This is a genomic window from Deltaproteobacteria bacterium, from assembly GCA_016933965.1.
Lineage (GTDB): Bacteria > Desulfobacterota > Syntrophia > Syntrophales > UBA2210 > JAFGTS01.
On record JAFGTS010000037.1, the window covers coordinates 1 to 57,671 of the forward strand.

Consider the following 57,671-nt stretch of genomic DNA (forward strand, 5'->3'; position numbering starts at 1 on the left):
TGACACGGAATCCAGTATTTTTAAGCAGTTATGGGCTCCCGCTTTCGCGGGAGTGACACGATATTTGACTTTTTGCGAGACTGTCAAAAATAGTTGCACAACACCGGAAGAATTGTTTTAATGGTGCCGTTTGCAACCTGCGGCCGGGGCTTCGGCATCCTCCCTGTCATGCATCCAGGGTGAAGACCAGCTTGCAATCACACCGGCAGTCCGCACGGCGAACCGGGTGTATTGGAAACGAGGAGTATCCGCTCTCCGGCCGGCCGATCGGTTCGAAGAGCGGGCATTTTACTATAGATTGTAGGGGTACCTTCGGGGGTCGATAATGAGCAGTGATGATTCAAAGCTGGTTGAACGTTCCATTAATACGATTCGTTTCCTCGCCGTCGACGCGATCCAAAAGGCCGATTCGGGCCATCCGGGACTGCCCATGGGCGGGGCGGCCATGGCGTATGTGCTCTGGATGCGTTATCTCCGGCACAATCCGGTCAATCCGGGATGGTTTGATCGGGACCGCTTCGTGCTGTCCGCCGGGCACGGCTCAATGCTCCTTTACGCGCTGCTGCACCTGACGGGATATGACCTCTCACTGGCCGATATAAGGAATTTCCGCCAGTGGGAGAGCAGGACCCCCGGTCATCCCGAATACGGGCTGACACCGGGTGTTGAGGTTACTACAGGTCCCTTGGGGCAGGGTATCAGCAACGCCGTCGGCATGGCCATCGCGGAAGCCTATCTCGGCGCCCGGTATAATGAGGCGGGGTATCCCCTGGTCGATCACCGCACCTATGTCATCGCCGGTGACGGAGACCTCATGGAGGGCGTTGCGGCTGAGGCCTGTTCCCTGGCGGGTCATCTCCGCCTGGGAAAACTGATCGTTCTTTACGATGATAACCGGATCTCTCTTGCCGGCTCGACAAGCCTTGCCTTTACGGAGGATGTGGAAAAGCGGTTTGCGGCTTACGGCTGGCAGGTCATTGCCGTCGAGGACGGAAACGATACGGAGGCTATTGACGCCGCTCTCGGCGAGGCCGGGAGAGAACGGGAGAAACCCTCTCTGATCCGTATCCGCACCGTGATCGGGTACGGTTCGCCCCGGAAGCAGGGGTCCTATACCTGTCACGGCTCTCCCCTGGGACCGGAAGAGGTGGCGGAGGCGAAAAGGAATTTGAAATGGCCGGCGGACAAGGAATTTTTCATCCCTGATGACGTGGCCGAACATATGAGAAGCTCCGTGGAAAAAGGCATTGAGGACGAGGCCGCCTGGGAGCGGCTCCATGCCGAATATGGAGCGAAATTCCCCGACGCGGCCGATGAATTCGACCGCATCATCACGGGGAAGCTCCCCCCCGGCTGGGATGCGAACCTTCCCCGTTTCGACGGTGATAAAAGCATCTCCACCCGGAAGGCCTCCGAAAGCGTCCTGCAGGCTCTCGCACCCCATATGCCCGAATTGATCGGCGGAACGGCCGATCTGAATCCCTCGACCCTGGCCTGGGTAAAAGGATGGGGTGATTTCCAGCCGCCGGAATGCATCGACCTGGACTGCCAGGGAACCACCGGCGGGGGATGGGATTACAGGGGGCGAAACATCCATTTCGGTGTCAGGGAACACGCCATGGGGGCGGCGGCGGCGGGACTGGCCCTCCACGGGGGAATCCTGCCCTTCACGGGGACATTCTTCACCTTCTCCGATTACATGCGTGCGGCCATGCGGTTGGCGGCGCTCATGGCGCTCCGCGTCATCTATGTTTTTTCCCACGACAGCATCGGCGTCGGCGAAGACGGCCCGACCCATCAGCCAGTCGAACACCTGATGAGCCTTCGGGTGATTCCCGGGATGACGGTTATCCGTCCGGCCGACGGCGCCGAGACGGTGGAGGCCTGGCGCTATGCCGTGGAGAAAAGCACGGGGCCCGTTGCGCTGGTGCTTACCCGCCAGAATGTTCCCGTTTTTGATCGCGGTGTGTTCGCCCCGGCGGAAGGACTGCAACGAGGGGGGTACATCCTGTGGGAATCGTCTCAGGGGATGCCGGAGGTGATCCTGATAGGGACGGGATCTGAACTGGCGATCGCCGTCGAAGCCGGCAAAGAGATCGCCGCCGGCGGTACGGCCGTTCGGGTCGTGTCTCTGCCGAGCTGGGAGCTTTTTGACCGCCAGACCCCTGATTACCGGGAACATGTTCTCCCTCCGGCGGTGAAACGACGGGTCGCCGTGGAAGCGGGCATCGTCCTCGGCTGGGAACACTATGTGGGACTTGACGGTGCGGTGGTCGGAATGAAAGATTTCGGGGCAAGCGCGCCCGGCGGAATTCTCTTTAAAAAATTCGGCATAACCACTGAAGGGGTCGTTGAAACAGTCCGGGACCTTTTGAAACGATAGAGAAGGCAAATGCTGAGAGACAACCTCAGGATACAACTCGGTGACTATCGGCCGCTCCTTGACGATGCATTCGCGGAGCTGCGCGACGAGAACGTGGTGGAGCGCATATATGACGGTGATCACCGGCTCTGGAAATCGACGCCGGAAGAAGTGGCGGACAGGCTCGGGTGGGTGGAGAGCCCGCGGGCCATGCTCAACGAGGCGAAACGCTTTCAGCGGTTCACGGACAGCGTCCTTGAAGAGGGGTTTACCCACGCGCTGCTTCTCGGTATGGGAGGATCAAGCCTTGCTCCCCACGTGGTAAGCTCGATACTCGGTTGCCGGAGCGGCTATGTGAATCTCGACGTTCTCGACAGCACGGATCCCGCGATGGTCCTGTCTCATTCCCGACGACTTGAACCGGCGAAAACGCTCTTCCTCGTTTCCACCAAGTCGGGAACCACGGTGGAAACGGTATCCTTGTTCAAGTATTTCTATAACTGGCTTTCCAGCAGTGTGGGAAAGGAGCGGACGGGCAGGCACTTCGTCGCCATCACCGATCCGGCCTCCCCCCTTGAAGAGAAGGCACGACGCTATGGTTTCCGGGATATCTTTTTAAACGATCCGGCCATCGGGGGACGATACTCGGCCCTGTCCTGCTTCGGTCTGGTGCCGGCGTCGCTGATCGGTGCCGATATCCGTTTCATCCTGAACCGGGCGCTTCAGGAGCGGAACTTCCGGCGGGGTGATCCGGAATTCAGCACAGGGATCGTTCTCGGCGCTCTTCTGGGGGCTCTCGCCCGTGCGGGCCGAGATAAGATGACCCTGGTAACGTCACCGCAGATCGCTTCTTTCGGCGACTGGGTGGAGCAGCTCATCGCGGAAAGTACCGGCAAGGAGGGGAAGGGTATTCTGCCCGTCGTCGGTGAACAGATCGGGGATCCCGATGTCTACGGAACGGATCGTCTGTTCATTTACCTGTGCCTTGAATGGGACCGGAACCGTGAGGACGAGCGTATGTCGCAATTGAGCGAGGCGGGTCATCCGGTGATATATCTGTACCTGAAAGACCTCTATGACGTCGGGAGACAGTTCTTTCTCTGGGAGCTGGCAACGGCCGTGGCAGGGTATTTCCTGCGTGTCAACCCCTTTGACCAGCCCGATGTAGAAGCGGCGAAGGTCCGGACCCGCGAGATCATCGATGGACGTCGGAAAAAAGGACGCCCGGCTTCGGATGGGCCGGATTTCTCCGCGGGAGGCGTCAGTGTGTTCGGGTACGGTGGAGATGACCCGGCGGCGATCCTTTCGGAATTTCTTGACGGCGCGGCTGACGGGGCCTACGTCTCGTTGCATGCCTATGTAAAACAGACACCGGAGATGGACAGCGCCCTGGCGGGTCTTCGTGCGAAGATACGGGACACCCGGCGGGTGGCCACGACCGTCGGGTACGGTCCCCGGTTTCTTCATTCCACCGGCCAGTTGCATAAGGGCGACGGCGGGGCGGGCCTTTTCGTTCAGATAACTGCCGAGGACCTCCTCGATGTTCCCATTCCCGACGAGGCGGGACTCTCCTCCTCCTCGACGACCTTCGGCGTGCTGAAAGCGGCGCAGGCCGAGGGAGACAGAAAAGTCCTGGCTGACCGCGGAAGGCAAGTCATCCGGTTTCATTTTCAGGAGGATGTGCCCGGCGGCATCGAAGCTCTGGCGGCGTCCCTATGAACGAGGTTCGGTATTTCCCCGCCATTACGGTACCGGTCCCGAAGGAACGGATATACAAACGGCTCGGGTTTCGAAGAGACCGGACAAAACTGGATGCGGCATCCAGGTTGGAGATCGATCGGGTCATCGACGATGCCGTTTCGATGATCCAGCTTCGAGGGGTGGCGCGGAAAACAGCTATCGTCGGGAACGACGGGACGAGAACGGAGCTCGGTTCAGGCCACACCATTACCAGCGCGAAGCTGGCCGCATTTCTTTCCGGCGCCGAGGAGGCGCTTCTGATGGGTGCCACGGCCGGACGCGATGTCATTACCGCTATTGATGAAGAGACCGGGCGGGGTGCCATGACCCGCGCCGTCGTGTATGATGCCGCGGCAAGCGAGATGGTGGACGATGCCCTCGACTGGCTCTGCACGTATTTCAACCGTGAACTGAGCAGGGAGTGCAGGCTGGTAACGAAAAGGCGGTTTTCAGCGGGATACGGCGATTTTGCCCTTGAAGAACAGAGATACATCCATGCCTTTCTCCACATGGATAAACTGGATGTTCACATCAATGAGAACCATATACTCATACCGGAGAAATCGGTAACGGCCGTGACCGGCGTGTGGTTGAAAGAAGGCGGCAGTGAAAAAAAGTAAGACCGCGATAGGCAGAAACATTCGAGAGAGGGTAATGCTCCTCGACGGGGCAATGGGGACGGAGCTTCAGAAACGGGGCATGCCGGCGGGAGAGTGCCCGGAACTGTGGTGCAACCGGAACGAAGATGTTCTTGAGGCGGTCCACGGCCGGTATCGTGAGGCCGGTGCCGAAGTTATTTATACGGCGACCTTCGGTGCGAATCGGTGCAAACTCGGCCAGTATGGTATTTCCGATGCGGGCGACATCAACCGGCGGCTCGCCCGGGCAGCGAAAAAAGCGGCGGGAAGAAATATCCTCGTCGCCGGTGATATCGGCCCCACAGGGAGGTTTGTCAAGCCCTTCGGGGACCTCGATTTTGATGAGGCCCTCTCGATCTTTCGCGAGCAGATCCGCGGCCTTGTCGAAGGCGGCGTCGATCTCTTCGTCATAGAAACGATGATGGACATCCAGGAGGCCCGGGCGGCCCTTATCGCTGTCAAGGAGACCGCTGACATCTTCACCATCGTCACCATGACCTATGAGGAATCCGGCCGGACATTGAACGGGACCGACCCTGTTTCCGCCCTGATCACCCTTCAGAGCCTCGGGGCCGATGCCGTGGGATGCAATTGCTCCACAGGGCCTGAGGAAATGGTGGGCCTGATTGCCGCCATGAAACCCTATGCCACGGTTCCCCTCGTGGCGAAGCCGAACGCCGGGATCCCCCGATTGGAAGGGAATGAATCGGTCTTTACCATGGGGCCGGACCGGTTCGCCGCTTTTGCGGCACCTCTGGTCGATGCCGGTGTGAACCTTCTGGGAGGATGCTGCGGCACGACACCCGATCATGTGGAGAAGCTGCGGAACGCCCTGGCGGGATTGCGGCCCCGCCTTCCTGAGCGAACATCACTGAGCGCGGTCAGTTCGGCTGCCGGTCATGTGATCTTTGACCGGGAGAAACCACTGGTGATCATCGGAGAGCGGATCAATCCCACGGGGAAGAAGGACCTGCAGGAAGAACTCCGGGAAGGGAGGACGGGACTCGTTCAGTCAATGGCGCGACGGCAGGAAGGGGAGGGCGCCCGTCTTCTCGATGTCAACGTGGGGCTTCCCGGGATCGACGAAAAAAGGACCATGGAGGAAGTCCTGTCCGTCCTGTCGGTCACGACGGCCCTCCCCCTGGTCATCGATTCACCCCGGGTGGAGACCGTCGAGCAGGCGCTCAAGGTATACCCCGGCAGGGCGCTCATCAATTCCATCTCCGGCGAGCGGGAAAAGATGGAAAGACTGCTCCCCGTAGCCGCGAGATACGGAGCAATGTTCATCCTTTTGCCCCTCGTCGGGGGAGGTGTTCCGGCGACGGCGGTGGAGCGGATAGAGATCATACGGTCCATTTACGCGGCGGCTCGGCGGTTAGGTTTTACGCGGGATGACATCATCGTGGACGGTCTCGTCATGACCGTTTCTTCCCATTCCCGGGGACCGTTGGAAACACTGAGGACCATTGAATGGTGCTCCCGTGCGTCCCGGTTCCGTTCCGTCATCGGTCTTTCAAATGTATCTTTCGGCATGCCCGAGCGCAGATGGCTGAATGCCTCCTTCCTGTCAATGGCCGTTGACAGGGGATTGACGATGGTCATCGCCAATCCCGGCTCGGAGGAGGTCATGAACGCGGCGGCGGCCGCGTCGGTCCTGAGCGGGAATGACCGTGACGCGGCGGCCTATCTCGGCCGGTTTGCCCCGCCGGGGGGAGGGGGGGGAACGCAACAGGTCCGCCGGAAAACGCCCGGCACCGGAGATGACCTGTTCAACGCCGTTCTGGAGGGGAACCGTGACGATGTCGAATCGATCCTCGCGCGCCTCCTGCAGGAGGGCAGTGGTGCCGCCTCGCTCCTGAACACATTCATGATCCCTGCAATAACCGAAGTCGGTGAACGTTACGAACGAAAGGAATATTTTCTCCCTCAGTTGATCGCCAGTGCCGAGACGATGAAACGCGGCGTGGCCTATCTCAGACCATTCCTCACGGACGAAAAGGCCGTCACCGAAAAACGGGGGACCGTTCTGCTCGCCACGGTCGAGGGTGACATTCATGATATCGGGAAGAATATCGTGGCACTGATACTTGAAAACCACGGATTCAAGGTGGCGGACCTGGGGAAGGACGTGCCTGCGCGGGCCATCGTTGATGAAGCGAAACGGATACGGCCCGATGTCGTCGGTCTCTCGGCCCTCATGACCACCACCATGGTCCACATGAAGGACGTGATCGATCTGGTGCGGAAAGAGGGGCTTACCTGCTCGTTTCTCGTGGGCGGGGCCGTCGTGAGCCCTGCCTTTGCCGAGTCGATCGGCGCCCGTTATGCGAAGGACGGTGTCGAGGCCGTCAAGGTTGCCGGGAGCATTGCCGTCCACCCGGAATGAGACCTCAGTGATCGAAATGCATCTGGATCCGGTGGTTATCACCGGTGCTGCTCGAGTGCAGCTTGTCCACGTAATGCCTGATAAGGAACCCGGCGAGCTTCGCCTGGGCCTCGGGATCCGTCAGGAGCTCCTCCTCACCTGGTTTCATGCGGGGAACATCCAGGAGAATGCCCCGGTACTGGATAGTGACATCGAGATTATACTCGTCGAAGCGGGCCTCCATGGTGATGGGTGACTGTGTCAGATGAAAGGCCGTCGCGGCCTCCATGAATTCGTTCATGGCCGCCATTGCCTTGTAGACGACCTCCCTCCGCGCCCCCCAGGCGCCTCCCTGTTTTTCCATGAACTGGAATATCCGGTCTGAAAAATCAACTCCCGGTGTCAGCTCAAGAGAAGCCTTTTCGGCGATACCGATCCTGAACAGGAGATTCAGGATCACGGCGGAAATGGCCGCCAGCGAAAGGGACGAGGAAAAGATCGGCTGGATCGAGTGGGGCAGATCGCTGAACGCGCCAGGGATGATGTCCACGGAGAGGCCGAAGATCATTGAAATACCGACAACGAAGGTCTTTCGGGCATCGATCATCCGCGACATGATGATCTGGATTCCTGCCACGATCATGAAGCTGAGCGCGAAGATCAACGTGGCGCCCATGACCGGCTTCGGCATGATGGCGAAAAGGGCGCCCAGGACCGGGCAGAAGGCCATAACGAAAAGAATGGCCCCCATCGCATAGGCGATCGTCCTGCTCGTCGCACCCGTGGCGATCGAGAGGCCGATGTTTGAAGAAGACGTCGATTGCCCCAGGCCGCCAAGCAGGCCCGCAGAAAGGCACCCCGTTGCATCGGCGAGGATACCCCTGCTGATGTTATCCATGTCGGGACGTTTCCATTCGGCGTCGTTTATCTTCTGACAGGTCGTCAGGTCGCCGATGCTTTTCAGCGATGAACAGAGCATCGCGACGATAAAGGGAACGAAAAGTCCCAGGTCGAAAGACCAGCCCGGATGCGAGGTAAAAGGAAAATAGATGAGGGGTTTTCCAAGCATATCGTTTATATGGTCCATGGTAAGGACACCCGCCAGGAATGATATGATATATCCGCCGATCATCCCGATGAGGACGCTGAACAGCCTGAAGTTCCCCTTGCCCCAGACGTTCAAGCCGATGATGAGACCAAGCGTGGAAAAGGAGACGAGCAGTTCCCGTGGTTCCATCATCGTGTCCGTCCCACCCATGCCGAGAAAATAGGTCGCCGCGAGACGGATGACGGTGATCCCCACCATGGCGACAATCAGACCCGTCACTTCGGCGGGAAAGAGAAAGCGAAGCCGGTTGACGACCCGTGAGAAAAGCGCCTCGAAAAACCCGGAAACCGCCGTCATGCCGAACAACAGGGAGAGGCCGCCCGTTTTCGCGGCAAGGATCGAGGCGGCGAGAAAGGAGGGGCCGCATACCTGGGGGCAGAAGTACCCCGACCCGACAGGACCCCGTTTCAATGCCTGAACAATAACGCCGATGCCGCCGGCTATCATGGACATGCTCAGAAGATGGACGGCCTGTTCCGTCGTGCCGCCGATCTCCCTGATGATGACGACGGGGAATATCAATGAAATGGCGATTATGCAGATATGTTGAAAACCGAGGAACGTGGTGATGGTCACGGGAGGTTTTTCATCAACACCATAGATGAGATTCGCCGGCTTCACCGCCATGTCCTGTTCCTCCTTTTCCTTCGATTGGCCTGGGTCCGTTTTTCCGATCCATCGGCATTGCCTCCCCCTTTTGTAAGGAAGGCCGGGAGGAATTTGCGCATGTAAAATCCCCCCAACCCCCCTTTATCAAAGGGGGGCTTTTCACTGTGTCGCTTTGCCACTGACTGTAGCAGTGATAAAGAATAAAGCCGGGCGCAGCATGTGGACCGTCTGTGAAGTCCTTTTACAAGGTCCTGCAGTCAAAATAGAACCGAGCCGTATCCATCTGGGCCAGTTGTTTTCCCCCTTCATAGAGCTGTCCCATCTTGATATCGCGCCAGTGCTTTTCGATATCATGATCCCGGTCGGCGCCGCAAGCCCCCAGTATTTCCATGGCCTTCTCACAATCCTCAACACACCGGTCGGCGACGAACATCTTTGTCAGCCGGGCCTTTGCGAGGATCTCAGGTGACCACCGCGGGCCGTAGCGTTCGGGTTTATCGAGATACTCCGCAAGCCGGTAGGTCGCCGATCGGGAGATCTCGATCCCCGTTACGATCTCAGCGAGCTGCGCGGCCACGGCGTCGTGTTCTTTCAGCGGCCTGCCGTGAAGCGTGGTGCGGGAGCAGAAATCCTGGAGGATCTCATAGACGTTGAGCATCGGGCCGAGGGAGAAAGTGGCCGACATCATTCCCAGGGTCAGCACCTCCTTGAAATACAGCGCATCCAGTCCCGGGCCGTGGGCACGATACCTGAGGGGGACCCGGACGTCTTCGAACCATACATCACCGTTTTTATCGGCCGCCATGCCGGCCTTTTCATATGCCCGTCCCTGGGTCACGCCGGGCGTGTCGGCCGGCACATAAATGTAGGCGATATCCTCTTCTCTTTCAGAACCGGGGCTGGTGGTGCACACCACGCCGAAAAGGTCCGCCAGTCCTCCCGTGTTGGTGGGCCACAGCTTGTGACCGTTGATCACCCAGTGATCATTGTCCTGGCGGGCCGTGGTTTTAATGGTCCTTCCATGGATGAGCTCGATGTTCTCAATATCCGAGCCTCCCTGGGGTTCCGTCATGGCCACGACCCCGTAGACGGGTTCCTTGGAATCAACGAAGATGGGCGCCAGTTCGGCGCAGAGGCGCCGGTTGATGTGCGGCTTGACGGCTATCATTACCATAGGCCAGTAACAGACGCCGAAGGCCAGCGCGATACCTGCGTCGGCCCGGGCCACTTCCTCGAACATCCATCCAGAGGCGGTGGCCAGCAGGTCCGTTTCACCGAAACTCCAGCCGCCGAATTCCGCCGGTATGAGCGCCTTCTGAAAACCCAGGTCGACCATCAATGTCTTGAATGCCGGTTCTATCAGGCGGTGTTCCTCCCAGTCCTCGTCAAAGTTCCTCCTGTTCGGGATGACCACCGTGTCGGCCCAGTTTCTGATGATCCTGCGGATGTAGGTTTCGGCGGGGGAATTCGTCACGTTCTTCAAAAACGGTTTGTGTCCGGTCATGTGCGCCCCCTTCCTCATATGGTCGATGATCCGTAATAATGACGTGCCACGTCCATTTCCACGGGGGTCCTCCCTCCCAGGAGGACCTGCATGGTCTTTATGTCGCGCCAGTGTTTTTCAACATGCCACTCCTTCGCGTATCCGGCGGAGCCCATCATTTCCATGGCCCTGTTGACGGCATGCATGCAGCAGTCGAAAACCCGCACCGATATGCTTTCCGAGAAGACAACGAGCTCTTCGGCTCCTTTAAGGCTGAAGCCCGCCGGCCGGGCGACGGCCCGGGCCTGGCTGTGTATCAGGATCCGGGCGGTAACGATATCCATTGCAACCTGGGCCAGCACGGCCGCGTCCATGGGGTTTTCCTTCAGAAGCCCTTTACCCTTGATCACCCTGCTGTCCGCCCAGTCTTTCACGAGCCCGTACACGTCCGTCGCCGAGCCGACGGCCAAGGCCCCCGTCAGGAGGGTAAACCAGGGAATGAGTCTTCGATACAGGCGTTCTCCGCCTTTCAGGACCTGGTGATCGGCTACGGGAACACCGTCGAAATCAACATCGCAATTGACGCTCGCAAGAAGTCCCGTTGTTTTCAGCGGGCTGCCTTTCTTGACGCCCTGTGTATCGGAGGGAATGATGATTAGGACAATGCCGTCGGGAGCGGCGGCAAAGACGGCGAAACGGGAGGCGGTATATCCCGAATTGACGGGTCGTGCGGCGCTTCCACTCAGAAGCCATCCATTGTCCCCCGGGGACATATCGGCAGCAACCTCACGGCCTGAAATAAAAGGTCGCGCCGGCCGGCCGTTCTCGCCGAGACCGGGAGGAATGAGTGCCAGCGGGGCTGTTGCCGGATCATCACCGCAGAAGAGCGATGCCAGGTCTTCAATGAGCGCCGGCGGTACGTCTTCCTCCTGCAGTATCGAGGCCGCGACGGCCATTGCCGCCGCCGAAACATAGCCGATCGCCGGATCGCCCCTGCCGATCTCCTCGTAGGCCCGTGCCAGCGCCGATGCCGCGTCGGGAAGGGGAAACCCCACTCCACCCATGGCTTCCGGCCATATCAGCCGATGCAGGCCGATCTCGCCGGCGAGGATCTTGAGGGCCGACATCTGGTGTTCGAACTGTTCCCGGTATTCCAGCCGTTTTTCGACGCACTCCGTCCGGACCCACCGGTCGACGCTTCTGGCGATCTCTTCTGATTCGGCGTCCAGCCACTCGGTGGGATAGGGGAAATATCCCACGCCGGAAGCGCCCGTATCGGTGCTGTTCATGAGAACCTCCTTTATTCCGTCTCCCGGAGCAGGTCCAGGTCGAGAGGGAGCGACTTGCCGGGATCGCGGTAAAGCGTCAGGGCATCTTCCGGGCAGTGTTCCACACAAAGCTCACACCCCATGCAGAGCTCCCTGTTATAAAGAAAATTTCCATCTTTCCATTGAATTGCCTGAAAGTGGCAGAAAGACTCACAGATGCCGCAATCAGTGCATTTTTCCGCGTCTCGTATCACCGAATAGCCTGATTCGACCGACTGGGACAGGTCGGGACGCAATTTCACGCCATGGCGGGAGGCGATCAGGCTCACGCAGGTATCGGGATGACAGTTGCAGATGACACCCGTCCCTCCCCCGGTAGCCACCTTGAAGAACGCCTGGGTGACGTACCCCTCGTCCCGGAATTTTCTGACGAGGTCCAGGGCTTCCTCCTGGGATATCCTGCGGGCATTGTACTTTTCACAGTGCTCCAGCCAGAATGTCGCCAGGTCCTTGCCCACGGCAAGGCAGGAATTGATGGACCACGCCGGGGCGTTCGTGGCCAGCTTGCAGGGACAATCCATGACGGCTATGAACTCGGGTTCCTGGAAGATGATCTTGTAGGCATACTTGAACGGGATCGCCCGGCGGTTCTCTTCGGAAAGGACGCTGACGTCCTCATTGAGGGTCAGGATCTTTTCAATGTCCTTTCCCGACAGCACCTTGGCGTGATACCGGTTGAAGGCCATCCGTCCCAGGGGAGCCAGCGGTTTGAACCAGGTCAGGTATTTCAGTCCCCGCAGAAGCACTTCGACCGTTTTCACATAGGGATAGTAGAAAACGAAGTAGATATAATTGTGGATCGCCCGGTCGACCCTCCATCCGTGTTTCTTGAAGATGAGCTTCGTCGAATCTTTCATCCGGATCCCTCCGGTCTCCCGCCTTTCCTGACAGGCCGTCAGGCGAACCTGCTGAAATCGACCCCCCGCTGCCTGCCCCGCTCCCGGAACCATTCCTGTTCATTCTGTGGCGGGGTGTCCTGTTCCTCCGGCGTCTTGCGGACAAGCGTCACCGCCTCCATTGGGCAGGTGGTCACGCAGAGCCCGCAACCGATGCACCGTTCTTCAATGACGTGCCACACATCGCCCCGTTCCTCGATGGCCGATACCTGGCACCGTTCATCGGCGCAGATGCCGCAACCGCTGCAGAGCGCCGGATCGATGCGGGCGATGTAGTTGGAATTGATGGCATCCCGGATCCCCAGTTCATTGATGGACCGGAGAATGCCGCAGCAGCACCCGCAGCAGTTGCAGATGAAGAAATGTCCCTTTTCCACGTTGAGGGTCTGGTGGACAAGGCCGATTTCTTCACAGTACCGGATCAGTTCGTATGCTTCTTTCTTGGTAATGGGCCTGCCCCAGTGATAGTTGTCGAAAAGGCCCGGGACAGGAGCGATGGCCATGCAGACCTCCAGCGGCCTGTCGCAGCCGCGGCCCAGTAACCGCTGTTCCTTCCGGCACACGCACTCGCCGACGGCAAATGATTGCCCCTTTTCGATCAATGTCGAAACCTGCTCGTAGGGGAGCGTTTCCGTTTTGTCGGGAACGGTCGTTTCAACAGGGATCACGCGCGTCTGCTGTGGCTTTACCGCAAAGAACTGGTGTGAAAAGATCCTGTTGTATTCATTGCAGAGCCGCGCTAATTCCGCGTCCATCCTGTCGACCTGGTATTCATAGATGCCGACGGCCCAGGGCACCATTTTGAAGAGCTTGAGGGAACCGCCGTCGATGCCGAGTATCTGCCCGCGCTCCCGCCACATGGCGGTCAGCATCTCTTCAAGCCCTTCCAGCGGTCGTCCCGTCCGCTGGGCGATCTGTTGCGGTGTTTCGAAGGAGAGCCGCAGGTCACAGAACAGCTCCGCTTCTTCGGGGGTAAAAACTTTTTTTAGGATCTTCAGTTCGATGCCCGTCTCGGTTGCCGGAAAACCGTTGGGCAGCGTGTCAAGGACTCCGGCCAGTTTTCGATACACCTCTTCGCTCATGATGATTCCGCTCCTTTTCAGCTTTCAAAAGAACTTGATGTTCCAGCACTCAATCCCGTTGGCTATTTCGAAGATTCCACGTATTCCACGATCTTTTCTGCTATCGTATTGATGGTCTTTTCAAACTTTGAAACATCCCGTTCAAGGAGCGTGAAGCGGAACCCCGGCAGGGCGGTGAAAAAGGAGGTCAGCGGTACGACGCAGATGCCCGTCGCGGCCAGGAGGTAGTAAACGAAACGCTTGTCCTTTTCCATGCGGCCGTCGATTATCGTGTCGACGTAATCCTTGACGGCGGCATTCTCGATATGCAGTTTCTGTTTGCCATTCAGCACCGCATCGTTGAAGACGACGGTCATGTAAAAGGCCCCGTTCGTCCTGTTCACGACGGTGTACGGTACGTCCTTGAGGATATTGAAGGCGATATTCGACAATTTCTCGTAGTGGCGAGTCCGCTTGTTCAGATACTTGTGATATTCGGGGTGGCTCATGATGACGGGGATCGACATCTGCGGCAGGGTGGTGGAACAGACCTCGGACATCTTCTGCGTAAAGATGGTGTTGATGTACCGTGCGAAGGTCTCGTCCTTGTCGGCGTTGTATACCTCGATCCAGCCGCACCGCGAGCCGGGCCAGGGGAACTCCTTCGAGATCCCTTTCATGCTGACGGCGGGGACGTCCTCGATGACATCGGAGAGGGGAACGGTTTTCTGCCCGTTATAGACAAGATTCCGGTACGTTTCATCGAACACCAGGAAAAGGTCGTATTCCTTTGCGATGCGGACGATATCCCGGATGGTTTCCTCGGGGTACACGTATCCTGTCGGATTATCGGGGTTGATGACCAGGATCCCCACGATGGTATTGTGGCTCTTGACCTTGCGCTCCATTTCGGCGATGTCCGGCTGCCAGTTGTGATAGGGGTTCATGCGGTACGTGTTCGGCGGAAATGAAGCATGATGAACCTCTGCGAGCAGATGGGTGGAGTAGGTCGGTTCCGGCATGATGATGCGGGCGTCGATACGCATCGAACTGTAGGCGCGGGCGATGGCGTCGCCGAGACCGTTGAAGAAAATGATATCGTCCTTATGAAGTTTGTACTGTCCCCGTTTGTTGACCAGTTCTGCCAGGAACTCGCGGGTTTCGTCCATCCCCTTGGTCGGCGAATAGGCGAATGATGAATCGTTACTGATGATTTCCTTGACACAGTCCTTCATCCAGGCCGGTATTTTTTCCCCTTTTATGACGGGGTCTCCGATGTTCTCCCAGGTGATGCTGACACCGTTTTCCATCAATTTGTTGGCTACGCCCACGATATTTCGTATCTCATAGGTCAGGCCGGTCCCCGTTTTCGCGATGTCGAATCTCATAAAACCCCCAATGGATTTGCGATTTTTGACGAAATAGATTAATACAGTTCAATGAAAAAAGCCATGATAATTTTTATCCGTACCATTGCAATCGGCCGTTTCGTGCATACTATAGGGGGCAACCACTATTTTATTTTGGACGGTACGTGCACATAAGACGTCCGTGATGAAAGGGAACATGGAAAAAGAACAGCAACAGAAGGGGAACAACAACGGTAACCGGGAACGGGTTGAGATCGACATTCGTGAAATGGAGATAGACGACCTGGCAACAGTGTTTCACATGGGCGAGCAGCTCTTCAAGGCCAAGGATGTACCGAACCTCTACCGGACCTGGGATGAATATGAGGTCATCACGTTTTTCCAGGGCGATACGGAACTCTGCCTCGTGGCCGAGGTGGAGGGTCGTGTGGTGGGGTTTCTCCTGGGCACGACGGTGACCAAGAGCCGCTCCGCATGGAAGTACGGCCTCATGGCATGGCTCGGTGTCAATGCATCGTGCCGCCGTCACGGTGTTGCGAAGAAGCTTTTCGAGGAATTCAGGGATATCATGGAGGAACAGGGGGTCCGCATGCTTCTCGTCGATACCGAGGCCGACAATGAGGAGGCCCTGCGGTTTTTCGAGAAAATCGGCTTTGACAGTCCCGAGGAACATGTGTACCTGAGCCTCAACCTTGCAACGAAGAGGCGCCGGTCGAGAAAATTGAAAAAGAACAATGGAAACAACAGGCGTAAAAAGACATGACCAGGCGGGACCCGTCCAACCCCGAAGGCTCAGAAAGCTCCTGAAACGGATGATCGATATCTACAGTCCTTCGGGCAAGGAGGAGGAACTGCTTGCGTATCTTTCTTCCTACCTGAAACGCCAGGGGCTTCCGGTCATGCGGCAGGAGGTGGATGACAGCCGGTACAATATCGTGGTTCATCCGCCATCGGGTGATGCCTGTCTCTGCCTGGTGGGTCACCTCGATACGGTCGTAGCCTACGATCTTGATCAGTACGGGTATGACACGGAAGAAGACAGGGTGACCGGCCTGGGCGCGGCCGATATGAAGGGAGGGTGCGCCGCCATGATTGAGGCCTATATGGCGGCATGGGAAACCCTTTCCGGCAGGGTTCCCGCTGCCCTTGCACTGGTCGTCGGAGAGGAAGAGGACGGAGACGGCGCGCAACGGCTGGTCGAGGAATATCATTTTCCCTGGGCCATCATCGGTGAACCGACGAACCTCATGCCCTGCCTGGGGCATTACGGATATCTGGAGATCCAGCTGGTAACCAGGGGAACACGGGCGCATGCCTCGCTGGCAAACCGGGGGAAAAACCCCGTGGAGGCCATGCTCAGGGTCCTTCTTGCCCTGACCTCTCATATCGAGAAGAAACGGCCGAGGCTGGTCTGTAATATCCGTGAACTCTACAGTTCCCCCGCGGGGTTCGTCGTTCCCGACCGGTGCGAGGTCTGGATCGATGTACACATGCCTCATGACGCTCCCGTCGGGGCCATCACGGTGGAACTCGAGGAAGTGGTTGCGGAGGAACAGAAGAGGAATGCCGACCTGGAAACATCGCTCTCTTACAGCACTATCAACGCCGGCTATGATATTCCGGAAAAGGGTACACTCGTCCAGGTGCTGAAGGATGTTTTCAGGGAACGGTCCCTTCCCTGGTCGCCGCAGGTATTTCGCAGTCATTCCGATGCCGGCATCCTCTGGGAGGCGGGAATAAAGCCCCTGATCCTGGGACCGGGAGGTATCGAGCAGGCCCATGCTCCGGAAGAGTCGGTTTCCTTTGAAGAGGTCCTTCGGGCGGCCGTCCTCTACCGGGACTGTCTCGTCGCGTTGTCAACGAGGCAGGTGTGACCGGTCTTTGCTGGATTTAGCCGCGACCCGTCAGGTATTGAACCCACCAGCCCGGTTTCTGGCCTTGAGTACATACTCGACCAGGCATTTACCGAAATCTGATGCAGTTTTAATGTCTTCTTCATTTCCGACGTCCAAGTTGTTGAGATACTGCAGGTGCAGGACGTCTCCTTCGGATTGTTCGGGAACGATGCCGGCAAAGAAAAATCCCAAAAGTTCCAGTCGTGGTACTGAACTCTGCACTGCGGGATCGGCAAGCGGCAGCTCGACATAGATGGCGTCAATGTGCCGGAGACACAATTCCTTCTTGCGGAACGCAACCAATTGCTCAAGATCGGCCCCGAATCTGGTCACCTGAATGGAAGCAATTCCTAATTCCGCCATCACTCTGACATTCACCTCCGCATGCGGGCATTTGATGGCCTGTTCCCTTGAGTCATCCGCACTTATGATGGTGCGCTTCAATGTCCCGTGCCTGTATATGTCGCGGATAATAGCCTCGTGATGAAACGGCGGGTACACGTCCCTGGGCGGTTCTCCTCCCATACTTGTATAGAGGAGCATCGCCGTCCGGCGTAGCCCGGTCTCTTCCTCAATTTTTCTAAACACCATATCAGCAGGGAGAAACCCCAAGAGGACGCCCGTCTCGAATCCGCCGATGGCAAGACACGCTTTCTGGCTGTAGCTGTGGATGGTCACAGCTTCACTGTAAGTTCCGTTAAGCCCCTGTTTCTTTGCATAATCGATAAAGGAGTGAATCATCTGTCCCAGGAAACCATTGCCCCTGTAACGGGGGTCGACGACAGCCTGGCCTAATACGCCGATATGTGCATCTTTCCGGTTTCTCTGAATGGCTATGTGTCCTATGATCTCACCCTCGGGGTTCACGGCGACATAGGAAAGGAGCAGGCCGCTTTTCAGCAGTTCCTTCAGCCTGTCCGGATAGTAGATGTTATGGTTGGGATAGCTGTAACCATAGCAGCGGTAAATGCACCGGGCAAGGCCTACTGAATCCTCCGGCATTGTGGGCCGCACTGTTATGGGAATATCCGGGGACAATGCGGGAACCGTTGGTGATAGGACCTTCTCCTCTTGCGTTACATAGGCCGAGATATCCTGGAAGGGAAGATTTTTAATCAATTCAACGCGTTTGCCCTGATGTCCCCTGTTGAGGAAATGGACCTCGTCGATGAAGGCTTTCATCAGTATAACACCGAGGCTGGATCCCCGGCCGGTCTCGTATTTCATTAAATCGAAGGGGATACCCCGGTCGTCCACGGCTACGACCAGCTGTCCCGGCCTGCGCAGGATTGTTACATCATAGGTGCCGAGCTCATCGGGATCAAAGGCATGTTCGATAACATTGGTACAGGCTTCTTCCACCACCAGTTCAAAGTGCTGTGCCTCTTTCCCGCTTAATCCCAGTGTGATTGACGTCTCTCGTACCAGGCCCGTCACAGCGGGCAGGAATTCCACCTTCGCCATGATCGATATTCGGGCTATCTGCTGTTCTTCCTGTCTTCCGTTCATCTCTATCACAGCTTCATGAGCGTAACTTGTGGTGGTTGATGGTAGGCAACAAGTTGCTTTAACTCGATAAAAAACCGCCATTACGGAGAAAGAGCATAGGGTGGTCATGCCTGTTTGTCAATGGTAAATCGCCTCTCCGGACATTGACAATATTTTTATATTGCATTCGCGATTTTCTATGTTACAATACAAAACCTATTTCTGTAAGAAAATGAGGGTAGAGGGGTGAAATGAGAAAGAAGAGACATCAATCCATCCTTACATATATCATGCCGGCACTGATGGTGTGTCTCTTGGCCATTCTTTTCACGATTGTTCCGGCGTCGGCCCAGATGGCCCTGATGAGCGATGAAGACCTTGAGGGTGTCTATGCCATGGGTTTTTCCACCTTCAGTGTGACCAACGGGGTGGCGAACGCGACTTTCAACGTGAACGCCGCCATTTACGCCGATATCGACTCCATCAAGCTTGGCTACCACGACGAATATAATTACAAGGACCCCAACCCGGGATTCGGCTGGGATGAGGACTGGACCGACGCGGAGCTGGGGACCTCCAGTCAGGACCTTGTCCTTGAAAGTGTTTATATAGAGGCGAAGTTCACCAATATCGATAATCCGGCGACCCGCCAGCTTGAATACGTCAAGATCGGGTTTACCAACGTAAACGGCGATATCAGCGCCGATTTCAATTCCTTCAGCGGATACATCGATGATTCCGATGATGGAACGCCCGAGGTGAACGGCCACGGACTGAACCTTGGATCAAAAACGATCACCTCGACGAATTCGGAATTCTACCTGAAGCTTTCGGCGAGCGGTGCCGGCAAGGGCTGGACGGTCTACTTCGACAAGGCCACGGTCAACTGACCTGGGTGGCTCACATTAAAAACAGATTATTATGTGGTGCTTTCCGTGAAGGGGAGCACCTTTTTTTGTCGGAGGTGGATTTTTTTTAAATTTAAAGGAGATGGATCACTTGCGGGAAATGGAGGAAATGAAACAGCCGCCCCCGCCGCTGTCTCCCGAGGAACCTGAGGGAAGCCTGAAGGAAGCCGCAATGGTGTGATCCGCCTGGATATTTTCAAAAGTATAGGTATCGACGGCGCCGACCGAAGAGCCGTCGACCAGGACATCGGCTATTCGATATCCCGCATCCGGCGTTATGGTAAAGGTCTGATCGGTGCCCTCGATCACCCGGACCGTTCCCGCGGGGGATATGGTCCCGTTGCTTCCGGAGGTGGCCGTGATGGTAAAAGCCCCGGCGATGGGTCCGGTCTGGTATATCTTCAGCCGGGTGGCGGGATCACCCACCAGGTGGAACATCTCGACAATGTCCGCCGATTCCCCCCGGACATAGGATGCGATCTTTGCTTCCGTCGTGATGGAACCGATGATATTGTCCTCACCGTCGAATATTCTCGAGAACAGTTCCCTGTTCAGGATTTCATAACTGCTGAGGTAGGCGAGGCCGCTTGGTGAAAAGGTGGCGATAGCCCCCCCGTTCGAGGTGATCACGAATTCTTCCCCAAGGGAATACTGGTAGGGCTGTGCGAAATATCCGTTGAGGCAGTCCAGGGCGATGACAAAGGCGAGGGTCTCGGCGTTTTCAAGCGTTTTTACATCAAAGGACTCGAAAATGAATTCATCGGTGAACGTCGGACCGCCACCCCAGCGGGTGAGATCGCCGTGCCCCACGTAATTGGTCAATAATACCCCTTCTTCCATGATTTCGATGATGTCATCGGTTACCCCGTTCACCCCGGCATAGCTTGCCGCGTATATCTTGCGGGTGGTGAAGCCCTCCGGGAGACCGTTGGCCAACTCGTCATTGAGGACCTCAAAGGATATGTCGTCATCATCGGCGACGAACAGGACCTGGCGCGGCTCATAGTCCGCCGCCAGTTCATAGCCGGTGATCTTGTTGATCGTCCTGGCCACATCGGCGGCTGTTGCGCCGGGTATCCTTCCGATATACATTTCGGGGATGATATCATCTCCTTCGAGGCACACGTACCAGTTGTCTGACGGGGTCAATCCAAGTTCTTCCGTGATGGTGAGATGCACGGGAACCCGGTTCATCTTTCCTGTTCCAAAATAATCGCGGTAGTCGATGGAGGCATCACCGACGAGGAAGACATACCGGGGTGCCGGGCGCTGCCAGTTCTCGTAGGCATATTGAATGAACTCCTTTACCGCCGCGGGATCGACTATGCCTTCATTGAATTGGCCGTATATGTCCTCCACGGAAACCGCCCGTACCCGAAGTCCCTGGAGCTCACGAAGCTCCAGAACAGGTTCGACGGCGTCGAGAAAGTCTTCCGCCGTGATCAGGATGTAGTCGGCACCGTTGTTCGGATCGGTCAGGGTGTCCGCGTACCGGCAGGCGATGCGCTCCGGTGTTTTGACGCCGCTGCCGGCGGTGACGTGGAACGTCGCGGTCTCTTGCACGATGGCGTCAAAGAGAACCGAAAAGGAGCCTCCCTCGGCGGTGACGCTCATGTCTTCTATCTTCCGGGGGGATGCCGGGTCGCTGATGTCGAGGACACTGATCTCATCATCACCGAGGTTCGATACTTCAAAGGTGCGAGTTGACCCTGTTCCTGCGGCGGAAAAGGGCAGGACATCGCTGTCGGCCTCCAGGTCTCGCCGGTACGTTATGTCGATCCAGTTGAAATAGACGATGTCCGTCTCTGCCCCCGTATCACCAGGCAGTTCCAGCTTCAACGCGTTCGCCCCTTCCTCAAGAAGCGTTCCGGCGATGGTGATCTCATGGAGGTATTCCTCTTCCCCGTCCCAGAAGATGTCACCGATGGCCGTCCCGTTCAGGGATATGTGCACGTGATGGTCCAGATCGATCCAGGTGTTCGACCGTCCTCTGAAGGATATGAGTGCCGTCGCATCACCGGTCCCCGCCGTGGGTGACGGGATGGTCAGGGTGTATTGAACGGTGACCGGGGCCGTCAGTTTTTCCCGGAACCAGTAGTCGCTTTCCGGAGCACCCGGTGTCTCGGGCCACATGACATGATTTTCTTCGAAATGGACCGTGTAGTTCGCCGACGTGACCGGTTCTCCCGACGGCGCTCCGCTGATGCCGGTGATCATCGGCCCGGCGGTACCGCTCCAGGTAAGCCGATAGACGTTGGTTCCCGTGAATTGCGTATCCAGGGCTTCGCCGTAGAATTCCAGGTAATCGCCGGGAGCAAGGTATGACCCCGCGGCGACGATTGAGACCGCCGAATCGATCCCTCTCTGAGTAAGCCGTATCTGAGAGACAGGTATAACAGAGGGGTCCACCCCAGCCGTTTCGATGTTTTCACAGGTGACGCGGTACAGGCCGTTCTCGCTGACAAACAGGTCGACTCCCGTGACCGCCTCTTCCTGCCCTCTCGATGCCGCCGGCGAAAGAAGAAGGATCGCGCATACAAGATAGGCTGTGATCTTCCGTATCATCAGAGTCCTTCGGTGTGTTTTCAGACAGTAAAAAGGTTTATAATTCTAACATGTGGCCGGGAATAATCAACCGATAATTTCCCTTTTCCCTTTCTTCTTGACAGGTTCCCCGCTTCCCCGGTAGATTTCCATGAACATACCAGCGAGCGAGGAGCGGAGCATGACACAGGAAATACGCATCGGCATCATCGGATACGGAAATATCGGCAGGGCCGTTGAAATGGCAGTTAAACAGAATCCTGATACGGTATGTGCGGGAATCTACACTCGACGCGAGCCGTCGAAGCTGGAAACGTACTATCCCGAAACACTGGTTTTCCCGCTGGAGGAAGCACAGAAGCATGCCGGCGGCATCGATGTGGCGATCCTCTGCGGGGGGTCTGCCACGGACCTTCCGGAACAGGGACCGAGATTAGCGGCGCTTTTCAATACCGTGGACAGTTTCGACACCCACGCGCGTATACCGGAATATTACGCCGCTGTCGACCGGGCGGCCCGGGAGGCAGGAACGACGGCCGTCATTTCCACGGGTTGGGACCCGGGCCTGTTTTCCCTGATGCGGGTTATCGAGGATTCCGTCCTGCCCGTGGGTGAGAGCTATACCTTCTGGGGGCCCGGCGTGAGCCAGGGGCATTCCGATGCCATACGACGGGTGGAAGGTGTGACGGACGCCCGGCAGTACACGATACCCGTAGATAAGGCGGTCGATGCCGTTCGAAGGGGTGAAGCTCCGAAATTCACCTCTCGTGAGAAACATTTCCGTGACTGCTATGTGGTCGCTGAAGAAGGGGCCGATCTTGACAGGATCGAAAAAGAGATCACGTCCATGCCGTATTATTTTTCGGATTACGACACGCGGGTGACCTTCATATCACGGGATGAAATGCGGGAAAAACACGCGACCATGCCCCATGGCGGCTTTGTCATGAGGACCGGTGCCGATGACGCAGGCAACCGAAGCATCATCGAGTTTTCACTGAAGCTTGCAAGCAACCCGGGATTTACGGCAACCGTCCTCGTGGCATACGCCCGGGCGGCCTGGCGCCTGAACGGGGAGGGGAAAACGGGTGCCCTGACCGTCTTTGACATCGCGCCGGCCTATCTCTCGGCACGGACCCGGGAGGAGTTGATCAAGAACGAACTCTAGGCCGGCGGACGGAGCGTGGGCAACGAACGGGGATGATCAAGGGACCTGCTGAGCGAATAGAGAAGTTGTTTTGTCACTTTTTTAAGAACGTGGGAGGGAACCATGAAAGGGAAGAGTGGATACACCGGGAAAATCCTGAACGTCGATCTGGACGGGGGAACCATGTCAGAGGAAACGATTCCCGATGAGATTTACGAGAGTCATCTTTCGGGAATGGGCCTGGCCGCCGCCCTGCTTTACGACCGGATCCCCGCCGGGGCAGACCCGCTGGGGCCGGACAATATCCTCGGTATTGTTTCAGGTCTTCTGACCGGCACGGGAAGTTTCTTCACGGGACGGTGGATGGTGGTGGGAAAATCGCCCCTCACCGGTGGCTGGGGAGACGCGAACTGCGGTGGAAGCTTCGCGCCGGCCATCAAGCGGTGCGGGTACGACGGCATTTTCTTCCGCGGTATCAGTGAAAGACCCGTGTATCTGCTGGTGAAGAATGGAACACCACAACTCCGTGACGCCGCGCATCTCTGGGGAATGGACGCCGTGGAAACCGAAGAGTTGCTCATCGAGGAGCACGGAAACGGTGCCCGCGTGGCCTGTATCGGTCCCGCCGGTGAAAATCGTTCCCTTATATCAGGTATATCGAACGACCGGGGACGGCTTGCCGCCCGTTCCGGCCTCGGTGCCGTGATGGGTGCAAAGAGATTGAAAGCGGTGGTTCTTGCCGGGAAGGGACGGATTCATGCCCATGACCCCGATGAGATGAAGCGGCTCAGTGCGGCCTGCAACAAGTGGGTGCGGTTTCAGCCGCCCTTCGTATCGGGTCCGTTCACCGCGAAGATCGGTGCCCTGCTTCGCGTCATGCCCACACAAATGGCACAGGACGGCATGCTCTTCAAGATCATCCTCAAGAAGTGGGGAACGGCCTGCATGAACCAGATGTCCATCGAGATGGGCGACTCGCCTATCAAGAACTGGACGGGGAGCAACAGGGATTTCGGCACCGACAGGTCGAAGCCCACGAATCCCGATGCGATCATCGAGAGGGAACGGATCAAGTATCACTGTTATTCCTGTCCCCTGGGATGCGGCGGCATCTGCACCATGGAGGGGAAATACACCGAGACCCACAAGCCGGAATACGAGACGATCCTTGCCTTGGGCGGGCTCTGTATGAACGCCGATGCGGACAGCCTCTTTGAAATGAACGAGATGCTCAACAGGGCCGGCATGGACACCATATCGGCGGGAAGCACCGTGGCCTTCGCCATTGAATGTTATGAGCGGGGGATCATTACGAAAGAAGATACGGGCGGTCTGGAATTGACCTGGGGAAATGCACCGGCCATAGTGGAGCTTGTTCAGAAAATGATCACCCGGGAGGGTATCGGCGATCTCCTGGCGGACGGGTCGAAATTTGCCGCTGAGCGGATCGGAAAGAATTCCGCTGCGTTCGCCATGCATGCCGGCGGCCAGGACCTGCCCATGCATGACGGCCGGAACGATCCGGGGTTCGCCCTCCACTACAGCGTGGAACCAACGCCGGGCCGGCATACGATAGGGGCCCAGCTGTATTACGAGATGTTTCAGCTCTGGAGGAAGGTGAAGGACCTTCCAAAGGCGCAGATGCTCTACAGCAAGGACAGGAAGTTTGAGACGGGTGAGGACAAAGCGATCAAAGCCGCCGCGTGCAGCAAGTACGTGAACGTCATGAACGGGGCGGGCCTGTGTCTCTTCTCGGCCTTTCTGGGCGCGCACCGGCTTCCCCTCTTTGAATGGTTGAACGCGGCTACGGGGTGGAACAAAACGGCGGAGGAATACCTGGAGATCGGAGAACGGATCCAGACGCTCCGCCAGGCCTTCAACATCAAGCACGGCATAAAACCGCGGACCTTTGTGATCCCTAACCGCGCACTGGGAAAGGAACCGCTTTCCGAGGGAGCGAACAAGAGCCGCACCGTCGATATCGAGCCCATGATACGTGATTACTGGCGGCTCTTCGGCTGGGACGAGACCTCGGGAAACCCAAAGGAGGAGAGCATAAAGCGGCTCGGGATAAAACAATAACGATAAAACAGGGGGTTGCCATGTCATATAGCATCACTGATAGTTGCAATGGCTGCGGGGCCTGTGCACGTCTGTGCCCCGTTGACGCTATTCACGGTGAAAAAAAGGAAAAACACCGGATCGACAAACTGCTCTGCATCGAATGTGGCGCCTGCGGCAGGGTCTGCCCCGAGGGGGCGATCCTCGACGCCGCCGGCAACCCCTGTACCATGATCAAGCGGTCCCAGTGGGAAAAGCCGCGATTCGACAGGAAGATATGTACCTCCTGCAACATCTGTATCGATGCCTGTCCCGTGGGATGCCTTGATCTGTCGGAGCCCGATGACAGGAAAGATCCCCATGGATATCCCTGCATGAAGGTTGAAAAGGCCTGCATCGGCTGCGGCTTCTGCGCCGCGGAGTGCCCTGTCGGGGCCGTGACGATGGCGGTGGAGTAACAGCAGGATGCCGAAAGACACGAAAAAAACCCGGGCAATGACACCGCCCGGGTTTTTTCATTTGATTTCCTGATTCCGGCGACTTACCAGACGGCGCCGGCTTCATCGGCCATATCGTATTCGACGAGCACCTCTTTCACCGGTATGGCCTTTTCGGGATCGATCTTCATCAGTTCGTAGAACCGCTGCTTCATCCCTTCGAAATTGATCTCCACCCCTTCGGGTTCACCATCCGTGGCCGGCTCCAGCATCCGTTTCGTCAGTTTGTCGTCGTCGGCGGTGCGGCCGAAACGATAGTTGATCATCCGTTTGAGATAGAAGACACGCCTGCCTGCGCGCATCATTTCCTCGGCATCCCACTCGTAGCCGGGAACGATGTTGAAAAGTTCAACCCACTCGGGAATGGTCACTTCCGCATCGGCGAACTGGCAGAAACAGGCGCTGTTCTCGATGGCACCGAAGGCCACCATGTCCACGGCGGCTTCCGCCTTGTTCTCGTCGGTCCTCGGTTCCAGTTCATACTCGAACCCGATCTCCGGGTAATATCGGGCCCCCATCTCGGCAAACAGCATGGGATCTGCCACGTGACAGGCACCACGGGCTTCCACGGCATAGGTCAATGCCATGCCGTGACCGCCGCCCCGGGGATCATGCATGGGGGCTTCAAGTCCCTTGGCGTGAACGGTATAATCCGCTCCCTTGCCGATCTTTTTTGAGGCTGCGACGCTGCCGTTGGCAAGAAGCTCACCAAGTTTTCCCTCACGTGCTGCTATTTTGGGAAGGATCACGTCGATGACCGTTTCCAGATCACCCCAGTTCAGTTCGACACCGTCGGTATCATCCTTTGTCAGGTCACCCTTTTCGAAGGCCTCCATTGCCCAGGCGATGGTCCCGCCTGTTGAAATTGTGTCGATGCCGAGATCGTTGCACAACCTTCCGGCCTTGCAGGTGGCGGCAAGGTCGATGGAGCCGATAAGCGTTCCGAAGGAAACGATCGTTTCATATTCGGGGCCGGGACCTTCCGGAATGGCCCAGGGGCCTTCCTTGACCTCGACGATTCGCTTGCAGGCGATGTTGCAGTATGCACAAGCGCCCCGCTTGGTAAGGTAGGTTTCCGTCAGGGTGCTTCCCGTAAGGGCGTCGGCCGCTTCCTCCCAAAAATTGGATGTCCAGTTCCTGATGGGGACGTCACCGGCATACATGCCGCCGATGAGATTGGCGGCCGTCCCGTTCTCATGAAGAACATCCGAGGCGAGGGCTTCCCGTATCTTCGGATTCAGTTCCTTGCGAAGTTCTTCGAAGCGTTCGGGATCGACCAACTCCATCTTTTTCTTGCTCGCCTTTACCACGATAGCCTTGAGGTTCTTCGAGCCCATGACGGCCCCGAATCCCGCACGGCCGGTGGCATGATGTCCCTCGTTGAGAATGATGGAATACCGCACCAGGTTTTCACCGGCCGGACCGATGACAAGCGTACGGTATGCCTTGCCGAAGCGCTTTTTCAGGGACTCGGTCACTTGCGTCGCTCCCTGTCCCCAGTACTCCGAGGCATCGAGGATTTCGATCTTGTCATCCTCGATCAGGAGCAGTGAGGGCTGTGCCGCCTTGCCCGTCAGTATGAATCCGTCATATCCCGCGTAGCGCAGCTCAGGTGCGAGGAAGCCGCCGCAGGAGGAATCACCCCAGCCACCCGTGAGGGGTGACCTGCCCGCGGTGCTGTGGCGGCTTGCGCCGGAAAGCTTCAGCCCGGCGAAGGGACCGTTCATGAAGAGAAGCATCGCTTCCGGTGAAAGAGCATCGGCATCGAAATTCCCCCGTTCCCAGAAGAGCTTCGCCGCCAGCCCGCTCCCGCCTATATACTTTGTATAGTATTCTTCGGGTAATTGTTCCACCTTCACGGTACCGGCGGAAAGATCTACGTCGATTATCTTTCCCGTATTGGCTTTCATGTTCAACACCTCATAGAGTCTACTTCAGGATTATGCCTTCTTTCCCCTCATCTTTCAGTACCTTGACGTACAGTTCGGCGACCTTCTTGAGTTTCGGGGCGAGTTTCAGGAGTCCCGTGGCCGAACCCTTCACCCTGATCTTCTTTCTCGTGATCGCCATGACGGGATTGAGCTTGTTCGACCAGGAGCGATGGGCGTCATCCGCTGAGAGACTCATGGTCAGGTCCGGTGCATCGGCGGGTTTGCCGGGACCGGTCTTGAGATCACCGCCGCGGCAGTCGACCCAGAAGGAACAGTTCGGTCCGTCCTGGGTGTAATCGAACCAGATGAGCTGGTTCACTTTCTTCAATCCGCCCGACAGATCAGCATCTTTGAATCCTTCTTCAAAAAGTTTCACAAACATTTTGATGGGTTCATTTTCGTCCTTCCAGTATTCCATGGTTCTCCTCCTTTGTTTTATGTGTTTGCGCCGCTAAAACGCTTTCAAGTACAGGTTGCGAATGTCCTCTTCCTCCAGGTAACGCGGGTTATAGCTGATCTGTGAATCACCGGCTGCCAGTTCGACGAGGGCCTGGAGTTCATCCGGGTCTTTGGGGATCTTCAGGTCCGTCAGCGTGTCCGTCAGGCCCACTTCCTTCTTGAGGTCTTTTACAGCCTTTACGGCAGCCATGCCGGCATCAACGGGATCCATGCCCGCCACATCGATACCCATGGCGTCGGCGATCATGAGAAATTTCAGGGGCGCTTCCTCCACATTGAATTCCATGACGATGGGAAGCATGATGCCGTTGCCCAGACCATGGGGCACGCCGTACTTGCCGCCCAGGGCATGGGCCGTGGAATGAACAGCGCCGGTCATGGTATTGCCGAAACACAGACCCGCCATGCTGCTGGCGATGAGCATGTTCCCCCGTGCTTCAATGTTGTCCGGTTCCTTCACGGCAAGGGGCAGGTACTTGAAGATGAGCCTGATGGCATGGAGCCCCAGGCCGTCGGCGATGGGTTCCGCGGCGGTGGATGTGATGCCTTCGACGGCATGTGTCAGAGCGTCCATGCCCGTAAAGGCCGTAATCTTCGCGGGGAGCGCCACGGTCAGTTCCGGATCGAGCATGGCGATATCCGCGTTGAAGGGATGACTGACCCCCAATTTTACGCCGCTTTCCGTATCCAGGACAACCAGGGCGTTCGTGATCTCACTCCCGGTTCCCGCCGTCGTGGGAAATACAATGTGGGGCGGCAGCGGCTTTGCCCCTTCCCAAAGAGCGGCCTGGTCCGCCAGCGGCTGGAAGTCGTCGACCTTCCTGCCAATCATGATATTCACGGCCTTTGCCGTGTCCATGACACTGCCGCCGCCGACGACAACCATGCAATCGGCGCCGCTTTTGCGGTAGAATTCGGCTCCCTTGTTGATGATGTCGATCCGGGCGTCCTGGACTATATCATCAAATATGCCGACCAGTTCCAGTTCTTCGGAACTCCGGATCGCCTCGGCCACCATGTCGGCGACGCCGGCGTTCACGAGTCCCTTGTCCGTGTACATGACGACTTTCGATCCGCCCAGCTGGCTCATCTCAAAGCCGATCTCGGCCCTGACACCCGGCGAGTACATTATCCGGGGTCTGTTGTACCAGGAAAAAAACGGTTCAAAGGCAATGTCCGGGTACTTCATATCCCTCCCTCCTAATTGTAATGATGTTATGAAATTGTAGCCACAAGGCGTAAGTTAGCCGAATTTTGGCGAAACATCAAGAAAGAACTAACACAGAAAGAACTAACACATATATGTGAAACACAGAAAACGGGGGTCAGGGATCGGGAATCGTGATTCGGGGAATCGTGATCCGTAATCCGTAATTCATAATCCGGAAATCATCTGACCGTTTCACCGCTTCACGCCTCACCCCATAATCGGTCTTGACAAAAACGATATACTTTTTTTATAGTGCCCCATCAGCAGCCGGTCGGTGTGCTGAACGCTTACGGATGGATGTGAGGAAGAGGGGTGTGAATCCCCCGCTGCCGCGCAGCCGTGAAAGGAACGAAAACCCGAGACGCCACTGTCCGCCCCGTGCGGATGGGAAGGTGGGTGAGTAGGGAGCCTGAAGCCGGAATACCGGTCCATCCGAGAACCTCGCGGGAGGGATCGTTCCATGTATCCTCTGTTTCACAGGGAAGTTGAAAAACAGGACAGAAGAGAAGGGTTCAGCGACGAGATGTCCCATGGCTTCCTCCCCGTTTCGATGAGGGAGGGGTCTTTGTGGGTGACGGAGCGATCGTAACCAAAGCTCGGGTGATGCGGGTCTCCCTGGGGCTCCTCTTTCTGTATGGGGCCGTGGTGGTCGTTTCTCTTCTTGTCGGCACTGCTAAGGTGGATGTCGGGACCGGATGCGCTGGGCTGCTTTGTGCCCTCCGTCAGGGAGGGTTCGACGCGGTGCCACCGGAAACGATGATCCTTTTCTCCATCCGCCTTCCCCGCATAATCTTTGCCGGTATAGTGGGCGCGTCCCTCTCGATAGCGGGCGTCCTGTTCCAGGGCCTGCTCCGGAACCCCCTGGCGGAACCTTTCATTCTCGGTATTTCCGGCGGAGCTGCCGTTGGAGCCATAACGGCGATCATTATCGGTGCCGGGTGCTGCGCTCTCGGGATTCCCCTGCTTGCCTTTCTGGGTGCCGCCGCGACGGTGGGGGTCGTTTTCATAACGGGAAGGCGCAACGGGCGGCTGGAGCCGAACACGCTTCTTCTGGCGGGCGTCATCATCAATGCCTTTTTTTCCGCACTCATCATGTTCTTTCTTTCCATCAGCGCCGTTGCGGACCTGCACAGTATGACCTTCTGGCTCATGGGAAATCTTGGGCTGGTCGGATGGGGAGAGATACTGACGGCACTGGTGTTCCTCTGTTGCGGGGCGGCGGTCAGTTGCCGGTACGGGCGTTCCCTGAACCTGATCGTCACCGGTGACGACACGGCCCTGCATCTTGGTGTCAATGTGGAGCGGACCAAAGTGATCCTCTTCGTCGCCGGATCGCTCATGACCGCCGTCGCCGTCGCCTTCGCGGGGATCATCGGCTTTGTCGGTCTCATCATACCGCACATGATGCGGCTTATGCTGGGGTCGGATCATCGTCTTCTTTTGCCCGCCTCCTTTCTTTTCGGAGCGTCGTTCTTGGTGATCGCCGACACGGTGGCGCGCAGCATTCTTCCCTACACGGAACTTCCCGTGGGTGTCGTGACGGCGCTTTGCGGGGCGCCCTATTTTCTCTATCTGCTTCGCAGCAGGGCGGGTGTGTCATGAAGATGGTGGATGCGCACAACCTATGGTTTCGTTACGGGGATGAGTGGGTCCTCCGGGACGTTTCCCTTTCCGTTGAGCAGGGCGCGTTCGTGGGGATACTGGGACCCAACGGTTCGGGGAAAACGACGCTTCTCCGCGTGCTCGATGCCGCGCTCGTCCCGCAGAAGGGCGGCGTGATGGTCGCGGGCAGGGACCTTTCAGGCATCCGGCGAAGGGAACTGGCGCGGCTGATCGCCGTGGTTCCCCAGGAAATGCCGTCAGTGTTTCCCTTCAGGGTCGGGGAGATCGTTCTTATGGGACGGGCGCCGCACTTGAGGCCGATGGAGTTTGAGGGTCCCCAGGACCTTGAAAAGGCACGGCGTGCCATGGAGGTCACAGAGATCGTTCACCTGCGGGATCGTTTCATGAACGAACTGAGCGGCGGGGAAAAACAGCGGGTCCTGGTCGCCCGCGCACTGGCCCAGGAACCGGAAGTTCTTCTCCTGGACGAGCCCACGGCCTACCTGGACCTCAAACACCAAGTGGCCCTGCTGCAACTTCTGACCGAACTGAACCGGAAGGAGCGACTGACGGTCATCGCTGTGACCCATGACCTCAATCTGGCATCGCTGTACTGTGGTCGGCTCGTGCTTCTCAAGGAGGGATACCTTTACCGGGAAGGCAGTCCCGGGCAGGTCGTTACGGAAGAAACGATCAGGGAGGTATTTGGAACGCCCGTTTGTGTCGACGGGCATCCCCACTCGGGAACGCCCCGGGTAACGGTATTACCAGAATGAACCAACGACAACCGGTATACGTGAAAAAGGAGAATACCATATGAAACGTGCAGTGAAATGGGTCGTACCGATGCTGATACTTTTCCTTACCATTGTGCCGGCGCCGGCGCAGACAAGGGACGAACCTGCCGTGATCCTTGATGAAATTGTCGTGACAGCAACAAAGACGACGGAGGTGCGGAAGGATGTTCCCAATGCCGTTATTATTGTCGACGATCTCGATATCGCCGAATTTCCCGGAAATTCCCTCGGTACCGTCCTGGCGAATGATCCCGGCATCGATCTGAGGACCTATGGGGATTATGGCGGAGCAGGCGAAGAGATCCATATCCGGGGAATGAGCGGCAACGCTTCACAGGTCTATGTGAACGGCATCAGTGTGAATTCACCCTCTCTGGGACTTGCTGATGTAAGCAGGATCCCGCTGAACAGTGTTGAGAGGATAGAGGTCGTCAAGGGTTCGGGTTCGCTTCTCTATGGTTCGGGTGCCATGGGAGGGACGGTGAATATCACGACCAAAGGACCGCGCCGTGATCGGATGGACCTGAAGGCGGAAGCGGGGTACGGCACGGAAAACACCTGCCGCCTGTCCGTGGAACAGGGCATGTTCGTCACCGATTCGTTCGGCTACTATCTGACGGTAAGCAGACATGAAACGGACGGGTTTCGTGACAACAGCGATCTCGAGCACAACGATGTCTCGCTGAAACTGGTATATGACGGGGGGGACATGCTCGCCGTCAGCCTCTACGGGGACTATGTCGACCGGGAGTACGGCAGCCCCGGCGTCAAGCCGCCCGAGGGGACACAGGCGTTTTCCGTCAACGGGGTTCGCGTGTATAACGACGAGGCCGCAAGCCTTCTTGACCACGCCGGCGACGAGGACGGAAACCTGGGAATGCAGATCGTGAGCAGCCCCCTGGAGTGGATGGAAATTACTCTCAGGGGAAGTTTCTCGTCACTGGAAAGCTATAATTACTCCCGATACTATGATTCATGGGCGGGAGACCTTCCGGGTACGGAAAGCCGGGTCGCGAATGACGTGAGCGACGGGGAGGCCCTGCTGGAGCTGACGCCTGTCGGGGGTTTTTCCCTGCTGACGGGAGTGGAGTACCGCGATATCGAGTGGGAGAGCAGAACGGACACTCTCGACGGACAGGGGGGAAAACTGAGCGAGGTGAAAGAAAACGCCGATGTCTATACGAGAGGGGTCTTTTCCGAGATGCAGTACCGCCCCTGTTCATGGTTCAAGCTCCTGGCCGGCGCGAGGCACGAGCAGCATTCCGTGTTCGGATACGCGGTCGTTCCCCGCTACGGGCTGGTGTTCAATCCTCTCGAGCATACGGTCCTGAAGGCGAGTTACGGGGGACATTTCAACGCGCCCACACCCAACGACCTTTTCTGGCCCGATGACGGGTACACGAAAGGTAATCCGGAACTCAAGCCGGAAACGGGCTGGCATACGGATGTGACCATCGAACAGGCCCTGTTCGATGACAGGCTCTTTGTGACCCTTACCTATTTCGGCTGGAAGATCGATGACAAGATCCAGTGGGGTCCCGACTCCGCGGGTGTCTGGACACCGCAGAACCTGCGCAAATACACTGCAAAGGGGCAGGAAGTGGGCGTAAAGCTCGGACCATTCAGCAATATGACGGTGGCATTGAATTATACGCACACCGACGCCGTGGAGGAAAACAGGGACTATACCCGCCAGGACTACGGATGGCCGCCGCTGCTGCCAGCAGATTTCCGGTATACCTGGGTCGAGCGCCGTGCCGCCTTGACACCGGAGCACCTGTTCAAGGGCACGCTGACCTGGTGGACCGATTTCGGGACGACGGTAACGGTCGTCGCGCGGTTCGTGGGGGACCGGTTGTGGTACAGAACCGAGACCGACGGCACCTATCCCGATACGAAGACCGTGGAATACGAGCTTGACGCATACTGGACGGCGGATTGCAGGATACAGCAGCGGCTGAATGATCATTGGCTGCTGTCGCTTCAGGGAAACAATATCTTCAACAAGGGATATGATACCTACTACGGGATATTTTATGACTCAACTGGAGCGGGAACGGTCTGCGGGTTTCCGGGCGCGGGGAGGTCGGTGTATGCGAGCCTTACTTATGATTTTTGACGACTTCGTAAGAAGTCCTCATATGCTGCGTTGCGCTTTTCCGCATGACACTGCAAAGGAGGAGATGAACTCATGATCGATTATTTTTACCGGGGTGGACCGGTCATGTATCCGCTCCTGTTCTGCTCGCTTGTTTCTCTGACGATCATTATTGAACGGTCCCTGTTCTGGTTCCGGGAGCGGCATCGCGGCGATGCCGCTCTTCGGGACCGGTTCATGAAAATGATAGAGAGGAATGATCTCGAAGAGGCGCGGCGAATCACCGCCGGGACCCGAGATTTCATCATCAGTGTCCTTGTCTGCGGCCTGGTGCACCGTGAATTTTCCATGCGCGACGCCCTCCAGATGGGTGCCGATGAGGAGATCGCCCGCATGCGCCGGTACCTGCCGGTCCTTGATACGATGATAACGCTCTCACCGCTTCTTGGCATTCTGGGGACCGTGGTGGGCATCATTTCCTCATTCACCATGCTGGGAGAGGTGGGCGTCGAGAATCCGGGGCTTGTCACGGTCGGGATCGGTCAAGCCCTTATAACGACGGCCTTCGGTCTTATCATCGCCATCTTCAGCCTGATACCGTATAACTATTTCCAATCCCGGATAGAACATGCGGTCAGGGAAATTGAAAAATACGGTACCAGCCTCGAGATCGTCGTGGACCGGAATAAAAACGGGGTAAGGGTAACATGAAAGTTCACCGGTTCCATACAGCGAAGCCGCGAATAGAAATGATCCCCCTTATGGATGTCATCTTTCTGCTCCTGGTCACCTTTATTTTTTTCTCCATGGCCATGACCGTTCAGCGGGGAATTACCGTGGATTTGCCGGCGGCCGCGACGGCCTCGGTCCGTCTTGATGAATGCACGGTGATATCCGCCACGAACGACGGCAGGGTCATGGTCGACGGCGTCGATGTCGCCATGAATGAAGTGTATCAGGTCCTTTTCCGCCTTCATGAACGATGTCCGCAGCGGACCGTGGTCATTGCCGGTGACAGAAAGGCCCCGTACGAAACAATTGTTTTTCTCCTCGACGAGGCGCGCAGAGCGGGGATATCGTCGATATCGGTGGATACGAAATGTCTGCGGGATTAAGAGGGGACCTTGTCGCGGCGGCACTGGGGGCATTCCTGATCCACGGGCTCGTGGCGGTGCTTCCGGCCGGTCCACCGCCCTTTTCCGTGTCTGAGAGTTCCCACGCCGACAAGCGTCTTGAATTATCTCTCGTTTCAACTTATAGAGGAACGGAAACGGTCCGGCGGACGACTGATGCCGTCGCACCGGTCGCGCTGTCTCCTCCGGTGCGTCGCGAACCGGAAATACCGGAGAAGCGCGAGACGCCGCTCGTTGAGAAGAACGTTGGGAAGAACATTTCCAACGCCCCGCTCCCTGAACGAGCCGTCGTGGCTGATGGGGTGACCGGTGGAAGTGATGATACCCGTAGACCCGTCGTCACCGGTGACCTGAAGGGACCGGTTGAAAGGGATGTTACTGAGATTCCTCCCCGCTACCGGCGTGCCCCGGCGCCTCCTTACCCGGAGGCATCCCGCCGGCGTGGACAGGAGGGAGTGGTCGTCCTTTCCGTGGAGGTCCTCGCCGATGGTTCCGTGGGGCATGTGGAGATCAGGAGATCGTCGGAACACGCCTCGCTCGATGATGCGGCACTCCGGGCCGTGCGGGAATGGGTCTTCGAGCCCGCCCGTGTGGGAGGCGAGCCCGTCGCCCGATGGGTGGAGATCCCCCTGCGATTTACGCTGCGAGACGCCGGGAAACCATGAGAAGAAAAAGAATCATCCATATCGTCATCATATTCTGTATCGCGACAGCCGCGCTTGCCCCCCCGGCGGTCGACCGCGCCGAAGCAGTTTCATCGCGTACATATTACCTCCAGGGGAATTCCTTCCTGGTGAAAAAGAAATACGACCGGGCCATTGAACACTATAAAAAGGCCATTTCGATCAATCCCAAGGTCGCTTCCTATCATTATCAGCTTGCGGAGGCCTATCGCTGCAAGGAACTGTATGACGAGGCCGTCAAGAACTATCAGGCGGCCCTGGAAATAAAACCGGACTATTATGCCTGCCACGCGGCGCTGGGACAGATCTATTTTGATCGGGGTGATCTCAGGAAGGCGCTGGAATATTATCGTACGCTTGCCGACAAGTGTCCCCGTGACAGCAGCGTTCATTTCTCACTGGCACGGATTTGTGAGATCAAGGGTGATATGGACGGGGCGATAAACGAATATGAAACGGCCCTTCGAATACGTTCCGGTTATTACGAGGCGCTCTGTAATGTCGCCGCCCTGTATGCCATGAAGGGGGATTTTGAAACGGCTGTTTCCCGGTACGTTGCCGCCAGGAAGCTCCGGCCCTACGAGGAGGACGTGGTGGTGGCGCTCGGTGTGCTCTATACAAAGCTCAGGGAATACGGGAAGGCCGTCGAGATGTTTGATATCGCCGTGAAAATAAATCCCGTCAACCGGGACATGAGATTTTACCTCGGTAAGGCCTACTATGGGCTCGGTGACATCAATCAAGCGATCAAACAGACGGAGAAGGCGCTGAAAGCGGATCCGGAAAGCGCCGAAATCCACTTCACCCTGGGTCTTTACTATGATAAGAAGGGCTGGACCGACATGGCAGCCGCTGAGTACCGGGAAGCGCTCCGCCTTGACCCCGAATACCTGCTGAAAAAAGTTGAAAAAGCGGGGAAGGGGAGCATTCCACCCGGTGAGAAGAATGGATAAACGGGTGCGGCCGTCATACCCCCGCCATACATAAGGAGATTGCCATGGAACCTGGTGCAATGAAAAAGCGTCTTGCCGAGCTCATCATCGAACGGTCATTCCAATATCGTGAAGACCCTCCCTTTACGCTTGCCTCGGGACGGCAGAGCAACTACTACTTCAACTGCAAGACCACCACCCTCGATCCGGAGGGCATGTACCTGATCGGGAATGTCATCTTCGACATACTCGCAGGATCGAACGTCACCGCCGCCGGTGGCCTGACCCTGGGCGCCGATCCGATGGCGAACGCCCTTTCCCTTGTCTCCTATGAGCGGGGACGGCCCATCAAGGCTTTTATCGTCAGGAAGGAAGTGAAGGCTCACGGTACGGGCAGGGCCGTTGAAGGGAACGTCCAGGCGGGAGAGCGGGTCGTTATCCTTGACGATGTCATTACCACAGGCGGGTCCACCATAACGGCCATCGAACGGGCGCGTGAAGCGGGCCTCGTCGTTGACCGCGTCATCGCCCTGGTGGATCGCGAGGAAGGGGGACGGGAAGCGATCGAGAAACTGGTCGAGACGGTCCAGGCCGTGTTTACCAGAAGCGAGATCATGGAACTGTACGGGAATCGATGACGCGCAATTCCTGAAAGACCGACCGGCGGCGTTTTCGGGAAGATCCTTCCTATTCTCCGTAAACGATGGTAGTGAACTTTCCGTACACGCCGAAGAGATAGTTGACCATCTCTGCGTCCACGTGGTGTATCTCAGTGATCCCACCATCCTTCATCGCCCGGGCCACGCTGCAATCTCCCACCACGAAAAACCAGAGAAACATTTCCGCCGAGGCCGTTCCCGTCTTTTCCTGGCTTTCGGCGCCGAGCTGCATATCCAATGTGGGCATGGGAGTTCTCACATTGGTATAGATCCCACCACACCCCGCACACACGCAAAGGATACCCAGAAGAACAATGATGGACAGAGAACGGGTTCCGCTCCTCATGATGACTCCTCCTTTCGCGGGCATCCCGTCACGGGGAGCCCTTCTTGTGGAACATTATTCCTTATTGTGATCACATTGTGCGATGATTGTATCAGGTATTGCGCAATATGAAAACATTTGCCGTCTCTGAAAAAATAGAATAAATAAAAAACCTTGTTCATCGGGGAAAAGATGCCATAACCGAATCGAGATACCGCCTATGAAGAAAATAGTGATTGCCGCCGTGCTGGTCCTTCTTATTGTGATCGGCTGGCAGATGTATAAAAGAACGGGAATATCTTCGGAGCAACCTGCCGGGAGGAACAACCCCGTTGTCGCTGTTGAAACGGTGCCGGTCGCCAGGACGGTCATCCGGGAAGTGGGGATTTTTACGGGTACTCTGCTGCCCCGTTCCCAGTTCGATGTGGCTCCGAAGATCCCGGGACGGCTCGAAAAGCTCTTTGTGAACATCGGTGACCCCGTGAAGCGCGGGCAGTTGATCGCTCTCATCGATGACGATGAATACGTTCAGCAGGTGAACCAGGCACGGGCCGAGCTTGACGTGGCGATGGCAAACCGGGAGGAAACCCGCAGTTCCCTGAACCTGGCCGAACGGGAGTATGAGCGCGCCCAGGCGCTTCGGGAAAAGAAGATCCTGTCGGAATCCGACCTTGATGCCGCCGAAGCGAACTATAAGGTCACCCTTGCCCGGCAGAAGGTCGCCGAGGCCCAGGTGGTCCAGAAAGAAGCTGAACTGAAAACGGCGCAGGTCCGGCTCGACTATGCCCGCATCGCGGTTACCTGGGAGGTGAACGGGGAATCCCGCTTCGTCGGCGAGCGTTTTGTCGATGAAGGGGCCATGCTGACGGCGAACACCCCGATCGCTTCGATCATCGATATCAGCTCCCTCAAGGCAGTGATACATGTCATTGAGCGGGACTATACGCGGGTGCGGGTGGGACAACCGGCCATCATCAGCACCGATGCCTTCCCCGGCAGGACGTTCATGGGTACCATCGACCGTGTCGCGCCACTCCTCAAGGAAGCGGCCCGGCAGGCTCGTGTGGAGATCGATGTGCCCAATCCCGAGGGGGTGCTCAAGCCGGGCATGTTCGTCCGCGTCGATATCGAATTCGACCGGCATGAGGACGCCGTCGTCGTGCCTGTCGATTCTCTTGTCAAGAACGGGAACGGCTGGAGCCTCTATCTCGCGGACCTTCAGACGATGAAGGCGGTGCGTGTTCCGGTGAAGGTGGGGATCATCAACGGTACCGCGGCCGAGATAGTCGAACCCGCTCTTTCAGGGTTCGTCATTATCGTCGGGCAGCATCTCCTCGAGGACGGTGCAGCCATTTCGTTGCCCGGGAAAACGGACGAAACGTCGTCTTGAGGAGTGGTTGTTACCGATGAAAGAAGCGATCCGCATACATCGCCCGGGAGGGAACGAGTCGTGAATCTTTCCCGCGCCGCTGTTCACCGACCCGTATTCACCGTCATGGTCATCCTCATCATTCTGATCCTGGGAGCGGTGTCGCTGCTCCATCTTCCCATCGACCTGATGCCCGATATCACCTATCCGACGCTGACCATCCGGTGCCTTTATGAAGATGCCAGTCCCGAGGAGATAGAGGAACTGGTGACGAGGCCCATTGAAGAGGCCATGAGCGCGGTGCCGGGCGTCGAGAGCGTTTACTCAGCTTCCGCCGAGGGGGTGAGTAATGTGCGGGTGACCTTTTCCTGGGGGACGGACCTTGATACGGCGGCGAACGATATCCGCGACCGCCTCGACCGGGTGATATCGGTACTTCCCGATGAGGCCGAACGCCCGACCCTCCGTAAATTCGATATCGCCAATTTCCCCGTTCTCATCTTCGGGGCGTCGGGCGCAATGGGTCCCCTCCAGTTGCGCAAGATCATCGACGACGATGTCAAGTACCGGATAGAACGGGTCCCGGGTGTGGCGTCACTTGATGTCTGGGGCGGGTATGAACGGGAGATCCAGGTCAATCTCGATGCCGCTAAGATCAAGGCCATGGGTTTCCCCCTCGATCAGATCCTCGATGCGATCAAGGCGGGAAACGTGAACCTGCCCGCCGGGACCGTGGAGCGGGGGCAGATCGAGGTCACCATGCGCACGTCGGGTGAGTTCACTAACCTCGATCAGATCGGGGGGACCGTTGTGGCGATCCGTGACGGAGCGCCCATCAAGCTCGTCGACATCGCCAGTGTCGATAACACCTGGAAAAAGATCACCCGGATAATTCGCGTAAACGGCGAGCCAGGCGTGCGGCTCGGTGTTCAGAAACAATCGGGGGCCAATACCGTCGAGGTCGCGCGGAAAGTCCTCGATGAAGCCCGGAAGATCAACCGTGACATGCCGCAGATACGGCTCACGCCGATCATCGATACATCGGACTATATCAGGAATTCGATCACCAACGTGGGTTTCATGGCCCTCTTCGGCGGTCTCCTGGCGGTCCTCGTGCTTCTCTTTTTTCTTCGCAACATCATCAGCACCCTCATCATTGCCACGGCCATACCAATTTCGATTATCGCCACCTTCGCACTCATGTACTTCGGGGGGCTTACCCTGAACCTCATGACCCTGGGCGGCCTTGCCCTCGGTATCGGTATGCTGGTGGACAACGCCATCGTGGTATTGGAAAACATCTACCGGCACCGCGAAGAAGGCGAAACGGCGGAAGAAGGGACCATCCGGGGAAGCGGAGAGGTGACCGCCGCGATCATCGCCAGCACGCTCACGACACTGGCCGTGTTCCTGCCCCTGGTCTTTATCCGCGGCATGTCGGGTGTCATGTTCAAACAACTGGCGATCGTGGTCAGCTTCGCTCTCCTCTGTGCCCTGCTGGTCGCCCTGACCCTCGTTCCCATGATGGCGGCGAAACTTATGCACCCGGTCAGGGATTATTCCGGCAACAGAGTGCTGCAGCGGTTGTATCGCTTCAGTTCGCTCTTTTTCGTCCGCATGGAGGACGGGTACAAACGCCTTCTCCACTTCGCCCTCGATCACACTGTAATGGTCGTTGCGGGAACCCTGCTGGTCCTCGGCGGAAGCCTTCTTCTGATCCCTGCCGTGGGCGTTGAGTTCATGCCTGCCACGGACGAGGGAGAGGTTCGTGTGAATGCCGAAATGAAGATCGGGACCCGGCTTGATATTCTTTCCGATGTGTTCCGGAATATTGAAGACGTGGTTGCAAGAGAGGTGCCGGAGGCGAAGAACACGGTTACCAGCATCGGAGGGGCGAGCTGGCGTTCCCAGGGCTCGCACACAGGGCAAATGCGTATTGCCTTGAAACCAAAGGCGAAGCGCTCGCGTACCAGTGATCAGGTCGCAGCCGACCTGCGCAGGAAGCTGACCGGCATTCCCGGCGTCGTTATTCGAACGAGATCGGGCCAAGGGCTCATGATTCTCCGGATCTTTTCTGGCGGGGAAACGGAAAGGGTCCAGATCGATATCAGGGGATACGACCTGGAAACGGCCGATCTCCTCGCCGGGCGGGTTCAGAAAATCGTCGAGTCCGTTGAGGGGGTGACCGATGCCCAGGTCAGCAGGGAGTCCGGAAATCCTGAAGAGGTTATTCATGTGGACCGGCAGAAGGCGGCTGACATGAACCTGACGGTCTCGCAGATCGCCAACATGCTCCAGACCGTCCTTTCAGGCACCAATGCCGGGACCTACCGTGAGGGAGGCGATGAATACGATATCCGTGTCAAGATTGCGGATGCCGACAAACTGGACCTCCGGGAGATACTCGACATGACGCTGGTTTCATCGGGAGGTGAGCCCGTGGTCCTGAGGAATGTGGTCGCCATCGAGCCGAAAACAGGCCCCGCCCGCATCGAGCGAAAGGATCAGGAACGAACGATCACGGTCTCCGCCAATATCAGCGGGCGGGACATGGGCTCCATTCTTGATGACATCCGTGAAAGACTGACCGCACTGGCGGTTCCCCGCAATTTCAGCATCGTTTTCAGCGGCGATTATGAAGAACAGCAGAAGGCCTTTCGGGAACTGCTCGTAAGCCTCATCCTCGCGCTGGTTCTCGTCTACATGGTCATGGCATCGCTCTATGAATCGCTCCGCTACCCCCTGGTGGTCATGTTCTCCGTTCCATTCGCCGCCATCGGTGTCATCCTGATGCTCTTTTTCAGCGGTACCACCTTCAATGTCCAGTCCTTCATCGGGTGTATCATGCTGGGCGGGATCGTCGTCAATAATGCCATACTGCTTGTTGACCACATCAACCTTCTGCGGCGACGCGACGCGATGCTGCTCCGGGAAGCCATCGAGGAAGCGGGACGCCGGCGCCTCCGTCCCATTCTGATGACGGCCATGACGACCATACTGGCCATGGTTCCCCTGGCCATCGGACTGGGTGAGGGCGGCGAGGTACAGGCGCCGCTGGCGCGGGCCGTCATCGGGGGCCTTATCAGTTCTACCTTGATCACGCTCCTCATCGTCCCCACGGTGTATCTCTTCTTCGAGACGCGGCTTACAAGAACGGCGGGAAAGGAAAAACCATGATGGTGAAGGGAGGCGGAAACCTGTTCGGAAGAAAGGGACTCGTCCGTCCCCTCCTGCTTGCGGGGATCATGCTCTGTCTCTTTTCCTGCATGAAGCCGCAACCGGCTCTTGAGACGAACTACATCGGGCCCGTCAGGCAGGAAACGCCGGGCGAGACCGCCCGCGAAGAATCGATACAGCCGGTTCAGACCGAGACGGGACCCATGCAGGTGACCGTGCGGGACGCGATCCTCATGACGCTGGAAAACAACCGCTCGCTGGCCGTAGAAAAGATGAACCCTGAGATCCGGAGGGCGGAAGAGGAAATTGAGCGGGCGCTCTTTGACCCCGTCATCGGCACCGTCTATTCCCGATACCGGGAAAAGCGCGATGCCGCGATACTTACAACGAATGAGAAACTGACCAACGAGGTCGATGCGGGAATCGGCGTGTCCGCATACCTGCCCACGGGGACCGGGGTGGAAGTCGGGTTTTCAACAGAGGAAAGCTGGTCGGATCTTTACAGTGACGATCTTCACGCATCGCGTCTGGGTGTCAGCGTAACCCAGGCCCTGCTCCAGGGAGGCGGGCTTGGTTACAATCTTGCCGCGCTGCGACAGGCCCGGTTGCAGACGAGGGCGACGGAGTATGAGCTTCGAGGGTTTGCCGAAGCCCTTGTCGCGGACATTGAAGAAACATACTGGGATTATGCCCTGACGCAGCGACAGATCGCCATTTATTGTGAGTCGCTGAACCTGGCAGAAAAACAGAAGAGCGAGACCGAAGAAATGATCCGGATCGGTTCCCTGGCAGAATCTGAACTCGTTGCGGCAGAAGCGGAGATCGCCCTGCGAAGGGAAGGACTCATAAACGCGCGAAGCACCCTGGAAAAAACCCGGTTGCGGCTTCTTAGGCTCTTGAACCCGCCCGGTGAGAATCCCTGGCGGCGTGATGTCGTACTTCTCGACCAGCCGGTTGTTCCCGATGCACGGCTTGATGATGTTGAAGCCCACGTGGCGGTGGCGCTCCGGATGCGGCCGGACCTCAACGAATCCCGCGTGCAGGAAAAACAGGGCGACCTGGAGGTCGTCAAAACAAAGAACGGACTTCTTCCGAAGATGGATTTTTTCATCAGCCTGGGAAAGACGGGATATGCCGAATCTTTTGGCTCCTCCGTCGGAAACATCGACGGGGATTCCTATGATATCACGGCGGGCGTCACCCTTGCGTATCCGATCATCAACCGGGACGAACGGGCCCGTCACCGGCGTTCCCTCATAACGGCGCAGCAGAGGCGGGAGTCGGTGAAAAATCTTGCCCAACTGGTGCAGGTAGATGTCCGGTCAGCCTATATAGAGGTCATGCGGGCGAAGGAACAGCTCAGTGCCACTGAAGCCACCCGAAAGCTGCAGGAAGAGAAGGTCCGGGTTGAAACGGAAAAGTTTCACGTGGGCAAGTCAACGACACTGCTTGTTGCCCAGGCGCACCGTGACCTTCTGGAAAGCCGGATATCGGAGACCAGGGCCGTTGCGAACTACCTCAAGGCGCTGGTCGAACTGTACCGGCTCGAGGGTTCCCTGCTCGAACGTCGCGGTATCGTCTCCCCTGGCGCGATGTAAAAGAAACACGGGGATAACACCGTCTCTGAATTACCTGGCAATCAACCCCTTGCATTCGCTGTATTTTCAAAGGAAAGCCGCAGCCGGTTCACCGACAGGTGGGCGCGGCGGGTGGGTTCGGGAAGGCGATAGCCGCGGCAGGAGGCGAGAACGACGGCCTGTGCCGTTGCAAGGCTGATCCGGTGTCCCTGGGAAATGAACAGTGGTTTTACCCGGTTTCGGGTGCGAAGGACGGAACCCACCACGGCATCATCGTGCAGCAGGTCGGAGAAGTCACCCCGTTCCGGCCCCGGTTCCTGAAAGGTCCCCACGAGCCGTGTCTTGGCGCACCCGATCGAGGGGATATCGAGGATCAGACCCAGGTGGGACGCCAGCCCGAATCCCCGGGGATGGGCGATTCCCTGGCCGTCGAATATGACCGCATCAGGACGCCTTCGAAGTTTCTCAAAGGCCCGAATGAGGGGCGGTCCTTCCCTGAATGTGAGGAGTCCGGGGATATAGGGAAATGAGACCCGTTCCGAGAAATATGATTCTTCAATAACCTCCATCGTTTCAAAATCAAGGATCAACACGGAGGCGAAAAACAGATCGTTATGCCGTGAATATGATATGTCAGCTCCGGCTATCGTGCCGATCTTCAATGGCTTGTGATCATCGCGGAGGATCAGTTTTTCCGCAAGTTGTTCCTGGACGGTCCTGGCCTCTCTATACCCGATGTTCCATGCATGAGGAGAGGTGATCTTCACGGTTGCGGTATGTGCATCCTTTTTCCTTTGAGGGGTCAGATGACATAGGGTGCCAGGATGTGCTTCGCCTGGTCGATATCGTGCTTGATCTGTTCCACCAGCAGCTTGGGGCTGTCGAACCGTTGTTCGTCCCTGAGCCGCTCGATAAAGAAAAGATCGATATCCTTTCCATAGATGTCGCCCTGGAAATTGAGAAGATGTACCTCTATGGTAAACTCATTGTCACCGAAGGTGGGACTGTACCCGATGTTGAGGACCCCCTGGTAGCGGGTTCCCTCGACCTCGGCGATGATGGCGTAGACACCCATGCCGGGGATGACCTTTTCCGACTCTATGTTGGCTGTGGGAATTCCGATGTCCGTGCCCCGTTGCCGGCCTCTCACGACGACCCCGCTTACATTGTACGGCCTGGCGAGCATTTTTGCCGCCCGCGAGACCTGCCCCTCGTTTATCGAGAGCCGGATATTGGTGCTGCTCACTATCATGCCGTCCACAGTGACCGCACCGATCTCCTCCACCTGAAAGCCGAGCTCTTCCCCCATGGTCTTGAGAAACCGAGCGTTTCCCTCCTTTCCCCTGCCGAAGGCATAATCATAGCCGATATAGATCTTCTGGATCTTCAGCTTTTCCCAGAGAATATTCCGGATAAAGGTACCTGCCTCGTTGCGGGAGAACTCCGGTGTGAAGGGGATGACGATAACGGCATCGATCCACATCTCTTCCATAAGCTTCAGTTTTTCTTCAAGCAGGGTAAGAAGGTAGAAGGTTTTTTTCTCGGGGTGAAGGACCTTCTGGGGATGGGGGTCAAAGGTGATGACAAGGGATTTCCGGTTCCGTTCCACGGCCTCTTCCAGGACTTTTCTGAATATGGCCTGGTGACCGAGGTGTATCCCGTCAAAGTTGCCGATGGTGATGATGGAGTGCTTCAACTCTTTCGGTATGTCATTCAGGTCTCTGATTATTTCCATTGTCATAGGTGGTCGATATGTTTTCTCTTATTGCCTGGCCGGTCCGCCCCGGCCGTTATCCGGAAAGATGGGGCATGATAGCATGTACAGCTGTATTTTCAAGCGTATTTTTCCTTGACATCATCGGGGAGGAAAAGTATAAATCTGCCCTACATTGAGCGTGCCGAAGTGGCGGAATTGGTAGACGCGCTAGGTTCAGGGTCTAGTGGGCGCAGGCCTGTCCGGGTTCAAATCCCGGCTTCGGCACCATGAATGAAATCAAGGGGTTGGCAGACTGTGAAAATTATTCCTGCCAGCCCCTTTTTCGTGAAAAAATCATTAAATCGATAGCATCCGATCTTGAAGGTATTGTGTCGGCTGCTTTTCAATAACTGTCAGTTAGACCGGAACCCACACCATCCGTAAAGCGTGTATCTTGAGGCACCCGTTGAAACAAAGGTTCACGAAGCCCTTGCAGGTCTACGCAGATATGTTTCATGGATCGGTCATATCCTCTTTTTATATTGCAGCTCGCTGAAGGTTATTCTGAACGTCGTTCCTTCCGTTCTTTCTATCTCCAGGGTGCCGCTCAACTGATCCGTCAAAATGGAGACAAGCTGCATCCCGAAAGTCCCTGTACTCCGGGGATCGATATCTTCCGGAAGACCGATACCGGTATCGCTGACCGATAACGTGAGTGTCTGGTCGGAATTTCTATGAAGGGCAACGATGACTTCCCCCTTCCTCCCCTGAGGAAAGGCGTACTTCAGGGTGTTCGTGACCAATTCATTGACGATCAGCCCGCAGGGAATGGCCGTCTCGATCGCAAGTGGAATATCCTCCACCTGAGGAACGAAAGAGATAATGTCCGAGTAGACATTGTGAGCCACAAAAAGATGCGACACCAGACTTTCAACATATTCGGCGAAGTTGATGCTTGACAGGTCCGGAGACAGGTAGAGCTTTTCATGAATGAGTGCCATCGATCTCACCCGTCCTTCACTGTCTCGCAGGATGGATGCGACTTCCTCCTGCGGGGCGGTATCGGACTGAAGGCTCAGCATGCTGGAAATGATCTGCATGTTATTCTTCACCCGGTGATGAACCTCCTGGAGCAGGGATTCTTTCTCGCGCAGTGACTGTATTATCATTTCTTCCGCCTGCTTTTGCTCAGTGATGTCGCGGCCGACTCCCAGAACAGCATAGGGTTTCCCATCACGGTAGACGAGGGATCCTGAAGTTTCCACATATCTGTACCCGCCATCTTTACGGGTGATCCTGAATTCAACGACTCCGCTTTGAGCCCCGTTCTGCACGATGCTTTTCAGTGTTCGACTGGCTGTTTTTAGTTGCTCGGAATCTACCAGAGAAGCGAAGTTCAGACGAAGCATTTCATCTCGACTGTAACCGGTCATGTTCGATGTCGGCTGGTTAACATCGATAAAATTACCCCTTAGATCGTGGATATACACACATTCAAGAGACCGTTCGAACAAGGCCCGAAAGCGCTCATTGCTTTCACGAAGAAATTCTTCGGCCTGCCTGCGCTTCGTGATATCTCGGGCCACGGAAACCAGGCCGATGATCTCGCCGTCACGTGTCAGGGACGAACTGCTGACCTCACAGAATTTTCTTGTCCCGTCCTTGGTGACCAATTCATAGACGCCCGGAGGAACGCTCTCCCCGTTCAAGAGCATGTTTATGCTGAATTCAGCTTGCACAAGAGAATCCGGTGAAAGCACGTGTCTCAGTTCGGAGGCGGACTTGTCGATAAAATCCTCTGGTTTGTAACCCAATATTTTCTCCACGCTTGGCGTCATGCTGATAATTTTAAGGTTGTTATCAATCGTAAAAATAACATCCGATACATTCTCAAAGGCAAGACGGTACATCTCCTCCAAAGCCTTGAGCTTCTGGTTTACAGTCTCAAGGGACATCATTTTTGATTCAAGTTTTTTGAAAAGGACTTCATTGTGCTTCCTGAAGAACTCCATTTCTTCGCCAAGGGGCTTGCTTTCCACCTGCTTTGCAACATAGTTCCCGTCGAGTACCTCCTGTAACATGTTCAGTAATACATCCGGCTCCTGGGGCTTGATGATGAACCGGTCGGCCCCGAGGCTTATCGCAAATTCCTCGTCCTTCTTTTCGTTGTACGTTCCGGTGTAAAACACCAGAGGTATGTGGTTGAGTGCGGCATCCGATTTCCATTCCCGGCATAAGGTGAATCCATCCATTACCGGCATGAAGATGTCCGCGACAACAAGGTCGGGAGGGTCAAGGCGGGCTCTGTCCAGTGCTTCCTGGCCGTTCATTGCCGAAATCACTTCATATCCGTGACCTTTCAGCAGACTTTCCAGCATGTAGAGATTGGTGCTGTTGTCATCCACAATCAGAATCTTCATTATCAGTATCCTTTCGCTGGAGACTTCCTGTTCCTGAAAGCCATATTTTTGATGAGAATCAGCATGTGAAGACGATGCAGTGTTTTGTTTGATGCGGCCTTTCCACTTGGTAACGAAGAATAAACCAGTTACAGGCTGTAAGTCAACAGCTTGAAGCTGAGCAGCAGGTATATTTCATATCCCCCATGGAAGTCACTGGTGACGGAAAGACACCCTGTTTTTTAAAAAATATTCGGCAGAACGGGGAGATTCGTAGTAGGATGCATAATACTTGGTAGCGGTGAACGGAGGCGGCATGGAATTCTTCGAAAAGCAGTTCAATGATGTGTACGCTTACATGGCGAGGAAAAAAGCAGGAGGCACGCTATCGGTATGTGACGAGCCGCCCGTTGAGGAATGGCCTTCGGAAAAAAACAGGAATATTGTCCTTGCCGGGGATATGGCGGTCGAGTTGGGAAATCCCTCTCAGGAATCGGCGGCCCTTCTGCTCTGGACGGAGGAGCCGGGAAGGGTTCATCCCGGGAGGATATCCCTTGTCGGACCGGAATTGCGGGAGTGCGAGGGGGAAAGCAGGCCCTTTGGAAAGGTCGTGCTTGCCGAGGTTCGCGGATTTGATGAGAACAACAGCTATGATCGTTACCGTGAGATGGAGGGCGTCCGATACGATCTCGATCTGAAGGGATACATGCTGCGGGCCGCGTCCCAGTACCAGCGGGAATGGAGCCGTGTCAGCCGGGAAGCGCTTCGTGACGGGTTCTCCCTGCGGTTCCTCGGAGCGTCTCTCATCAGCCGGCTTACGGCCCTTGATTATGTTGATGCCGCTGAGATACTCTTTGTTACCTCAGGACGTGAAGATGTACTGGAATTGAAGAAGATCGCCGCTGAATCGGCCCTGGTGATCAATGCGATGAACAAGATCGTCGAAGAATTCTCACACGATTGCGCCACCTGTGACTACGCGTCCGTCTGCTCCGATGTGGAGGCACTTCGCCGATTGCGAAAAGTGCACACCGGTTCCTCTTCATCGGAAACCGAATAAAAGATCATCTGCTATTCAGGCCTTTTTCATGTGCTGTATGATCAGCGCACCCGCCCGGTTCACCTCGTCCTCCGTGGTGAACCGACCCGTCGAGATGCGGATCGTTCCCCGGGCGTATTCCGGGGGTACGCCCATGGCGGTCAGGACCGGTGACACGGTCATTGAATCGGCGTGGCAGGCCGAACCCATCGAGAGGGCAACATCCGTCATAAGTGACGCAATGTCGAAGTAGTCAATTCCGGGAATACTGACGTTCAGGGTATTTGGCAGACATTTCTCCGGGTGACCGTTGACACGGATCCCGGTGATGTGTGCCGTGAGCTGTTCTCTGAGCCTGTCGCGCAGCAACGTGAGGTGAGCCATATCGTCTTCGAGTCGTCGCAGGGCGATTTTACAAGCCTCGCCCAGTCCGACGATCTCCGGGACGTTTTCGGTTCCCGGTCGCAGGTCACGCTCATGCCCGGCCCCGTGCATCTGCTTTTTTAATTCGATTCCCTCACGAATGTAAAGGGCGCCGACTCCTTTCGGTCCATAGAGTTTATGACCTGCAAGGGAGAGAAGGTCCACGCCGAGTCCGTCAACAGTGACGGGAATTTTTCCCACTGACTGAGCGGCATCGGTATGAACGGGAATCCCCGCCCACCGGGCAAAAGTACAAATCTCTTCAATGGGTTGGATCGTTCCGACCTCATTGTTGGCATGCATGATGGTGATAAATGATGTGTCGCTTGTGACGGAAATCTCCAGGGTTTCCAACTGCAGGAGACCCTGTTCATCAACAGGCAGGTAGGTGATGGAGACTCCCCGGTTTTCGAGGTATCGGCATACTTCGGTAACGGCAGGATGTTCTATGGCCGAGGTGATGATGTGCGTTTGCGCCGTGCCGCGGGCTTCCATGATCCCTCTGATGGCAAGGTTGTTTGATTCAGTGCCGCCGCTGGTGAAGATAATTTCTCCGGGAGCGCAGCCCAGGAAGTCGGCCACCTGAGCCCTGGCCTTCTCGACGGCCTCCCGCGCCCTGATCCCATATCGGTGACCGCTTGAGGGGTTGCCGAAATGGCGCTCAAGGTAGGGGCGCATCGCCTCAACCACCTCTGGGTCGACAGGGGTCGTCGCATTGTAATCCAGGTAGATCGGGTCAGGTTCCATAATAGAGCAACGGATCAAAACTATGCAAAAACTTCATGATGCATTTTATTTGAACAGTTTTGCGACCTGCCGGAACGTCTCGCTGCCGGCGACCTTCAGCAGTTCAAATATCGCCATTTCCACACTCGAGAGTCTCCCGCCGGCCTCACGCATCCGCGCGATCCCCACATCCCGGTTTTCCGGGGTCCGTGAAGCGATGCAGTCGCTGATCACAAACACCTCGTACCCTTCACTGAGCAGGTCGATCGTGGTCTGATATACGCAGACGTGGGATTCAATTCCCGTGATAAGGACCTGACGCCTGCCGCTGTCAAGAAGTGATCTGCGGAAGAGCGGTTCACCCCAGCAACTGAAGGCGGCCTTGGCGATAGGTTGAAAATCGCTGAAAAGCGACGCGATCCGGGGGATCGTCGGGCCCAGTTTTTCCGGTATCTGTTCCGTAATGATACTGGGAATATCCAGCAATTGGGTTCCACTGATCAGGATCTCGAGATTGCGGAAGAGTGATTCTTTTTCATGCATTGCCTCGGCGAGATTTCCCTGGATATCGATAACGACGAGGACGGTATGTTCAGTGGTGAGCATCGGGTTATCCTTTCTCATGCAGCGGTTCAGTGCTTTCAATTTCCAGGAGATGATGGGGTAGGAGCTACAGCCGTATCTCACTGTCCTGCGTGAGGGCGAAACACTCCAGATCGGCGCCTTTGCGTTCGACGATGTTCCGGCAGTCCTGAACAATGATATCGATCTCTTTGTCGGTCCTTTCCTGGTTGTGATGAAAGAGCCCCAGTTTTTTGACTCCCGCCTCCAGCGCGAGCTTCAGCGCGTCGGTATAGACGCTGTGTCCCCATTCTTTCTTTGTTTTGTAATCGGCTTCAATATACTCGGCGTCATGAATGAGGAGATCGGCGCCGGTGGAAAACTTCAGGTAGTCGTCGTAGTCGAGACCGCCAGGATGCCTGAAGGTCAGTTCGTTATCGGTCAGGAAGACGAAGGTCTTGCCATCCTCGATGAACTTGTATCCGTTGCCCTGGTTTGGATGGCTGAGAAAGATCGGGATGACCGTCAGGGAGCCGATGGTGAAAGCCCCTTCGCAGGTTCCGCTGTAGTCTATGGCAGCCCTGAGATCGGAGTATTTTACGGGGAAATGGGGGGGGCTCATGACGCGCTGGATCATTTCCTGGATGGATGCGTTGGGAAAGGGGCAACCGCACATATTGACCCGGGCGCGTTCAAAATAGAGGGGCTTGAAAAAGGGAAATCCCATGAGGTGGTCCCAGTGGGCGTGCGTAAAGATCATATGGTATACAAGCCGCTTTTCGGCGATAAGGCTGTTTCCGAGTCGCCGGATTCCCGAACCCGCATCGATGATAACGATCTCGTCGTCCTTCGTTCTGATCTCGATACAGGTCGTGTCTCCGCCATAGACAAGGAATTCCGGTCCCGAAACGGGTATTGAACCCCTGGCACCCCAACACCGTATGATCATACCCTGCTCCTCGGATGGTGACGGCTTCTCACGACAATATGTCGCGAAGTGCCTCCTGGATGGTAGGAAAGGAAAAAATGAAACCCCGTTCCAGCAGCCGCTCGGGGAATACCCGCTGCCCTTTCAGTAACACGTTTCCAAACTCACCCAATAGCGCTCTCAGCACAAATGAGGGAACCGATGGAAGGATGACCGGTTTTTCAAGCGCTTCGGCAAGTGCCTGTGTGAGTTCCCGATTCCGCACCGGGTTTGGAGCCGAGCAATTAATGGGTCCCTCAATATCTTCCCGTTCCAGAAGAAACGCATACACAGCAGCCAGGTCTTTTTCATGAACCCATGAGAACCACTGCCGGCCGTTGCCGAGAGGGCTCCCAAGCCATCGTTTAAAAAGTGGCAGCAACTGGCTCAGGGCTCCGCCGTTACGGCCCAGTACGATGCCGAAGCGACAGATGACAACCCGTGATCCATAATCAACTGCTTTCATCGCGGCTTGTTCCCAGTCCCGGGCGACGGTCGAAAGGAAATCAGTTCCCGGCGGGTCGTCTTCTTTCAGAGTGTCATCTCCGTGAAAACCATAATAGCCGACGGCGGAGGTGCTGAGAAGCGTCTTTGTACTCCCCCCGCCACGGGAGAGAGCCTCAACCAGATTTCGCGTCGTTGCGATACGGCTTTCTCGTATGCGTTTTTTCGTTTTCTCCGTCCAGCGACTGAAGATGGAGGCACCTGCCAGATTTATGAAGACATCATGTCGAGCTGCCTCGTCCTGCCATTTCCCTTTCAGTGTTGGATCTCCGGTGAGGAAATTGATCATGGCCGGTTCCGCCGCCGCCGGAATAACCTCTCCTGGCCGCGTGAGTATGGTAACGATATGTCCCTTTCCAGCGAGGTCACGCGAGAGCGTTGTTCCCACAAAACCCGTTCCGCCGGTCATGAATATTCGCATAACCCGGTTTCCCTCGGAGATACAGATTTCAGGTACCGCTCCCCACCAGGGGCATTTCCCCGTCGATCATGAAATATACCAGAAATTTCGAGTTTCTCTCATCCTTCTCTGATTCGCGGCCATGGGAGCTTCTCCTGAGCGCGTCGATCGTTTCAGTGTCCGTTTCTTCCCGTACCTTCGTCATGTGAAACCGTTTGCCCCGGTAAGGCTCTCCTGCCTCGATAAAAAGGTAGGCCGCCCGCGGATTCGATTGAAGATTCGCATGGGTCAGGCGGTCGGCCATGATGAAGGCGAATGAGCCGTCCTCCATGACATGAGGCCGGCCGTACAGGGCCGCGTTCACCCGCCCCTCTGAATCGGCCGTGGCAAGAATTCCCGTTCCTTTTGTGTTCTCGAAATATTCTCTGTGATTCACTCTGTTCCCCCGGTAACAACTCACGGTTCGGCCCGCATGACGACGATATCCCCGGTGTGCGCCCCGACGGTCCGGGCAACGAGAGGACACTTGATCATGAGGAGATGATACAGGTTCATTCCCGCGGCATCGTTCATTGCTTCATAATTGCCCTGGCCTTTTGCGATGACCACGTCAAATGCCGACAGCATGTCCCGGAACCCTGCCTCGCATCGCTGGTCGCGGACACGGTCCAGACCGACCACATCAAGCGTGACCGAATCGACGCCGGCAAAGCCCGCCTGTATGGCTTCCTCCATGGTCGCGTCGTTCAGGATGGGCCGTTCCTTCACGAACAGGCGCCATTGCTTTTTCCCGCAGATCCGGTCCACCGTTTCAATGAACAACCGGTCAAAAACGATCTCCCCGGCATTGTCGGCGAGGTAGGCGATGCGCCGTGCCGTGAGAAGGTCGTTCTTGAGCCGTGACGAATCGTCGATGTTGAAATGCTTGTTTTCTATATGCTTCAATGTTTCCAAAATATCAAAGGTTTTTTTGGCACCGTAATCCATAACATTGCCGGCGATGGCGTAAAGGATCGCCCGGTCCAGAGAGTCTTCGGCGATTTCGATGCTGTGCCGCAATTCCTCATACATGGCGAGAACCGTTTCATTGCTCTTGCGCTTTTCATCCTTGTATGGATCGTCACAGCCGACTATGTCCATGACCGTGGCATGAACCCTGACGCCGATCTCCGACGCGCTCTCCGTCCACGAACTTTCGGAAATAACGGCCAGCACGGCCCGAAGGGCCTTTTCATGGAGATCTTCCCTGTCGGTCGCGAATCGTGCCGCCTGAAGGGCCTGCCTGAGAAAGCAAGGAATACAGTCTGTATGAACACGCATGTCTTTCCTCGATGAGCTGGTATGAGTTCGACATCAGGTACCATAAAATGTGTTGACTCCGCAAGGACCCCTGCTATAGTGGACGCGGGTTCGTCAAGGAGGGAACCGGGGATGAACGCATCCATCATTGCCGTGGCCTGTGTTATGCTTGGTCTGACGCTCTACTGTGTCCGCAGGGACCATCAGCCTGCATACGTGGTCTCGAAAACGACTCTGTCAGTGATATTCGTTGTTGCGGCGCTTTTGCAGCCTCATCCGGTACCGCTCTATTTCTACATGATCCTCGCGGGGTTGCTCTTTGGTCTCGGCGGAGATTTCTTCCTGGCGCTGACGGGGAAAGGGATGTTTCTCACCGGGCTGATCTCCTTTCTTCTCGGTCATATTCTGTTTACGGTCGCTTTCTTTGTTATCGCTATTCCAGGTCCGGCGGTGCTTCCCGGTATTCTCGCCGTCATCGCGGCGGGATACGTCGTTTTTCGCTGGTTACGGCCCTATCTTGGTACCATGGAAAAACCTGTCCTTGTGTATATCGCCGTCATATCGATCATGCTTGTCTCGGCACTGGCCGTTCTTTTCGCACCCCGCCTTTCGGTAACGGCGCGATCGATGATATTTACGGGGGCATTTCTTTTCTATCTTTCGGACCTGTTCGTGGCCCGGAACCGCTTCGTGAAGAAAGAATTTCTGAACCGGCTGATCGGGCTGCCCCTGTATTACGCGGGGCAGTTCATTCTGGCCTTTTCCGTGGGGGTCGTCGGCTGAACGTTACCGGTGTTCCGGCATCCCTGCCGTTTTGTTGAACCGTTTCCAGGCGAGACGGTACAAGAGGTTTCTCCTGTCGAAAACGGGTGTGCCCGACAGCAGGGCCAGCCATTTTTTCTCCGCTACTTCCGCATCCATGAAACAGCGGCGGGAGAATTCCTCCCGTATTTCTCCGTTGTCCCCGGCGCGGGCGAGGGCCTTTGAAACGAAGCCCTGTTCCAGGCTGTCTCGGTCATGCCGGTACAGCCCGGTCAGTCTTTCATGATCGCGAAGGGCGCTACGGTGAAGCAGCTCATGACGCCAGAAGAGCGTGGCGGCGTCATAGGTCCCCGCCGGAGCCGGTTCCGAGAAGGGAAGGGGTATGTCCGTCCAGAGGGGTTTGAAGATCCCCGTGCAGGGAGCCGCCGTACCGGTCACGAAATGAATTGGGTGGATCTTGTGAAGGTGTGATACGAGAGAGCCCGTGGTCTGGCTTCTCCGGACGGGGCCCGCACCGGCATGCATGCACAGGGTTGAGCCCGTCAGTCCTCTGTCCGGCCGGTAGGGTGACATGCCGTGATCCCGCAGGATATCCATCATGGTAAGAGGGGTCATGGTTCCCCGGTGCGACCCAAGGAGATCGACTGCGCGGGTGCGGCGATACCGGCAGTCGCTGAAACGGGTGAAAAGGAAATCGGAATAACAGCGGGCGAAGTGAAAATCCTCTCTGCCTGTGCACCAGCCTCTTTCGACGGCGTACTGAACGAGGTCCGTCGATGCCAGGTCCCACTCGCTCCCGATGGTAAGGCCGTTCGAAATGGCATACACACCACGGACCTGCCGGGCGGCCCAGTGCCGCCCCGCCGTCTCCAGGAGCCAGGCATCGCCGGGATCGGCGATGAGAAAGCTGTTATGGTAGTACAGGGCGGAACGGAACCCGCAGTTTCCTCCCTGACCGTGCCGTTCGATAAGCCCGGTAATGACCCGAAGGGCGCCCCGCGCACCGTCGGAGCGTTCCAGGGCCAGCCGGAGAAGATCCATCCCCGTCAAGCCGCCCTGTTTGTCATAGGGGGCCTTTGTAAAAACCGCTTCGTTTCCGATGACCACACCGGCATCGTTGGCACCCATCTCGGCCCCCCATGTCCAGAATGGTTTGGAGAGAAGAACGGTACGGGTCTTCTCCACCTGGGGAATGTCGATATAGGTGCATCGAACGGTGCTGGCCGGCGGGTGCGTTGCGGCCGGGATCAGCAGTATCTGATGTGCTTCGTTCGGTTCCCGGTCCGAGTTCTTCGCGAAAAGGGTAATGCCGTCGGCGGTTGCCTCAGCCGTGGCTATGAGCGTGTCGCACATGATGTTCGTCCCAGTCCCAACATGATCGGTGACTCTGGAGATCCGGTAATCACGGGGTTTTACCTTCTTCGGGTTCCGCCGTTTCGAGGCGGGTGATCTCGTCGACGATGAATATGCCGGCTTTTTCGCTGTGGGTTTCCTTGTTGCTTGCCATCATTTCAAGCCGCGCCGACGGCATGAGCTCGACCATTCTCTCCATCTCCCTGATTCCGTGCAGCTTGTCGGCCGTCGCGCCGACGATGATGACCGGCGCGGTTATATGAGGCAGCTTGTCCCAGAGGCTGTATGTACTGAGTGCCAGGGCGTTCGCCTGGAGTCTTCGCGGTTCCGCCGCGTCCATGGTCCCTTCGTACTTCTTGACCTGTTCCGGTTCCTTTTTCTTGTCGAGCCTTACATTCCGAAGGTACCACTTGATGGCCGGTTTCGCCGCGCCGTATAGGGATGCCGGGGCGTAGCGGATCAGGGGTATTCCCCAGGAAGGGAAGGGAAATGCCGGATTGGGGGCGATCATGACGGCCAGCCGGCACTGCCTGAGCCCCTGGCTGAGGTAATCAAGCACGACGGTGGAGCCCAGTGAACTGCCGACGAAATAGAAAGGCTGTTCTTCCGGGACGAAACGTTCCAGTACCGCGTGTATGTCGGCCGTAATGCGGGACACGGAAAAATCGACGTCACATATCTTTTTCGATTCCGGGAGGCGGGCACTGATCTTTTCCCGTGTCTCCACATAGAGGGTTCGAAAGGAGGGCGTCAGTTTCTTCAAGACCCCCGTCCAGCCTGTTATGAGCGATATCCAGCCGGCCACGAAGACAACCACCGGCCGGCCCGGCTCGTGTCGGGAGGGGATGAATTCCGTCACCCGAATGGCTGCCCCGTCGGAGAGAGGAACGAAGTGCTCAACCACCGTCGTGTCCGGTTCCGTAAACGTGCTGTAGTCACCGGTGGTTTCACCGGTACCGTGGAGGGTGGCGGCCCAGGAGGAAGAGGGCTCCGCTTCCATTTCAGCGACCCAGAGGGGGTGTCGTTCCCGGGCATAGTCGAGTTTCACGGCGCCCGTGAAGATGCCCCGGAGCATGGGACGGTTGGGCTTGATGACAATGGCCGCAATATGGGCGAAAAAGGCCAGGAGGAAGAGGATGAAGAAGACATTATGTACCCAGGTCGCCCAGAGTGTCATGGTGATGGACATCTGCGGGTCGTAGATATTTTTGTAGGTCTTGATGAGCCCGGACAAGATGAGCATGGCGATGATGAACGCCATCCCCGCATAGGCGAGGCGCTGTTCCGGAAGATATTTGTGAAAGGGCGGTTCCTTTCCCAGGCCGAAAAAGGTCTTGATGACCTTGGCCGACTCGGTCAGATCACCCTTCCGGGGTATCATGCCCCGATCACCGCGCAGGCCATGGTAGACGACATGAAAGAGACAGGCCGCCGTGAAGACGACGGCCGCCGCGTAGTGGATCGTAAGCGATGTTATGAAATCGCCCGACCAGGAAAAACCGGGGATCTCGGTTACGTAATATCGTTTTGCGATCGGCAGTTCGAAGATCCCCGTCAGCGTCAGGAGAAGGCCTGAGATCGCGATGGACCAGTGCTCCAGAAGTTCCAGAAGATTGTGCCGCACCGCCAGGCCTTTGTCCGCAATGATCCTGTCAGACATGTTCTCACTCCCCCTTCCTCTTATCGCGTCCATCGGCCCGCGGCACGAGGGCGCCCGCGAGACCAGCGATGATGCCTATCAGCGGTGCTCCGATCAACGCGAACTTTCCGGCGAGGTCCGTCTCTTCCATACGGCGCGTTGCCGGACCGAGATGCGGTAGTCCGGGTCCTTTCGGGATCACCTCGTTCAGTTTCTCAAAGGGGACGGGAGAGACGTAGAGGGTCGCCGTTCCCCCGTTCTCCCGCTCTCCGTAAATATAACCGTCCATTGCCGCGGCTCGCCTCCTCGCCTCCTGGTATATCTGGTCCCGCTCTCCAATGAGCAGGGCGCCCCGGGGGCAGGCGGCGATACAGCCAGGTGTTTCACCACGGGCCAGCAGATCATGACAGAGGTCGCATTTGAAGAGGACACCGTTTCCCGCAAGAGTGGG

47 protein-coding genes, 1 tRNA gene and 1 riboswitch (1 of these 49 running past the window's edge) are annotated in these 57,671 nt (G+C 56.8%); of the genes, 24 read left to right on the forward strand and 24 right to left on the reverse strand.

The genetic code is table 11. The features are described 5' to 3' along the window. Nucleotides 1–325: 325 nt before the first annotated feature. From tkt to JXO48_08915, 4 genes are read left to right on the forward strand one after another with little or no spacing between them, the layout of a single operon-like run. Nucleotides 326–2,383 (forward strand): transketolase, encoded by a 2,058-nt coding sequence (gene tkt / locus JXO48_08900; GenBank protein ID MBN2283993.1) that lies wholly within the window; start codon nt 326–328, stop codon nt 2,381–2,383. Between the two features lie 9 nt (nt 2,384–2,392). Next, entirely contained in the window at nt 2,393–4,081 is a 1,689-nt protein-coding gene (locus JXO48_08905; GenBank protein ID MBN2283994.1) for a glucose-6-phosphate isomerase, read from the forward strand. Then, nucleotides 4,078–4,722: a hypothetical protein gene (locus JXO48_08910; GenBank protein MBN2283995.1), complete on the forward strand. Its 645-nt coding sequence runs from the start codon at nt 4,078–4,080 to the stop codon at nt 4,720–4,722. The genes JXO48_08905 and JXO48_08910 overlap by 4 nt, the downstream gene beginning before the upstream one ends. Nucleotides 4,723–4,756: 34 nt before the next feature. Beyond that, nucleotides 4,757–7,126 carry a homocysteine S-methyltransferase family protein gene (locus JXO48_08915; protein MBN2283996.1) on the forward strand — a complete coding sequence of 790 codons (2,370 nt, stop codon included), beginning with the start codon at nt 4,757–4,759 and terminating at the stop codon, nt 7,124–7,126. A gap of 4 nt (nt 7,127–7,130) precedes the next feature. Here JXO48_08915 and JXO48_08920 read toward each other — a convergent pair whose 3' ends face one another. The 6 genes from JXO48_08920 to JXO48_08945 form a co-directional block, all read right to left on the reverse strand. Then, on the reverse strand, nt 7,131–8,840 hold the full coding sequence (locus JXO48_08920; GenBank protein ID MBN2283997.1) for a purine/pyrimidine permease: 1,710 nt from the start codon (nt 8,838–8,840) through the stop codon (nt 7,131–7,133). A gap of 223 nt (nt 8,841–9,063) precedes the next feature. Further along, nucleotides 9,064–10,326 (reverse strand): acyl-CoA/acyl-ACP dehydrogenase, encoded by a 1,263-nt coding sequence (locus JXO48_08925; protein ID MBN2283998.1) that lies wholly within the window; start codon nt 10,324–10,326, stop codon nt 9,064–9,066. Nucleotides 10,327–10,340: 14 nt separating this feature from the next. Then, the gene (locus JXO48_08930) at nt 10,341–11,594 is read right to left on the reverse strand and encodes an acyl-CoA/acyl-ACP dehydrogenase (protein MBN2283999.1); all 1,254 of its coding nucleotides are present in this window, start codon (nt 11,592–11,594) and stop codon (nt 10,341–10,343) included. Nucleotides 11,595–11,605: 11 nt separating this feature from the next. Continuing rightward, nucleotides 11,606–12,490 (reverse strand): 4Fe-4S binding protein, encoded by an 885-nt coding sequence (locus JXO48_08935; GenBank protein ID MBN2284000.1) that lies wholly within the window; start codon nt 12,488–12,490, stop codon nt 11,606–11,608. 38 nt (nt 12,491–12,528) lie between these two features. Beyond that, nucleotides 12,529–13,611, reverse strand: coding sequence for a 4Fe-4S binding protein (locus JXO48_08940; protein ID MBN2284001.1), 1,083 nt, complete (start codon nt 13,609–13,611; stop codon nt 12,529–12,531). A gap of 62 nt (nt 13,612–13,673) precedes the next feature. After that, complete coding sequence (locus JXO48_08945) at nt 13,674–14,978, reverse strand: pyridoxal phosphate-dependent aminotransferase (protein ID MBN2284002.1); 1,305 nt, start codon at nt 14,976–14,978, stop codon at nt 13,674–13,676. A gap of 178 nt (nt 14,979–15,156) precedes the next feature. Between JXO48_08945 and JXO48_08950 the strand changes: the two genes are divergently transcribed. Then, nucleotides 15,157–15,723 (forward strand): GNAT family N-acetyltransferase, encoded by a 567-nt coding sequence (locus JXO48_08950; GenBank protein MBN2284003.1) that lies wholly within the window; start codon nt 15,157–15,159, stop codon nt 15,721–15,723. Next, nucleotides 15,695–16,834, forward strand: coding sequence for a M20/M25/M40 family metallo-hydrolase (locus JXO48_08955; GenBank protein ID MBN2284004.1), 1,140 nt, complete (start codon nt 15,695–15,697; stop codon nt 16,832–16,834). The genes JXO48_08950 and JXO48_08955 overlap by 29 nt, the downstream gene beginning before the upstream one ends. 30 nt (nt 16,835–16,864) lie before the next feature. Here JXO48_08955 and JXO48_08960 read toward each other — a convergent pair whose 3' ends face one another. Next, nucleotides 16,865–18,364, reverse strand: coding sequence for a GNAT family N-acetyltransferase (locus tag JXO48_08960; protein ID MBN2284005.1), 1,500 nt, complete (start codon nt 18,362–18,364; stop codon nt 16,865–16,867). Nucleotides 18,365–18,594: 230 nt separating this feature from the next. On the opposite strand from JXO48_08960, the gene JXO48_08965 reads away from it, so the two are divergent. Continuing rightward, nucleotides 18,595–19,233 (forward strand): hypothetical protein, encoded by a 639-nt coding sequence (locus JXO48_08965; protein MBN2284006.1) that lies wholly within the window; start codon nt 18,595–18,597, stop codon nt 19,231–19,233. 105 nt (nt 19,234–19,338) lie between these two features. Here the strand turns inward: JXO48_08965 and JXO48_08970 are convergent, their stop codons facing one another. Further along, complete coding sequence (locus tag JXO48_08970) at nt 19,339–21,816, reverse strand: hypothetical protein (protein MBN2284007.1); 2,478 nt, start codon at nt 21,814–21,816, stop codon at nt 19,339–19,341. A gap of 160 nt (nt 21,817–21,976) precedes the next feature. On the opposite strand from JXO48_08970, the gene JXO48_08975 reads away from it, so the two are divergent. The 3 genes from JXO48_08975 (at nt 21,977) to JXO48_08985 (ending at nt 25,461) form a co-directional block, all read left to right on the forward strand. After that, on the forward strand, nt 21,977–22,963 hold the full coding sequence (locus tag JXO48_08975; protein ID MBN2284008.1) for a diaminopimelate dehydrogenase: 987 nt from the start codon (nt 21,977–21,979) through the stop codon (nt 22,961–22,963). Between the two features lie 102 nt (nt 22,964–23,065). Next, on the forward strand, nt 23,066–25,024 hold the full coding sequence (locus JXO48_08980) for an aldehyde ferredoxin oxidoreductase family protein (GenBank protein MBN2284009.1): 1,959 nt from the start codon (nt 23,066–23,068) through the stop codon (nt 25,022–25,024). A gap of 20 nt (nt 25,025–25,044) precedes the next feature. Then, a complete protein-coding gene (locus tag JXO48_08985) occupies nt 25,045–25,461 on the forward strand; it encodes a 4Fe-4S binding protein (GenBank protein MBN2284010.1) in 417 nt (138 codons plus the stop codon). A gap of 83 nt (nt 25,462–25,544) precedes the next feature. Here JXO48_08985 and JXO48_08990 read toward each other — a convergent pair whose 3' ends face one another. From JXO48_08990 to JXO48_09000, 3 genes are read right to left on the reverse strand one after another with little or no spacing between them, the layout of a single operon-like run. After that, the gene (locus JXO48_08990; protein MBN2284011.1) at nt 25,545–27,410 is read right to left on the reverse strand and encodes an aldehyde ferredoxin oxidoreductase family protein; all 1,866 of its coding nucleotides are present in this window, start codon (nt 27,408–27,410) and stop codon (nt 25,545–25,547) included. A 19-nt stretch (nt 27,411–27,429) separates the two neighbouring features. Further along, nucleotides 27,430–27,849 (reverse strand): SCP2 sterol-binding domain-containing protein, encoded by a 420-nt coding sequence (locus JXO48_08995; GenBank protein MBN2284012.1) that lies wholly within the window; start codon nt 27,847–27,849, stop codon nt 27,430–27,432. A gap of 33 nt (nt 27,850–27,882) precedes the next feature. Then, on the reverse strand, nt 27,883–29,079 hold the full coding sequence (locus JXO48_09000; protein ID MBN2284013.1) for an iron-containing alcohol dehydrogenase: 1,197 nt from the start codon (nt 29,077–29,079) through the stop codon (nt 27,883–27,885). Nucleotides 29,080–29,403: 324 nt separating this feature from the next. Beyond that, a riboswitch (cobalamin riboswitch) is annotated at nt 29,404–29,524 on the forward strand. Between the two features lie 143 nt (nt 29,525–29,667). Here JXO48_09000 and JXO48_09005 point away from each other — a divergent pair. The 8 genes from JXO48_09005 (at nt 29,668) to pyrE (ending at nt 36,983) form a co-directional block, all read left to right on the forward strand. Further along, nucleotides 29,668–30,702, forward strand: a complete 1,035-nt coding sequence (locus tag JXO48_09005; GenBank protein MBN2284014.1) for an iron chelate uptake ABC transporter family permease subunit — start codon at nt 29,668–29,670, stop codon at nt 30,700–30,702. Nucleotides 30,703–30,704: 2 nt separating this feature from the next. Next, nucleotides 30,705–31,478, forward strand: a complete 774-nt coding sequence (locus JXO48_09010; protein ID MBN2284015.1) for an ABC transporter ATP-binding protein — start codon at nt 30,705–30,707, stop codon at nt 31,476–31,478. A 40-nt stretch (nt 31,479–31,518) separates the two neighbouring features. Next, nucleotides 31,519–33,618, forward strand: a complete 2,100-nt coding sequence (locus JXO48_09015) for a TonB-dependent receptor (protein MBN2284016.1) — start codon at nt 31,519–31,521, stop codon at nt 33,616–33,618. A gap of 72 nt (nt 33,619–33,690) precedes the next feature. Next, nucleotides 33,691–34,308, forward strand: coding sequence for a MotA/TolQ/ExbB proton channel family protein (locus JXO48_09020; protein ID MBN2284017.1), 618 nt, complete (start codon nt 33,691–33,693; stop codon nt 34,306–34,308). Further along, complete coding sequence (locus JXO48_09025) at nt 34,305–34,712, forward strand: biopolymer transporter ExbD (protein ID MBN2284018.1); 408 nt, start codon at nt 34,305–34,307, stop codon at nt 34,710–34,712. Before JXO48_09020 ends, JXO48_09025 begins: the two co-directional genes overlap by 4 nt. Next, nucleotides 34,697–35,395, forward strand: coding sequence for an energy transducer TonB (locus JXO48_09030; protein ID MBN2284019.1), 699 nt, complete (start codon nt 34,697–34,699; stop codon nt 35,393–35,395). Before JXO48_09025 ends, JXO48_09030 begins: the two co-directional genes overlap by 16 nt. Beyond that, nucleotides 35,392–36,366 carry a tetratricopeptide repeat protein gene (locus JXO48_09035; protein MBN2284020.1) on the forward strand — a complete coding sequence of 325 codons (975 nt, stop codon included), beginning with the start codon at nt 35,392–35,394 and terminating at the stop codon, nt 36,364–36,366. The genes JXO48_09030 and JXO48_09035 overlap by 4 nt, the downstream gene beginning before the upstream one ends. A gap of 59 nt (nt 36,367–36,425) precedes the next feature. Beyond that, nucleotides 36,426–36,983, forward strand: coding sequence for an orotate phosphoribosyltransferase (gene pyrE / locus JXO48_09040; protein ID MBN2284021.1), 558 nt, complete (start codon nt 36,426–36,428; stop codon nt 36,981–36,983). A gap of 49 nt (nt 36,984–37,032) precedes the next feature. On the opposite strand, the gene JXO48_09045 is transcribed toward pyrE, so the two are convergent. Further along, nucleotides 37,033–37,350, reverse strand: a complete 318-nt coding sequence (locus tag JXO48_09045) for a TRL-like family protein (GenBank protein ID MBN2284022.1) — start codon at nt 37,348–37,350, stop codon at nt 37,033–37,035. A gap of 199 nt (nt 37,351–37,549) precedes the next feature. Between JXO48_09045 and JXO48_09050 the strand changes: the two genes are divergently transcribed. The 3 genes from JXO48_09050 to JXO48_09060 are packed head-to-tail and all read left to right on the forward strand — an operon-like array spanning nt 37,550 to nt 43,473. Continuing rightward, nucleotides 37,550–38,719 carry an efflux RND transporter periplasmic adaptor subunit gene (locus JXO48_09050; protein ID MBN2284023.1) on the forward strand — a complete coding sequence of 390 codons (1,170 nt, stop codon included), beginning with the start codon at nt 37,550–37,552 and terminating at the stop codon, nt 38,717–38,719. Between the two features lie 60 nt (nt 38,720–38,779). After that, nucleotides 38,780–41,875 (forward strand): efflux RND transporter permease subunit, encoded by a 3,096-nt coding sequence (locus JXO48_09055; GenBank protein ID MBN2284024.1) that lies wholly within the window; start codon nt 38,780–38,782, stop codon nt 41,873–41,875. Next, on the forward strand, nt 41,872–43,473 hold the full coding sequence (locus JXO48_09060; protein MBN2284025.1) for a TolC family protein: 1,602 nt from the start codon (nt 41,872–41,874) through the stop codon (nt 43,471–43,473). Before JXO48_09055 ends, JXO48_09060 begins: the two co-directional genes overlap by 4 nt. Nucleotides 43,474–43,514: 41 nt before the next feature. On the opposite strand, the gene nfi is transcribed toward JXO48_09060, so the two are convergent. Both nfi and JXO48_09070 read right to left on the reverse strand, forming a co-directional pair. Then, nucleotides 43,515–44,219, reverse strand: a complete 705-nt coding sequence (gene nfi / locus JXO48_09065) for a deoxyribonuclease V (GenBank protein ID MBN2284026.1) — start codon at nt 44,217–44,219, stop codon at nt 43,515–43,517. Nucleotides 44,220–44,254: 35 nt separating this feature from the next. After that, nucleotides 44,255–45,193, reverse strand: a complete 939-nt coding sequence (locus tag JXO48_09070; protein ID MBN2284027.1) for a bifunctional riboflavin kinase/FAD synthetase — start codon at nt 45,191–45,193, stop codon at nt 44,255–44,257. 156 nt (nt 45,194–45,349) lie between these two features. Here JXO48_09070 and JXO48_09075 point away from each other — a divergent pair. After that, nucleotides 45,350–45,436 (forward strand) — tRNA-Leu (locus tag JXO48_09075). Between the two features lie 236 nt (nt 45,437–45,672). Here JXO48_09075 and JXO48_09080 read toward each other — a convergent pair. Next, nucleotides 45,673–47,568 (reverse strand): PAS domain S-box protein, encoded by a 1,896-nt coding sequence (locus JXO48_09080; GenBank protein ID MBN2284028.1) that lies wholly within the window; start codon nt 47,566–47,568, stop codon nt 45,673–45,675. Nucleotides 47,569–47,863: 295 nt separating this feature from the next. Here JXO48_09080 and JXO48_09085 point away from each other — a divergent pair, with 295 nt between their 5' ends. Beyond that, entirely contained in the window at nt 47,864–48,607 is a 744-nt protein-coding gene (locus tag JXO48_09085) for a hypothetical protein (protein ID MBN2284029.1), read from the forward strand. A gap of 15 nt (nt 48,608–48,622) precedes the next feature. On the opposite strand, the gene JXO48_09090 is transcribed toward JXO48_09085, so the two are convergent. The 6 genes from JXO48_09090 to JXO48_09115 all read right to left on the reverse strand — a co-directional run bounded on the left by JXO48_09090 (nt 48,623) and on the right by JXO48_09115 (nt 53,487). After that, on the reverse strand, nt 48,623–49,756 hold the full coding sequence (locus JXO48_09090) for a cysteine desulfurase (GenBank protein ID MBN2284030.1): 1,134 nt from the start codon (nt 49,754–49,756) through the stop codon (nt 48,623–48,625). A gap of 45 nt (nt 49,757–49,801) precedes the next feature. Then, a complete protein-coding gene (locus JXO48_09095; protein MBN2284031.1) occupies nt 49,802–50,341 on the reverse strand; it encodes a hydrolase in 540 nt (179 codons plus the stop codon). A 64-nt stretch (nt 50,342–50,405) separates the two neighbouring features. Continuing rightward, nucleotides 50,406–51,245: an MBL fold metallo-hydrolase gene (locus JXO48_09100; GenBank protein MBN2284032.1), complete on the reverse strand. Its 840-nt coding sequence runs from the start codon at nt 51,243–51,245 to the stop codon at nt 50,406–50,408. A 28-nt stretch (nt 51,246–51,273) separates the two neighbouring features. Further along, nucleotides 51,274–52,188, reverse strand: coding sequence for a TIGR01777 family oxidoreductase (locus tag JXO48_09105; GenBank protein ID MBN2284033.1), 915 nt, complete (start codon nt 52,186–52,188; stop codon nt 51,274–51,276). Nucleotides 52,189–52,216: 28 nt separating this feature from the next. Further along, on the reverse strand, nt 52,217–52,603 hold the full coding sequence (locus JXO48_09110; protein ID MBN2284034.1) for a pyridoxamine 5'-phosphate oxidase family protein: 387 nt from the start codon (nt 52,601–52,603) through the stop codon (nt 52,217–52,219). Between the two features lie 20 nt (nt 52,604–52,623). Next, a complete protein-coding gene (locus tag JXO48_09115; protein MBN2284035.1) occupies nt 52,624–53,487 on the reverse strand; it encodes a DUF89 family protein in 864 nt (287 codons plus the stop codon). A gap of 111 nt (nt 53,488–53,598) precedes the next feature. Here JXO48_09115 and JXO48_09120 point away from each other — a divergent pair, with 111 nt between their 5' ends. Beyond that, a complete protein-coding gene (locus tag JXO48_09120) occupies nt 53,599–54,249 on the forward strand; it encodes a lysoplasmalogenase (protein ID MBN2284036.1) in 651 nt (216 codons plus the stop codon). A 3-nt stretch (nt 54,250–54,252) separates the two neighbouring features. Here JXO48_09120 and JXO48_09125 read toward each other — a convergent pair whose 3' ends face one another. The 3 genes in view from JXO48_09125 to JXO48_09135 are tightly spaced (at most 49 nt apart) and all read right to left on the reverse strand, a layout consistent with a single transcriptional unit that may run on beyond the window. Then, nucleotides 54,253–55,581 carry a C69 family dipeptidase gene (locus tag JXO48_09125; GenBank protein MBN2284037.1) on the reverse strand — a complete coding sequence of 443 codons (1,329 nt, stop codon included), beginning with the start codon at nt 55,579–55,581 and terminating at the stop codon, nt 54,253–54,255. 49 nt (nt 55,582–55,630) lie between these two features. Next, complete coding sequence (locus tag JXO48_09130; GenBank protein MBN2284038.1) at nt 55,631–57,241, reverse strand: alpha/beta fold hydrolase; 1,611 nt, start codon at nt 57,239–57,241, stop codon at nt 55,631–55,633. 4 nt (nt 57,242–57,245) lie between these two features. Further along, nucleotides 57,246–57,671, reverse strand: partial view of a 4Fe-4S dicluster domain-containing protein gene (locus tag JXO48_09135; protein MBN2284039.1) — the final stretch only. The gene runs 570 nt beyond the window's last position; the window shows 426 of its 996 coding nt (coding positions 571–996); the start codon falls outside the window, past its right edge; its stop codon occupies nt 57,246–57,248.

Excerpts from the sequence above, each read along its gene's own strand:
- JXO48_08950 (MBN2284003.1), top strand. The coding sequence starts at position 15,157 with ATGGAAAAAGAACAGCAACAGAAGGGGAACAACAACGGTAACCGGGAA.
- JXO48_09025 (MBN2284018.1), top strand. The coding sequence starts at position 34,305 with ATGAAAGTTCACCGGTTCCATACAGCGAAGCCGCGAATAGAAATGATC.
- JXO48_08940 (MBN2284001.1), bottom strand. The coding sequence starts at position 13,611 with ATGAGCGAAGAGGTGTATCGAAAACTGGCCGGAGTCCTTGACACGCTG.
- pyrE (MBN2284021.1), top strand. The coding sequence starts at position 36,426 with ATGAAAAAGCGTCTTGCCGAGCTCATCATCGAACGGTCATTCCAATAT.
- JXO48_08960 (MBN2284005.1), bottom strand. The coding sequence starts at position 18,364 with ATGAACGGAAGACAGGAAGAACAGCAGATAGCCCGAATATCGATCATG.
- JXO48_09090 (MBN2284030.1), bottom strand. The coding sequence starts at position 49,756 with ATGGAACCTGACCCGATCTACCTGGATTACAATGCGACGACCCCTGTC.
- JXO48_09035 (MBN2284020.1), top strand. The coding sequence starts at position 35,392 with ATGAGAAGAAAAAGAATCATCCATATCGTCATCATATTCTGTATCGCG.
- JXO48_09070 (MBN2284027.1), bottom strand. The coding sequence starts at position 45,193 with ATGACAATGGAAATAATCAGAGACCTGAATGACATACCGAAAGAGTTG.
- JXO48_08905 (MBN2283994.1), top strand. The coding sequence starts at position 2,393 with ATGCTGAGAGACAACCTCAGGATACAACTCGGTGACTATCGGCCGCTC.
- JXO48_08985 (MBN2284010.1), top strand. The coding sequence starts at position 25,045 with ATGTCATATAGCATCACTGATAGTTGCAATGGCTGCGGGGCCTGTGCA.
- JXO48_08990 (MBN2284011.1), bottom strand. The coding sequence starts at position 27,410 with ATGAAAGCCAATACGGGAAAGATAATCGACGTAGATCTTTCCGCCGGT.
- JXO48_09115 (MBN2284035.1), bottom strand. The coding sequence starts at position 53,487 with ATGCGTGTTCATACAGACTGTATTCCTTGCTTTCTCAGGCAGGCCCTT.
- JXO48_09095 (MBN2284031.1), bottom strand. The coding sequence starts at position 50,341 with ATGCTCACCACTGAACATACCGTCCTCGTCGTTATCGATATCCAGGGA.
- JXO48_09015 (MBN2284016.1), top strand. The coding sequence starts at position 31,519 with ATGAAACGTGCAGTGAAATGGGTCGTACCGATGCTGATACTTTTCCTT.
- JXO48_09085 (MBN2284029.1), top strand. The coding sequence starts at position 47,864 with ATGGAATTCTTCGAAAAGCAGTTCAATGATGTGTACGCTTACATGGCG.
- JXO48_09000 (MBN2284013.1), bottom strand. The coding sequence starts at position 29,079 with ATGAAGTACCCGGACATTGCCTTTGAACCGTTTTTTTCCTGGTACAAC.
- JXO48_09080 (MBN2284028.1), bottom strand. The coding sequence starts at position 47,568 with ATGAAGATTCTGATTGTGGATGACAACAGCACCAATCTCTACATGCTG.
- JXO48_08980 (MBN2284009.1), top strand. The coding sequence starts at position 23,066 with ATGAAAGGGAAGAGTGGATACACCGGGAAAATCCTGAACGTCGATCTG.
- JXO48_08965 (MBN2284006.1), top strand. The coding sequence starts at position 18,595 with ATGAGAAAGAAGAGACATCAATCCATCCTTACATATATCATGCCGGCA.
- tkt (MBN2283993.1), top strand. The coding sequence starts at position 326 with ATGAGCAGTGATGATTCAAAGCTGGTTGAACGTTCCATTAATACGATT.
- JXO48_08955 (MBN2284004.1), top strand. The coding sequence starts at position 15,695 with ATGGAAACAACAGGCGTAAAAAGACATGACCAGGCGGGACCCGTCCAA.
- JXO48_08935 (MBN2284000.1), bottom strand. The coding sequence starts at position 12,490 with ATGAAAGATTCGACGAAGCTCATCTTCAAGAAACACGGATGGAGGGTC.
- JXO48_09130 (MBN2284038.1), bottom strand. The coding sequence starts at position 57,241 with ATGTCTGACAGGATCATTGCGGACAAAGGCCTGGCGGTGCGGCACAAT.
- JXO48_08915 (MBN2283996.1), top strand. The coding sequence starts at position 4,757 with ATGCTCCTCGACGGGGCAATGGGGACGGAGCTTCAGAAACGGGGCATG.
- JXO48_09060 (MBN2284025.1), top strand. The coding sequence starts at position 41,872 with ATGATGGTGAAGGGAGGCGGAAACCTGTTCGGAAGAAAGGGACTCGTC.
- JXO48_08975 (MBN2284008.1), top strand. The coding sequence starts at position 21,977 with ATGACACAGGAAATACGCATCGGCATCATCGGATACGGAAATATCGGC.
- JXO48_09120 (MBN2284036.1), top strand. The coding sequence starts at position 53,599 with ATGAACGCATCCATCATTGCCGTGGCCTGTGTTATGCTTGGTCTGACG.
- JXO48_09045 (MBN2284022.1), bottom strand. The coding sequence starts at position 37,350 with ATGAGGAGCGGAACCCGTTCTCTGTCCATCATTGTTCTTCTGGGTATC.
- JXO48_08930 (MBN2283999.1), bottom strand. The coding sequence starts at position 11,594 with ATGAACAGCACCGATACGGGCGCTTCCGGCGTGGGATATTTCCCCTAT.
- JXO48_09050 (MBN2284023.1), top strand. The coding sequence starts at position 37,550 with ATGAAGAAAATAGTGATTGCCGCCGTGCTGGTCCTTCTTATTGTGATC.
- JXO48_08945 (MBN2284002.1), bottom strand. The coding sequence starts at position 14,978 with ATGAGATTCGACATCGCGAAAACGGGGACCGGCCTGACCTATGAGATA.
- JXO48_08925 (MBN2283998.1), bottom strand. The coding sequence starts at position 10,326 with ATGACCGGACACAAACCGTTTTTGAAGAACGTGACGAATTCCCCCGCC.
- JXO48_09030 (MBN2284019.1), top strand. The coding sequence starts at position 34,697 with ATGTCTGCGGGATTAAGAGGGGACCTTGTCGCGGCGGCACTGGGGGCA.
- JXO48_09010 (MBN2284015.1), top strand. The coding sequence starts at position 30,705 with ATGGTGGATGCGCACAACCTATGGTTTCGTTACGGGGATGAGTGGGTC.
- JXO48_08970 (MBN2284007.1), bottom strand. The coding sequence starts at position 21,816 with ATGATACGGAAGATCACAGCCTATCTTGTATGCGCGATCCTTCTTCTT.
- JXO48_09125 (MBN2284037.1), bottom strand. The coding sequence starts at position 55,581 with ATGTGCGACACGCTCATAGCCACGGCTGAGGCAACCGCCGACGGCATT.
- JXO48_08995 (MBN2284012.1), bottom strand. The coding sequence starts at position 27,849 with ATGGAATACTGGAAGGACGAAAATGAACCCATCAAAATGTTTGTGAAA.
- JXO48_08910 (MBN2283995.1), top strand. The coding sequence starts at position 4,078 with ATGAACGAGGTTCGGTATTTCCCCGCCATTACGGTACCGGTCCCGAAG.
- JXO48_09020 (MBN2284017.1), top strand. The coding sequence starts at position 33,691 with ATGATCGATTATTTTTACCGGGGTGGACCGGTCATGTATCCGCTCCTG.
- JXO48_08920 (MBN2283997.1), bottom strand. The coding sequence starts at position 8,840 with ATGGCGGTGAAGCCGGCGAATCTCATCTATGGTGTTGATGAAAAACCT.
- JXO48_09100 (MBN2284032.1), bottom strand. The coding sequence starts at position 51,245 with ATGATCATACGGTGTTGGGGTGCCAGGGGTTCAATACCCGTTTCGGGA.
- JXO48_09105 (MBN2284033.1), bottom strand. The coding sequence starts at position 52,188 with ATGCGAATATTCATGACCGGCGGAACGGGTTTTGTGGGAACAACGCTC.